General features: G+C 40.7%; 44 protein-coding genes and 2 pseudogenes (1 of these 46 running past the window's edge). 28 read left to right on the top strand and 18 right to left on the bottom strand.

The window, feature by feature from the left end; all coding sequences use genetic code 11:
- Together ACHFIY_RS06480 and ACHFIY_RS06475 are read right to left on the bottom strand one after the other, a co-directional pair.
- On the bottom strand, window positions 1-91 hold the 5' portion of the coding sequence (locus tag ACHFIY_RS06480; protein ID WP_410845255.1) for a type II toxin-antitoxin system ParD family antitoxin. The gene continues 158 nt to the left of window position 1, outside the view; only the first 91 of its 249 coding nucleotides appear in the window; it begins with the start codon at window positions 89-91; its stop codon lies off the left edge, out of view.
- 199 nt (window positions 92-290) lie between these two features.
- Window positions 291-1,031, bottom strand: a complete 741-nt coding sequence (locus ACHFIY_RS06475; protein WP_410845254.1) for a hypothetical protein — start codon at window positions 1,029-1,031, stop codon at window positions 291-293.
- A 193-nt stretch (window positions 1,032-1,224) separates the two neighbouring features.
- On the opposite strand from ACHFIY_RS06475, the gene ACHFIY_RS06470 reads away from it, so the two are divergent.
- The 4 genes from ACHFIY_RS06470 to ACHFIY_RS06455 all read left to right on the top strand — a co-directional run bounded on the left by ACHFIY_RS06470 (window position 1,225) and on the right by ACHFIY_RS06455 (window position 5,646).
- Window positions 1,225-2,178 carry a methylenetetrahydrofolate reductase gene (locus tag ACHFIY_RS06470; protein ID WP_410845253.1) on the top strand — a complete coding sequence of 318 codons (954 nt, stop codon included), beginning with the start codon at window positions 1,225-1,227 and terminating at the stop codon, window positions 2,176-2,178.
- Window positions 2,179-2,228: 50 nt separating this feature from the next.
- Window positions 2,229-3,638, top strand: coding sequence for a LutB/LldF family L-lactate oxidation iron-sulfur protein (locus ACHFIY_RS06465; RefSeq protein ID WP_410845252.1), 1,410 nt, complete (start codon window positions 2,229-2,231; stop codon window positions 3,636-3,638).
- A gap of 76 nt (window positions 3,639-3,714) precedes the next feature.
- Window positions 3,715-4,269 (top strand): Uma2 family endonuclease, encoded by a 555-nt coding sequence (locus ACHFIY_RS06460; RefSeq protein ID WP_410845251.1) that lies wholly within the window; start codon window positions 3,715-3,717, stop codon window positions 4,267-4,269.
- A 36-nt stretch (window positions 4,270-4,305) separates the two neighbouring features.
- Window positions 4,306-5,646, top strand: a complete 1,341-nt coding sequence (locus tag ACHFIY_RS06455) for a DUF7033 domain-containing protein (RefSeq protein ID WP_410845250.1) — start codon at window positions 4,306-4,308, stop codon at window positions 5,644-5,646.
- Between the two features lie 200 nt (window positions 5,647-5,846).
- Here ACHFIY_RS06455 and ffh read toward each other — a convergent pair whose 3' ends face one another.
- From ffh to ACHFIY_RS06445, 3 genes and pseudogenes are all read right to left on the bottom strand, one after another.
- Complete coding sequence (gene ffh / locus ACHFIY_RS06450) at window positions 5,847-7,178, bottom strand: signal recognition particle protein (RefSeq protein WP_410845249.1); 1,332 nt, start codon at window positions 7,176-7,178, stop codon at window positions 5,847-5,849.
- A 160-nt stretch (window positions 7,179-7,338) separates the two neighbouring features.
- Window positions 7,339-7,467 (bottom strand): annotated as a pseudogene (locus tag ACHFIY_RS19355) (hypothetical protein); the annotation flags it as partial.
- Window positions 7,468-7,496: 29 nt separating this feature from the next.
- Window positions 7,497-7,994: an ATPase gene (locus ACHFIY_RS06445; protein WP_410845248.1), complete on the bottom strand. Its 498-nt coding sequence runs from the start codon at window positions 7,992-7,994 to the stop codon at window positions 7,497-7,499.
- 1,042 nt (window positions 7,995-9,036) lie between these two features.
- On the opposite strand from ACHFIY_RS06445, the gene ACHFIY_RS06440 reads away from it, so the two are divergent.
- On the top strand, window positions 9,037-9,420 hold the full coding sequence (locus ACHFIY_RS06440) for an START-like domain-containing protein (RefSeq protein ID WP_410845247.1): 384 nt from the start codon (window positions 9,037-9,039) through the stop codon (window positions 9,418-9,420).
- 37 nt (window positions 9,421-9,457) lie between these two features.
- On the opposite strand, the gene ACHFIY_RS06435 is transcribed toward ACHFIY_RS06440, so the two are convergent.
- Window positions 9,458-10,048: a hypothetical protein gene (locus ACHFIY_RS06435; RefSeq protein WP_410845246.1), complete on the bottom strand. Its 591-nt coding sequence runs from the start codon at window positions 10,046-10,048 to the stop codon at window positions 9,458-9,460.
- Window positions 10,049-10,216: 168 nt separating this feature from the next.
- Here ACHFIY_RS06435 and ACHFIY_RS06430 point away from each other — a divergent pair, with 168 nt between their 5' ends.
- From ACHFIY_RS06430 to ACHFIY_RS06420, 3 genes are all read left to right on the top strand, one after another.
- Entirely contained in the window at window positions 10,217-11,644 is a 1,428-nt protein-coding gene (locus ACHFIY_RS06430; RefSeq protein WP_410845245.1) for an LptF/LptG family permease, read from the top strand.
- Between the two features lie 12 nt (window positions 11,645-11,656).
- On the top strand, window positions 11,657-12,397 hold the full coding sequence (locus ACHFIY_RS06425) for a superoxide dismutase (RefSeq protein ID WP_489685638.1): 741 nt from the start codon (window positions 11,657-11,659) through the stop codon (window positions 12,395-12,397).
- 127 nt (window positions 12,398-12,524) lie between these two features.
- A complete protein-coding gene (locus ACHFIY_RS06420; RefSeq protein ID WP_410845244.1) occupies window positions 12,525-13,511 on the top strand; it encodes a cation diffusion facilitator family transporter in 987 nt (328 codons plus the stop codon).
- A 3-nt stretch (window positions 13,512-13,514) separates the two neighbouring features.
- Here the strand turns inward: ACHFIY_RS06420 and ACHFIY_RS06415 are convergent, their stop codons facing one another.
- Window positions 13,515-14,210, bottom strand: coding sequence for a hypothetical protein (locus ACHFIY_RS06415; RefSeq protein WP_410845243.1), 696 nt, complete (start codon window positions 14,208-14,210; stop codon window positions 13,515-13,517).
- Window positions 14,211-14,326: 116 nt separating this feature from the next.
- Here ACHFIY_RS06415 and ACHFIY_RS06410 point away from each other — a divergent pair, with 116 nt between their 5' ends.
- On the top strand, window positions 14,327-15,700 hold the full coding sequence (locus ACHFIY_RS06410) for a dipeptidase (RefSeq protein ID WP_410845242.1): 1,374 nt from the start codon (window positions 14,327-14,329) through the stop codon (window positions 15,698-15,700).
- A 150-nt stretch (window positions 15,701-15,850) separates the two neighbouring features.
- Here ACHFIY_RS06410 and ACHFIY_RS06405 read toward each other — a convergent pair whose 3' ends face one another.
- The 3 genes from ACHFIY_RS06405 to ACHFIY_RS06395 form a co-directional block, all read right to left on the bottom strand.
- The gene (locus ACHFIY_RS06405) at window positions 15,851-17,848 is read right to left on the bottom strand and encodes a KUP/HAK/KT family potassium transporter (RefSeq protein ID WP_410845241.1); all 1,998 of its coding nucleotides are present in this window, start codon (window positions 17,846-17,848) and stop codon (window positions 15,851-15,853) included.
- Window positions 17,849-18,221: 373 nt separating this feature from the next.
- A complete protein-coding gene (locus ACHFIY_RS06400; RefSeq protein ID WP_410845240.1) occupies window positions 18,222-19,574 on the bottom strand; it encodes a sigma-54-dependent transcriptional regulator in 1,353 nt (450 codons plus the stop codon).
- 298 nt (window positions 19,575-19,872) lie between these two features.
- The gene (locus tag ACHFIY_RS06395) at window positions 19,873-20,553 is read right to left on the bottom strand and encodes a hypothetical protein (RefSeq protein ID WP_410845239.1); all 681 of its coding nucleotides are present in this window, start codon (window positions 20,551-20,553) and stop codon (window positions 19,873-19,875) included.
- Between the two features lie 814 nt (window positions 20,554-21,367).
- Here ACHFIY_RS06395 and ACHFIY_RS06390 point away from each other — a divergent pair.
- From ACHFIY_RS06390 to ACHFIY_RS06375, 4 genes are all read left to right on the top strand, one after another.
- On the top strand, window positions 21,368-21,871 hold the full coding sequence (locus ACHFIY_RS06390; protein ID WP_410845238.1) for a SixA phosphatase family protein: 504 nt from the start codon (window positions 21,368-21,370) through the stop codon (window positions 21,869-21,871).
- Window positions 21,872-22,280: 409 nt separating this feature from the next.
- Window positions 22,281-27,404, top strand: coding sequence for an Ig-like domain-containing protein (locus ACHFIY_RS06385; RefSeq protein ID WP_410845237.1), 5,124 nt, complete (start codon window positions 22,281-22,283; stop codon window positions 27,402-27,404).
- A gap of 124 nt (window positions 27,405-27,528) precedes the next feature.
- Complete coding sequence (locus ACHFIY_RS06380; protein ID WP_410845236.1) at window positions 27,529-28,530, top strand: PorP/SprF family type IX secretion system membrane protein; 1,002 nt, start codon at window positions 27,529-27,531, stop codon at window positions 28,528-28,530.
- A 105-nt stretch (window positions 28,531-28,635) separates the two neighbouring features.
- Window positions 28,636-30,702 carry an OmpA family protein gene (locus ACHFIY_RS06375; RefSeq protein WP_410845235.1) on the top strand — a complete coding sequence of 689 codons (2,067 nt, stop codon included), beginning with the start codon at window positions 28,636-28,638 and terminating at the stop codon, window positions 30,700-30,702.
- Window positions 30,703-30,914: 212 nt separating this feature from the next.
- On the opposite strand, the gene ACHFIY_RS06370 is transcribed toward ACHFIY_RS06375, so the two are convergent.
- The gene (locus ACHFIY_RS06370) at window positions 30,915-31,940 is read right to left on the bottom strand and encodes an HNH endonuclease (RefSeq protein WP_410845234.1); all 1,026 of its coding nucleotides are present in this window, start codon (window positions 31,938-31,940) and stop codon (window positions 30,915-30,917) included.
- Between the two features lie 269 nt (window positions 31,941-32,209).
- Between ACHFIY_RS06370 and ACHFIY_RS06365 the strand changes: the two genes are divergently transcribed.
- From ACHFIY_RS06365 to ACHFIY_RS06315, 11 genes are all read left to right on the top strand, one after another.
- The gene (locus ACHFIY_RS06365; RefSeq protein ID WP_410845233.1) at window positions 32,210-32,668 is read left to right on the top strand and encodes a MarR family winged helix-turn-helix transcriptional regulator; all 459 of its coding nucleotides are present in this window, start codon (window positions 32,210-32,212) and stop codon (window positions 32,666-32,668) included.
- A gap of 60 nt (window positions 32,669-32,728) precedes the next feature.
- On the top strand, window positions 32,729-33,439 hold the full coding sequence (locus ACHFIY_RS06360; RefSeq protein WP_410845232.1) for a pirin family protein: 711 nt from the start codon (window positions 32,729-32,731) through the stop codon (window positions 33,437-33,439).
- Between the two features lie 423 nt (window positions 33,440-33,862).
- Window positions 33,863-34,747: a pirin family protein gene (locus tag ACHFIY_RS06355; protein ID WP_410845231.1), complete on the top strand. Its 885-nt coding sequence runs from the start codon at window positions 33,863-33,865 to the stop codon at window positions 34,745-34,747.
- Window positions 34,748-34,833: 86 nt separating this feature from the next.
- A complete protein-coding gene (locus ACHFIY_RS06350) occupies window positions 34,834-35,361 on the top strand; it encodes a YceI family protein (RefSeq protein WP_410845230.1) in 528 nt (175 codons plus the stop codon).
- A gap of 117 nt (window positions 35,362-35,478) precedes the next feature.
- Window positions 35,479-35,847: a hypothetical protein gene (locus tag ACHFIY_RS06345; protein WP_410845229.1), complete on the top strand. Its 369-nt coding sequence runs from the start codon at window positions 35,479-35,481 to the stop codon at window positions 35,845-35,847.
- Window positions 35,848-35,859: 12 nt separating this feature from the next.
- Window positions 35,860-36,240 carry an OsmC family protein gene (locus ACHFIY_RS06340; RefSeq protein ID WP_410845228.1) on the top strand — a complete coding sequence of 127 codons (381 nt, stop codon included), beginning with the start codon at window positions 35,860-35,862 and terminating at the stop codon, window positions 36,238-36,240.
- Window positions 36,241-36,338: 98 nt separating this feature from the next.
- Window positions 36,339-37,049, top strand: a complete 711-nt coding sequence (locus ACHFIY_RS06335; RefSeq protein WP_410845227.1) for a pirin family protein — start codon at window positions 36,339-36,341, stop codon at window positions 37,047-37,049.
- A gap of 219 nt (window positions 37,050-37,268) precedes the next feature.
- Window positions 37,269-37,913 carry a hypothetical protein gene (locus tag ACHFIY_RS06330; RefSeq protein ID WP_410845226.1) on the top strand — a complete coding sequence of 215 codons (645 nt, stop codon included), beginning with the start codon at window positions 37,269-37,271 and terminating at the stop codon, window positions 37,911-37,913.
- Window positions 37,914-37,954: 41 nt separating this feature from the next.
- Window positions 37,955-38,515, top strand: a complete 561-nt coding sequence (locus ACHFIY_RS06325) for an NADPH-dependent FMN reductase (RefSeq protein WP_410845225.1) — start codon at window positions 37,955-37,957, stop codon at window positions 38,513-38,515.
- A gap of 415 nt (window positions 38,516-38,930) precedes the next feature.
- Entirely contained in the window at window positions 38,931-39,905 is a 975-nt protein-coding gene (locus tag ACHFIY_RS06320) for a YihY/virulence factor BrkB family protein (RefSeq protein ID WP_410845224.1), read from the top strand.
- 42 nt (window positions 39,906-39,947) lie between these two features.
- Window positions 39,948-41,822, top strand: coding sequence for a DUF4153 domain-containing protein (locus tag ACHFIY_RS06315; RefSeq protein WP_410845223.1), 1,875 nt, complete (start codon window positions 39,948-39,950; stop codon window positions 41,820-41,822).
- A gap of 408 nt (window positions 41,823-42,230) precedes the next feature.
- On the opposite strand, the gene ACHFIY_RS06310 is transcribed toward ACHFIY_RS06315, so the two are convergent.
- Window positions 42,231-42,377 (bottom strand): hypothetical protein, encoded by a 147-nt coding sequence (locus ACHFIY_RS06310; protein ID WP_410845222.1) that lies wholly within the window; start codon window positions 42,375-42,377, stop codon window positions 42,231-42,233.
- An 80-nt stretch (window positions 42,378-42,457) separates the two neighbouring features.
- On the opposite strand from ACHFIY_RS06310, the gene ACHFIY_RS06305 reads away from it, so the two are divergent.
- On the top strand, window positions 42,458-43,933 hold the full coding sequence (locus ACHFIY_RS06305; RefSeq protein ID WP_410845221.1) for a glycine--tRNA ligase: 1,476 nt from the start codon (window positions 42,458-42,460) through the stop codon (window positions 43,931-43,933).
- Between the two features lie 158 nt (window positions 43,934-44,091).
- Here the strand turns inward: ACHFIY_RS06305 and ACHFIY_RS06300 are convergent, their stop codons facing one another.
- From ACHFIY_RS06300 to ACHFIY_RS06275, 6 genes are all read right to left on the bottom strand, one after another.
- Window positions 44,092-45,543 carry an MFS transporter gene (locus ACHFIY_RS06300; protein WP_410845220.1) on the bottom strand — a complete coding sequence of 484 codons (1,452 nt, stop codon included), beginning with the start codon at window positions 45,541-45,543 and terminating at the stop codon, window positions 44,092-44,094.
- Window positions 45,544-45,773: 230 nt separating this feature from the next.
- Complete coding sequence (locus tag ACHFIY_RS06295; RefSeq protein WP_410845219.1) at window positions 45,774-46,136, bottom strand: hypothetical protein; 363 nt, start codon at window positions 46,134-46,136, stop codon at window positions 45,774-45,776.
- A gap of 252 nt (window positions 46,137-46,388) precedes the next feature.
- Complete coding sequence (gene rny / locus ACHFIY_RS06290; RefSeq protein WP_410845218.1) at window positions 46,389-48,008, bottom strand: ribonuclease Y; 1,620 nt, start codon at window positions 48,006-48,008, stop codon at window positions 46,389-46,391.
- Between the two features lie 606 nt (window positions 48,009-48,614).
- Window positions 48,615-49,775 (bottom strand): cystathionine gamma-synthase, encoded by a 1,161-nt coding sequence (locus ACHFIY_RS06285; protein WP_410845217.1) that lies wholly within the window; start codon window positions 49,773-49,775, stop codon window positions 48,615-48,617.
- Window positions 49,776-49,956: 181 nt separating this feature from the next.
- A complete protein-coding gene (locus tag ACHFIY_RS06280) occupies window positions 49,957-50,655 on the bottom strand; it encodes a hypothetical protein (protein ID WP_410845216.1) in 699 nt (232 codons plus the stop codon).
- A 95-nt stretch (window positions 50,656-50,750) separates the two neighbouring features.
- Entirely contained in the window at window positions 50,751-52,349 is a 1,599-nt protein-coding gene (locus ACHFIY_RS06275) for an NHL domain-containing protein (RefSeq protein ID WP_410845215.1), read from the bottom strand.
- A gap of 361 nt (window positions 52,350-52,710) precedes the next feature.
- Between ACHFIY_RS06275 and ACHFIY_RS06270 the strand changes: the two are divergent.
- The 3 genes and pseudogenes from ACHFIY_RS06270 to ACHFIY_RS06260 form a co-directional block, all read left to right on the top strand.
- A pseudogene (locus ACHFIY_RS06270) lies at window positions 52,711-52,992 on the top strand (type II toxin-antitoxin system RelE/ParE family toxin); the annotation flags it as partial.
- A gap of 1,998 nt (window positions 52,993-54,990) precedes the next feature.
- Entirely contained in the window at window positions 54,991-55,689 is a 699-nt protein-coding gene (locus ACHFIY_RS06265) for an RsmE family RNA methyltransferase (RefSeq protein WP_410845214.1), read from the top strand.
- 13 nt (window positions 55,690-55,702) lie between these two features.
- Window positions 55,703-57,292, top strand: coding sequence for a L,D-transpeptidase family protein (locus ACHFIY_RS06260; protein ID WP_410845213.1), 1,590 nt, complete (start codon window positions 55,703-55,705; stop codon window positions 57,290-57,292).
- Window positions 57,293-57,671: the final 379 nt, after the last annotated feature.

Raw genomic sequence — 57,671 nt, 5'->3', positions numbered from 1 at the left:
CACTTGCGGAAGAAAACCGGCCACTTTTAATTTGATAGTTTATAAAATTATCGAAGTGTTCACCAAATAGAATCGAAGTGTTTTTGGCCATAAAAAAATTAAACGAAGATACCAATTGTTGGTATTGTTTTCAAAAATTATGGGATTTTAGAATACCCATATTTGCTACAAAGAAAAAGAAGCCTACAAAGCTACAAGCCGCGTAAAGCGGGGGCGGTACGTTGGTTAGAAGACACAACTACGGCGACGAACGGAGCGAAGACCAATTGGGGATAAAGGTATGTGTTTTTCTATCGAATAAGTCCAGTCAATACGCTTTTCTCCAACACTGCATTTGGATTAAATTTGTCGAGCAATGCAGTAATGATTTCATAGTCACCTGAAATTATTTTGGGACTCAGTCTGATTTTCATATTATTAAAACTGTTTTCCTGTATACTTATTAAGTATCCTTCTATCGAAGGGTTCTGAATCCCGATTAAATGATCGTATTTGTCTAAAAAGTTTAATGATTGCACTTTTGGATCAGTCGGAAAAATATCTAATCTATATCTGAATTCCTGCTCAATTTCCCATATCCCTCTTTTATGTAAAGCCAAATCTCTTATTCTTAAACCCTTTTCTGTTATTATTTTGGGTTTTAATTTATCAATATTGTCAGTGTATTCGATTCTGTCTGGTTCATTTTTTCCGGGAAATATAAAAAAGTTGTTAATATTATCGTCATATTCTTCTTCTGAAACAAGAAGATTATAATTCTGTCCAATTTTATACGAGTTAAAGATTGGGAGAGGCAATTCTATTCTAACTCCTCTCATTTGGGGAGTATACATATTCCAAAAGGGCAAATTTTCTTCAGCATTTTCAGTCCAGCATGATATAAAAATATAGGGAGCTAGCGTTTTAAAATCTTCGGATTGTCCTTCTGTAGGGTCATTAACTTTGTCGAGCCTCCCAAACCGAATTGATTTCGAATTCAGTATTAGGGCAAGGTTATTAATACTAGTATAATGAAATAAAACAGCTGGCATATAAATCTTTATAACATTTACATCACTAATAAATAGGTGCGACTCCTTTCCGCCAATCCCTCCAAAAATAGATATATTCCCCCATCTTTTCTTTCTATGCTATCTCCCCTCCCCACAAAATAATTCTTCTTTTTTAGCTAATTCGTTTTACTTCGTGCAACATAGATATTTTTGCAGATAGTATTTAATTACCATGAAGATAACAGACCATATAGAACAAGCAAAAGGCACGTTGATTTCTTTTGAAGTATTGCCGCCATTGAAAGGGAAAACCATTTCCAGCGTTTATGACCATTTGGACCCACTGATGGAATTTAAACCGAGCTGGATAAATGTTACCTACCACCGTAGCGAAACCATGTTTAAGAAGAAAGTGGATGGTACGTTTGAAAAGGTGGAAGTGCGCAAACGGCCTGGCACAGTAGGCATTTGTGCCGCTATTATGAACCATTACCAGATAGATGCGGTGCCGCATATTATTTGCGGGGGCTTTACCAAAAGGGAGACGGAAGATGCATTGATAGACCTTGACTTTCTTGGGATTGACAATGTACTGGTACTGCGTGGGGATGCTGCCAAAAACGAATCGAGCTTTGAGCCGGAAGTGGGTGGGCATAATTATGCCATAGATCTGCTGCAACAGGTAACCAATATGAACCATGGGCTGTACATAGACGAGGACATAAAAAATGGCGGCAAAACAAAGTTTTGCCCAGGCGTTGCGGGCTACCCGGAAAAGCATTTTGAAGCGCCTAATTTAGAGATTGACCTGCAACGCTTAAAAGAAAAAGTGGATGCGGGTGCGGGCTATGTGATGACACAGATGTTTTTTGACAATCAAAAGTTTTTTGACTTTGTAAAACAATGCCGTGAGATTGGTATTACCGTGCCGATTATTCCAGGATTGAAGCCGATTACCAATAAGAAACAATTGTCTGTTCTGCCTCGTATTTTTCATGTGGATATACCTACAGATTTAAGCAATGCCCTGATGAAATGCAAAACAGACCTTGACTGTGAGCAAGTAGGTACAGAATGGCTGATACAGCAAAGCAAAGAATTAAAAGCTTTTGGTGTGCCTGTATTGCATTATTATACACTTGGCAAACCAAAAGTTATTTGGAATGCGGTGAAGCAGTTGGTGTAAGAACTAGTCGTAAGTAATAAGTGGTAAGTAGTAAGTTTTAGGAGGAAAATATGTCAAATACAGCCGCCACATTTTTGGCGAAAAGCATCATTAAAGCACCCAATAAGGAGCATCGAAGGAAAATCAATTTCAACATTGGCAAGTACAATGCGGCTGTTCCTTTGGGCAAAGCACAGTTTTCCGATGTGATGAAGGCAAGGGAGCAAGCCAAAAACCTGAAATGGCGTGCCATAGAAAACTTAGATACAAACCTTGAGCAGTTTGAAAAACAAATTACGGCAAGAGGTGCAAAAGTGTTGTGGGCAACGGATTCTGCCGAGGCACTTGAATTTATAGGCGCTATTTGCAAAGAGAAAAATTGCAAGTCTGTAGTGAAGAGCAAGAGCATGGTTACAGAAGAAATTCACCTGAACCATTACTTGGAAACACAAGGCATTGAAAGCGTGGAAACCGATTTGGGTGAATATATACAACAGTTAGATGGCGAGCCGCCTTACCATATTGTTACCCCTGCCATGCACAAAAACAAAGAGGATGTGGCAAAATTATTTGCCGAAAAGCTAGGCACGCCCAAGGGGCTTAACCCAACAGAACTGACGCTTGTAGCCCGGCAAAACCTTAGGGGGAAATATGTACAGGCAGAAGTGGGGGTAACAGGGGCAAACTTTATCGTGTCGGACATTGGGGGCGTGGCCATTACCGAAAATGAAGGCAATGCAAGGCTAAGTTGTGCTTTCCCCAAAACGCATATTGTGGTGGTTGGAATAGAAAAGGTAATACCATCCATGACAGACTTGGCTTTGTTCTGGCCACTATTGTCAACCTTTGGCACAGGGCAGCAGGTAACGGTTTACAATACCATTGTAACGGGGCCTAAGCAGCCCAATGAAAATGACGGGCCAGAAGAAATGATAGTGATACTGCTAGACAATGGACGTACTAACCTACTATCAAACCCCAAGACAAGGGAAGCATTGTACTGCATACGTTGTGGGGCTTGTTTAAATGCCTGCCCTGTATATAAAAACATTGGCGGGCATAGCTACGGCACTACTTATAGCGGGCCTATTGGCTCAGTGATTACTCCACACCTAAGCGGCATGGCAGAGTACAAACATTTGAGCAACGCCTCTTCCCTTTGTGGCAACTGCACCGAAGTATGCCCGGTACGCATAAACCTGCACGAATTGCTGCTGGAAAATAGGCACGAGGCCGTAGAAGCCGGCACTTCAACCCTTGCTGAAAAAATAGCCTGGAAGGTTTGGAAAACAGCCAGCCTAAACAGGGACATGATGAACCTAGGCAATGGCAGCATGAAAAACTGGGTGGTGAATAAAATATTCAAAGGCTGGACTGCCAACAGGGCAAACCTAGACTTTAGCCCAAAAACCTTTAGCGAAATGTGGGAGGATAAAATTCGCCACGAAGACACGAAGGCAGAAAGAAGCACCAAGAAATAAAGCATAATATTTTTGTTGATTTAACCAAGAAAACAAATTCTGTTTTGTATTTTTATACAATAAAACAATCAAAGGCATGAAACAGGCAATCATCCATAAAACAATCACAAGCGAGGAGGAATACCTTTTGTTTGAGGAGCAAAACGAGGAGCGGCATGAATTGATTAATGGAAATTTATTTGTTATGAGTGGCGTATCCAAAGAGCACTACTATCTTACGTTGGCTATCAGCGTACTATTTACACGTTTGTTACATGGGACTAATTATCAGGTTTTTGGCGAAATGATAAAAGCAAAAACGCCAGATGGCAATTTTTTTTACCCCGATGTAATGATATGCCACCCAGATGTACATGAATATTTTAGCAGCGAAGCGGTTTTAATATTAGAAGTGCTGTCAAAAAGTACCCGTCGTTTCGACCTCACGGATAAATTTATCCAGTACCAAAAAATAAACACCCTGCAATATTATTTGTGCATGGAGCAAAAACAGCAAAAAGTATTTTTTTATTCAAACGATGCAAAGGGCAAATGGCAGTCAGAAACATTTAGTGACGCTAAAGACATCATTTCACTTAAAGCCTTAAATATCAGTTTTGCCGTTGGTCAGCTTTATGATAAAGCAATTTAATTTTACCCTGCAAGACATTTACAAACCCCAATAATTTTGCTGCTCTACTCTCATTCTTCAACGCCCCGCTTACAATACGCCCTGCAATTTATTGGAAGCATTGTTGGGCAGCCATTCCTGTTAACAACAGACATTGAGGCATTCACACATTCGCGCGATATTAAAATAAATTACAGCGAAGAAAAGCTGCATGGCGTTGGCTACCATATACAGCCGCATACACTTTTGTTTCAAACCACAATAGACCCAATTGAAATAAATATTGTCCAATGCAGGGGCAATGCCTGTTTTTTTACTAGTAAAAATGATAACCACGGTTTTGATGTATTTGCAGCTATATTTTACCTACTTAGCCGATACGAGGAGTACCTGCCGCACGAAAAAGATGTATATGGGAGGTATGCACATATCAATTCCGTGGCTTATAAAAACAATTTCCTTGCCCTTCCCGTAGTTAATTTTTGGGTGCAAGATTTGATGAGGCAATTACAAATAGCAGACCGTGAATTGAGCATTGTAAACCGCCAGCCAGTAGCAGTGTGGGGTCTCACCACTGACCACTCACCATTCACTTTTTGTCCTACCTACGACATAGACATTGCCTACGCATACAGGTATCAGCCACTTTGGAAGAATGTCGGCGGCTTTTTCAAGGATTTGGCAAACGGCAATTTTGAAAAGCTAATGGAACGTGCGAATGTTTATAGCGGCACAAAGCCTGACCCCTTCGATGTATATGATTGGCTACATACAATGCACAAGCATTACCAGCTAAGCCCTGTTTACTTTTTCCTGCTTGCTAAAAAAAGAGGTATTTACGATAGAAACATTTCCCCTCGGGTTAAGGGTATGCAGCAATTGGTAAAGAAACATGCTGCTAAGTATAAGGTAGGCATACATCCTTCTTGGCAAAGTGGCGATGAAGACGGTTTATTGGTAGAGGAAATAAAAAGCCTGCAACATATCACGCAGCAGCCTTGCATATTTAGCAGGCAACATTATATACGCCTTACTTTGCCAAAAACCTATCGTGCTTTAATTAGCACAGGCATTACAGAAGATTATTCAATGGGCTATGGCAGTATCAATGGTTTCAGGGCATCGGTGGCATCGCCATTTTTTTGGTACGATTTAGAAAGGGATGAAGCTACAAAAATGTTGCTCCGCCCCTTTTGCTATATGGAGGCCAACTCTTTTTTCGAGCAGCACTTTTCTGCTGAGGAAGCCGCCGAGGAATTGCAGCAGTACCACGATGTGGTAAAGCAAGCGGGCGGCCAGTTGGTTACCATTTGCCACAATCATTTTTTAACCACCCAACCCCAATGGGAGCCGTGGAGGAAGATGTATGCCGCTTTCTTAAAAAAGAATTTTTCTTAATTTTTGCCACAAAGGCTCAAAGACACAAAGCAGCACAAAGTTTTAAATAAAAAAAAACGAAATAAGTTTTTGGAAAGTAACACATCTTTCTTTTCATGTCAACCACATGAAAACTTACTAACTATAGTTTAATTCCTTCGTGCTTCTTTGTGCTTTAGGGTCTTTGTGGCTATTTTCTATTGCCTCTTTGCCTGCGAGCATTATTTTCTTCTCATTCCCGGCATCATGCCTAGGTTTGGCATACCGCCTTTGTTCATCATGCTCATCATTTGTTTCATTTGCTCAAACTGCTTGATAAACTGGTTTACATCGTGCACGTTTTTCCCAGCCCCTTTCGCAATCCTAGTCTTCCGGCTGGGGTTCAGCAAGTCTGGGTTGGCTCTTTCGGCAGGGGTCATGCTTTGTATCATGCTTTCAAAAACTTTGAAGCTATTGTTGTCAATCTCCACGTCTTTTATGGCTTTCCCAATGCCCGGTATCATGCCCATCAGGTCTTTCAGGTTACCCATTTTTTTAATCTGTTGCAATTGGTCCAAAAAGTCTTGGAAATCAAATTGGTTCTTCCTTATTTTCGATTCCAGCCTTTTTGCCTGTACCTCGTCATATTGCTCCTGTGCCTTTTCTACCAAGCTGGTAATATCGCCCATGCCTAGGATACGCTGTGCCATACGCTCTGGATAAAAAATATCCAGCGTATCCATTTTTTCGCCACTGCTCATAAACTTTATGGGTTTATTCACGGTGTATTTAATGGTAAGGGCAGCACCACCACGGGTATCGCCATCAAGTTTTGTCAATACCACGCCACTAAAATCGAGGCGGTCGTTAAACGCTTTTGCAGTGTTCACAGCATCTTGCCCAGTCATGGCATCTACAACAAACAAAATCTCCGTAGGGCTCACGGCGGCTTTTATATTGGCTACTTCTGTCATCATGGCCTCGTCTATGGCCAACCGGCCAGCCGTGTCTATTATAACAACATTCTTGTTTTTTGCTTTTGCTTCTTTTATGGCATTCAGTGCTATAGAAACGGGGTCTGTATTGTCCCTTTCAGCATATATTTCCACGCCAACTTGCCCAGCCAAAACAGTCAACTGGTCTATCGCCGCAGGCCTATATACGTCAGCTGCTACCAACAGTGGGCTTTTGCCTTTTTTGGTTTTCAGGTAGTGGGCAAGCTTCCCTGTAAATGTAGTTTTACCACTACCCTGCAAGCCAGCAATCAATATCACAGCCGGGTTGCCAGTAATATTAAACTGTGCTTCCTTCCCACCCATCAGCTCGGTCAGCTCGTCTTTTACTATTTTCACCATCAACTGACCTGGGCTAATGGCATTGATTACCTTTTCACCCGTTGCTTTTTCCTTAACCCTGTCGGTAAATTCCTTGGCTATTTTAAAGTTCACGTCGGCATCTATCAATGCACGGCGTATTTCCTTGATGGTATTGGCTACGTTCAGGTCGTTTATACGGCCTTGGCCTTTCATATTCTTGAAGGCCGATTCTAATTTTTCACTTAACGAATTAAACATTGCTGGCAGAGTGGAATAAGTAATTGATAAAAGTGCCTGCAACACTTGCAGGCACTATTGGATGCAAATATACAGCATGGCATATCACCGACGAAATGATTTGCATATTTATGGATATGAGCAAGCGATTGCCCTTGTGTAGTTTTGGTTTTAGAAGGAGTTATAAATCTTTCGCATTCACTTTTTTAATTTCCCCATTTTCTCCAGATACAACCAAATAGCTGTTTTTTGCTTTTGTTTCTGCTATTAGGTTTTCTGATACTTTTTTTAAAGCTATTTCAATTTTTGTTTGTAAATCTTGATGCGCTTAAGACAATTCTATATTTTTTTTAACGACTCCCATAATTCAAGGTTATGTATTTTATAATTATTTTCAAATTCACCTTCAGCTATTATAACAGGAGGAGAAATATCGTTTTTATAAACTGACCAGTGGTCAACTATTTTGATAAATTTAAACAAATTTTGGATACCAAGTGTATACCTTCTTTCAACAACCTCGCTTGGTATATTGTGCCCACCTTTCTTTACCCTACTTGCTACCCTTAGTTTTGCCAATTCAACAGAAGGCAAATAAAAGAAAAGCAAGATTACTTCATAGCCCAGCAACTGCACTTTCCTTATCAAATTTAAATAACTTTTAGTAGCCAATGTTGTTTCTATACAAAAGGTTCTTTTTAATGCAATATTTTCATCAATCTGGTTCAACATTATTCTCCCAGCTTGCAAAGCAGCGGCTTCGACATCTAAGGGATTTAACTCCGCTGCAATTTCATCCGCATTTAAAAATACGGAACAATTAAAAACCTCTGGCAATAAAATGGGTGCATTTCAAAATTTCGCTTTTTTGTTGTTTTCAATTTGGCAGAAGTACGAAATATTTATTCCTGTAATAAGTCAATCCCTGCTGTTTGCTGCCAGCAAGCATCCTATATGGGGGAATTTTGGGATGCTCATGGGGGCATATTTCCCCCATATAGGATTTTTATTTTGGACTATATACTTATGTATCCGACTTTTACATTAAAGGAGCAACTAGGGGCATCTTGGCCTTGCCTCCTGCATCGGATATTAGTTGTCTTGGGAAAATGATAATCCACCATCAAAATCTTATAGGTTTCTTATCAATAAATTATCATTCTACTATAATAAAACTATCATTCCATTATCAACAAATTATCATAAAATTCACTTAAATTATAATAAAAAATGAGGCCAAAAAAACATAAACAACTGAATATCAATGAGTTAAAGGCAAAAAAAGGGAAATAGCAAAAAAAATAAACCACCGAAAAACAAAAAATAACCCCAGTTGAAGTATTCGCTTAAGCCTTCGCATTCCCCTCCTTTGTTCTTGCTCGCTTTCCCTTGTTCTTGCCCTACATTCCCTTTGGAGAGGGTTCGGGTGAGGTCGGGATTTAGGGTGGGGCTTTCACAATCAAATAGTAAAGCCTCTTCAAAAAAAGGCCCATAAAAAGCGAAGATTTGAAATGCCCCCAATAAAATTTTAGAGGCTGTTGTTTTGCCAGCCCATTGGGGCCTGCTAGTATATATAGTGTAGGCATCTTTTAAGTTTAGTTAATCGAATGTTTTGAATGTGGACATCAAAAGTAAATTTATATACAGAATGGAAAACGTTTGCTATTTCTATTCTTTTAGCACACACTTTTCTTTGGGGAATTTTACTAGGTAGCATACCTATATTTTCTCCTTTTTCCCCCTAAAACTATGTGGCTATGTGCCTATGTTGTAAAAATATAATAACCGTTTTCTGTTAAATAAAAAAAAACATTTGGCAGCTATGTATTATTTTCTATTATTGCAGCCCTGCTACACAATGTAGGTAAAGTATTTATTAATGAGCAAGAGGCAATTATACACACTAGAATTTCCAGTTCGGTGTTCCCCAACTATATTATGGGACTTTTTAAGTACCCCTGCAGGCCTGCAGGAATGGTTTGCCGACAAGGTAGATGAATGGGAAGGCGTTTACAGTTTTTCGTGGAATGGCGAAAAACCAGACAAGGCAGAAATTGTAGATTCGGAGGAAGATGTTTTTATAAGGTACCGTTGGCTGCACTATGACAAAAGCGAATATTTTGAATTTAGGGTTGACCAAACCGAAATATCAAACCAAACCATTTTTGTAATCAGCGACTTTGCCGAGAAAAACGACATCAAGGACCAAAGCCAACTTTGGAAATACCAAGTGAAGGAGCTGATGCACAGGTTGGGGGCTTAAATAGTCGTAAGTCATAAGTGTTAAGTCGTAAGTAGGCTTACAGGGCATTTAGTATTTCAGAAAAAGTTTCAATAACAAAAGCATAAATATTGTCCCACTCTTGTAGTGGGATTTTTTTTGCCAGTTTTACAAAGGGCATCTGTTGTATTGTTTCTTGATTTGTAACTGATAGCAATTGGTAATTATCACTTCTAAAATGATGCTGCCACGCATCGTTGGCCACGCAAACAAACCATGGGTAAGTTCTAGGTTTAGCATCAAGTTTTTTAACCACGTTTTGAAATTGCTCCCGGTAACTTCCTTGCAGATGTAGGGTAACACTAACAAAATTGCCCCATAAAAAAAACAGCCTTATAGCAAACACGCCAGTATTGGAAAAGCATCTTGGGTAGTCTAGCATTACCCACGGCAAGCCTTCATAATTTTCGCCTTTTGAAATCTTTGGACTGCTGTTCTTTATTTCAAGCGGCAAATGAGGGTGAGTTGCAACAATAGTTTTGCAACTTTCGCTGATAGCACCAAATAACCCATACACTTTTTGTATGATGCCATTCTTTGTTAAAATGAAACCTGCATCTGTTGCCAGCATCAATTCCGTTGGTGAAAGCTTTACATTTGTTGCATTCATTGAAATAAAGATTTAACCGCAAAGTACGCAAAGCAATTTTCGCAAAGGAACGCAAAAAAAGAAAAGAGGGGCATTTCACTTTGAAGATAGCAAAGCCAATGAGAGATTAAGTCAAAGGGAGTGCTTAATTCAAAATTTAAAACATAAAATTCAAAATTTCCTACGTAGGTGATAAAAAAATTAGACATATTAATTATCAGGGCTTTTGTAGGGCCATTTATTGCCACGTTTTTAATTGCGATGTTTGTGCTGGTAATGCAGTTTTTTTGGCTGTATATAGACGACTTGGTGGGCAAAGGTCTGGAACTAAGCATTATTCTCCAGCTTATTGTTTTTGTTGCCGCCAATGTAATACCCCTTGCCCTGCCCATAGCCCTGCTGCTTTCTTCTATTATGACGTTTGGAAACCTTGGCGAAACCTTTGAAATAGTTGCCATCAAATCTGCCGGCATACCCTTGCTGCGTTTTATGCAACCATTGTTGATTGTAACACTTTTTATTAGCGGCATCGCATTTCTATTTTCCAATAACATAATACCTGTTGCACAGCTAAAACTGGCAACCATTAAATACAATATCATTGTTTCCAAACCCTCGTTTGACATAAAAGAAGGTGTCTTTTATGATAAAATAGAGGGCTATGTAATAAAACTGGGCAAAAAAGACAAAGACGACAGCACCATACACGATATTGTGATTTATGAAAAGAACTACAACCTGCAAGACAATATATTGATTGCCGAAAAAGGCATCATGCGAGTAACCCCAGACAAGCAGTTCCTAGAATTTATCTTGAACAATGGCGTACGCTATACCGAAAGAGGGACGAGGATGACGACCAATACCGAATACATCCGCCTAGGTTTTAAAACATATAAAAAAGTATTTGACCTGAAAAGCTTTAGCATGAACAGCACTACTGACAGTGCTTTCCGCTACGACCCCAAAATGCTAAGCATCAGGCAATTAAACACTACCATAGATTCTTTGCAACAAGGAGATACCCTGTATCAAAAAAGGTCTGTGATAGAGGTAAACCCTTATTTGCCTTTTTCAAGGTTTGCCGATACAGGCTGGGTTAAAACCAAGCCAGCTGTTGTTGCTACCAAATCTTTTCTGGCAGATATACCCGATTCTATAAAACAACTTGTTTTAGAAAGCAGCATCAGCAACATTAGCAATGTAAAAAACAGTATATCCATTATTGCGGACGACTATGAACGAAAACGAAAAAACGAGAATGCACACCTGATAGAATGGCATAGGAAGTTTACATTGCCAGTGGCTTGCGTGGTTTTGTTTTTAATTGGCGCCCCATTAGGTGCTATCATCCGCAAGGGCGGGCTGGGCGCACCGTTGGTATTTGCCATAGGCTTTTTTGTTATTTTTCATTTGCTGAACACTTTTGGCGAGAAACTTGCACATGAAAACGTAACAAGCGTTTTTACGGGCATGTGGATTTCTACAATGGTATTGGTGCCTATTGGTGTTTTCCTTACATACAAAGCTATGCGGGACTCGCAATTGTTTAACCAAGAAGCGTATTACCGATTTTTTAGTAACGTGAAAAAATTTGTTGATAACTTACACTTTTAAAAATAAAAATACATGACACCTGAAAACGCAAGCCGAAGGGCTTTTATAATAGACGCAGCAAAAACATCTGCCGCGGTGGCTTTGTCCGCAAGTGTTTTGCCATCGCTGGGCAATGTGTTTACACAAACGCCATTATCTGGAATCCCTTATACGCAGCAGCCATTGCCATACGGCTACAAAGACCTTGAAATGGCTATTGATGCCATGACCATGGAAATCCATTATACGAAACATGCAGCAGCTTATGCAAAGAACTTGGCGGATGCGTGTACAGCAGAAAAAATTGACACAAAAAATATATCGCTTGAAAATTTGCTAAGCAAAACCTCTAAATATTCACCCAAGCTCCGCAACAATGGGGGGGGGCATTATAACCACGAATTATTTTGGCAGAGTTTAACGGCAAAATCGAGCATGAAGCCTGAAGGCAAGCTATTAAAACATATTGAAAAAGATTTTGGTTCTTTCGAGACTTTTAAAACACAGTTTACAGATGCGGGCAAAACCCGTTTTGGAAGTGGGTGGGCATGGCTGGTAGTAAACAATGATAAAAAGTTGGTTATTGGCTCTACCCCCAACCAAGACAACCCATTGATGGATGTAAGCGAGCTAAAAGGCACGCCTTTATTAGGGCTAGATGTTTGGGAACACGCATATTACCTGCGTTACCAAAACAAACGTCCCGATTATATCAACGCTTGGTGGAATATTGTAAACTGGGATGTAATAACTAAAAGATACGAGCAAGCATAGAAATTTTGGATTTTAAATTTTGAATTAAGAAACGCAGGTAAAAGATAGCAATTTAAAAGGGAGTCAGACTGAATAAGGTTTGGCTTCCTTTTTTTGACTAATTTTTAAATACAAATACTTTTCACTCTTGCAACCTGCACAACAAAATTTCAGGGTACAGCTTTGGATAACAATACTCAGCGTGGTATTGTTTGCCACTAAAATTGCCGCCTATTACCTTACCAACTCTCTTGCTATCTTAACCGATGCACTAGAAAGCATCGTAAACGTGCTGGCAGGTTTCATCGGCTTGTACAGCCTGTATATTGTAACCAAGCCCAAAGACAAAGACCACCCCTATGGTCATGGCAAGGCAGAGTTTGTATCTGCAGCGGCGGAGGGCACGTTAATTATTGCTGCTGGCTGTTTGATTATTTACCAAGCCATCACCAGCCTCCTTCAAAAAAAGCCTATTGAGTCGCTGGATACTGGTTTAATACTCGTGGCTATTACCGCAATTATTAACTACGCTGCGGGCTATGCCTGTATATCTATTGGGAAGAAGAACAAATCGCTAGCATTACTATCGAGCGGCAAGCATTTGCAACTAGATACCTATACCACCTTTGCTATTGTGGCGGCTCTAGTAATTATTGTGTTCACGCATTTGGTGTGGCTTGATGCTGTGGTGGCATTTGCAGTAAGCCTGCTTGTTTTGCACAATGGCTATTCCATTATCAGGGCTTCGCTGGCTGGCATAATGGACGAGGCAGATATAGAATTGTTGGAACAATTGCTGGCTATATTGAACAACAACAGGCGGGAAAACTGGATAGACCTACACAACCTGCGGGTAATAAAATATGGCAGCACGCTTCACGTAGATTGCCACCTTACGGTGCCTTGGTATTTGAATGTGCGTGAAGCGCACGACGAAGTGGAGGCACTTGGAAAGTTGATTAGGAACGAATTTGGCGATTCCTTGGAATTATTCGTGCATACCGATGCCTGCCTGCCTTTTAGTTGCAGTATATGCACAAAAAAAAGCTGCACCGTGCGGGTACAGCCTATAAAAGAAAAAATTGTGTGGACGTTAGATAATATTATCCTAGACCAAAAACACAGAGCCTACTAGCGATTATTTAACATAGTAACTTAACAAGGCTGCATTTTCGTAAACCTGTGCAGTTAAGAAGTTTACGCTTAGCGTATATTTAATAGGTCCTATGCCCCTTGCATAGTAAAAATCTCCAGTTCCTGCAAGTGCAGTAAGTGGGCTGATAATATTCATATCCAAATGAACCTTAGCTACATGGCTGTATAGTTTGCCTGCTACTGTAAGGGTATCATCCAAGCTTTTAATGGTATAATTATTTACTGCACTTACTGTAGCTGGATAAGGCGTAACAACTTTAAATGAAAAAGCCTGCGACCAAATGCCACCTACTACAACGGAATTTACCAGATATTTCTCTTCTAAATCAGGTATAACTCCACCTCCGATATTTGTGAACAAACCCCTCCTGAAATTACTATCGGCAACAGTCCTGTAATAAAATACATATTTCTTGGCACTATCGCTAAGCATTTTGTATGAATATGTATTAATAAGTGTATCGGCATTTTGCACGGTAAGCTTAAATGTATCTTTACTAGCACTAGCTGAATCAGTTCCTGATAAATGTGCAAATTTCCAGTAACTACCTGCATTTAGCTGAATAAATGGTTTAGTAGCCAAAGTGTCTATGGGTGTGGGTGTTGTAGCATCAGAAGTGCTTTTTTTGCAAGATGACATTGCTGAAACAAGCAAAGCAATCATTAATACATTTTTCATTTTTGTTTGTTTTTATGGTATATTTTATTGTTATTAAGAACAAGATACAAGTAAATTCGCTGCCTGTAAGTTAATACAAATATCATTACCTTTTCTCAAAATAAATAAAACAAAATATGGAAGCTTGGAAAAATTATCAGGAAACCAATAAAAAACGTTTTTTAGACGAGTTATTGCAACTACTGCGTATACCCAGCATTAGTGCCAAGACAGAACACCAGCCCGATATGCAAACCTGTGCCGAGGTAGTAACGCAGCGTTTGCTGGAAGCAGGGGCAGACACTGTAACCATTTACCCAACGGCAGGCCACCCGGTAGTGTATGGCGAAAAAATAATTGACCCTGCCAAGCCAACAGTATTGGTTTATGGGCACTACGATGTGCAGCCCGCCGATTCAGATCCAAGCAACCCATGGATAACACAGCCTTTTGACCCCACAATAAGAAATGAAAAGATATTTGCCAGGGGTGCCTGCGACGACAAAGGGCAGTTTTATATGCACATAAAAGCATTTGAGACCATGGTAAAAACCAACACCTTGCAAAACAATGTGAAGTTTATCATTGAAGGCGAAGAAGAAATTGGCAGCCCCAACCTAGCCACTTTTGTAAAAGAGCAAAAAGAGTTGCTTAAAGCAGATGTAATATTAATCAGCGACACGTCCATGCTAAGCATGGAAACCCCCTCGATAGATACAGGGGTGCGTGGGCTTAGCTATATTGAAGTAACCGTTACTGGCCCCAACCGGGACTTGCATAGCGGCGTATATGGCGGGGCAGTAGCCAACCCTGCCACAATCCTTGCGAAGATGATAGCAAGTTGCCACGATGAGAATAACCATATAACTATCCCCGGTTTTTATGATGATGTGATTGAGTCTTCAACAGAAGAAAGGGCAAAAATGGCAGAGGCTCCTTTTAGCGAAAGCGAATACAAACAGGATTTGGGCATTGATGCTTTGTGGGGCGAGAAAGGCTACACCACCAACGAGCGCACTGGCATTCGCCCAACATTGGAAGTAAATGGTATATGGGGCGGCTACACAGGCGAAGGGGCAAAAACAGTATTGCCATCTAAGGCACATGCAAAAATTTCTGCACGCTTGGTGCCAAACCAATCATCTGCCGTGATTACCGAAAAACTGATTGGATATTTTAAAAGCATTGCACCTGCCGGGGTAACCGTAGAGGCTTTTGAACACCATGGCGGCGAGCCGTATTTAACCCCTATTAACAGCATTGCCTACAAAGCTGCCGAGAAAGCCATTGCTACTACTTTTGGCAAAACGCCTATACCCGTTCGTGGTGGTGGCAGCATACCAATCTGTGCCTTGTTTGAGCAAGAACTAGGCATTAAAATAGTATTCATGGGCTTTGGGCTAGATAGCGACAACTTGCATAGCCCTAACGAAAAGTTCGATTTGTTCAATTTTTACAAAGGCATTGAAACCATTCCATATTTCCATCAGTTTTATACAGAAATGGCGTAGGGATACGCCACAAACCCACGCAAAAACAAAGCAGCACAAAGTTTTAAGGGGAATAAGATATTGTTTTCTGTAAATAAACATTTTTCAACGAAGGAAGGCCACAACAAAATTGTGGCCTTCCTTCGTTGAAAAATTAACTACTATTTTATCCTAAGCATGTTCCTCATGCAACGAAGGCGCCGCATGGTACATGGTACGCTTCAGCGGTATATTTTGTATAGGTGCTACCACTAATGGTATTTTTTCCACATCGGTATCGCTCCAGTCTAGGCCAAAAGCTTTTTTGTCTGTCTGGGCCATTTTGCTAATGGCGAAATAGGAATTGAGGATGAAGCCTTCCTGTACAGAAAATTCATTTTCTACAGATAGGAACCGTTGCAATATCACATAGCGTATGTCGCCCGAAATATTGTGCTTGTTCAATGCTATCTCGTCGCTATTAGCACAAACATTTAGCTCATGGTGTTCTACCATTTCCTCCATCACTTTCCTGAAGTAAAGGTGCATCCGTGGTTGTATGCGGAAACCAAGTCTAAACTCTACCCGTATTATTTTGTCGTGTTCTATTTCTTCTACATGGTATTCCATGGTGTAAGGCTCATCTGTGCGTTCTATATGCAGAAACCAATACACGTCTGCCCGCTTTGGTCTTTTGGTCAATATAGACTCCAATATCCTTTTTTCAATGGCTTTCTTGCTGTTTGCCTTGGTAAGGTAAACCAGGTGCGTGGCATATTTAGCCTCGTCGTGATTATTGCTTAGGGCTGTAAGGGCAGGTATAAAATTATTGATGCTCTCAAATTGTAGGAACCGGTTGGTTATTTTACGGGCTTTGTACCAGATATACATTACAAACACCAAGGTAATCTCGAATATCAGGAACATCCACCGCTGCTTTATTTTGGCCACATTCGTGATAAAGAAAGAAATCTCTACTACCAAGAAAACCAATAATATGGCGAACATGAGCCAAGAAGCCCATTTTTTTACAAATTTCATGTAGTAAAACATCAACGTGGTGGTCATCAACATAGCCACAACAATCGAAAAGCCATAAGCTGCTTCCATTTTGCCCGAATCCCTGAAATAAAGCATCATGCCCACACAACCACCCCACAACAACCAGTTGATGCTAGGGATATAAATCTGCCCACGGATATTGGTAGGGTATTTAATGGTGATGCGTGGCCAAAAGTTCATGCTTACCGCTTCGCTGATTAATGTAAACGAGCCACTAATCAATGCCTGGCTGGCAATAATGGTAGCCAAGGTAGCAATGATGATGCCTGGCAGCAAGAACCAGTCGGGCATTATTTCATAAAAAGGATTCAAGCCCTCCAAATGTGTTTTTCCGCTGTGCAGCAGCCAAGCCGCTTGGCCAAAATAATTGGCTATCAAAGCTATTTTTACAAAAATCCAGCTTACTTGTATGTTCTTTTTGCCGCAATGCCCCAAATCAGAGTACAATGCTTCTGCACCTGTGGTGCAAAGGAACACGGCACCTAGGAGCCAAAAACCATTGGGATAGTGTACTAATAAATGGATAGCATAATAGGGGCTAAAGGCAGCCAATATAGCAGGGTAATGCGCAATGCTAAGGATGCCCCAAAACATGATCATGCTAAACCAGATAAACATGATGGGCCCAAAAGAGCTGCCCACTACCTTAGTGCCAAACTGCTGGAAGAAAAACAACATGGAGATAATACCGATAACAATGCCTACCGTAAGGTTATTGCCCGGCACAATTAATTCCTCCATCCCTTTCACGCCATTCAGGCCTTCAATAGCAGAGGCAACGGAAATGGGTGGGGTAATAATGCCATCGGCTAGCAAAGTGCCTGCGCCTACAATGGCCGGGAAGTACAACCAATGGCGGTAACGCCACACAAGCGCATAAAGGGAGAATATGCCGCCCTCGCCTTTATTGTCTGCCTGCAAGGTAAGCAGGATGTATTTGAATGTTGTTTGAAGCGTAAGCGTCCAGAAAACGCAGGAAATACCGCCATAAACTAGCTCGTCACTAATAGGTCTTTCGCCCATGATAGCTTTAAAAACATAGAGTGGCGAAGTACCAATATCGCCGAAAATAATACCGAGGGAAACCAAGAGGCCAGCAGCTGTAACTTTTTTTAGATGAGGGTTCATGTATGTTTATAAATGGTTAAAAGAGATTGAAAAATTGATTTTAAAGCAATTTTTTAATCATACAGCAGGCAATGGAATCACATGCTGCGAAGAATATGCCATTTGTGGGTTGGGAGTAAATAAATAGGTTTGATTGATTATGTTACAATTGAAAAATATTGAAAAAATATTTTCAAGTCTTCAACAGGCTTTCATGCTACCACCCCAAAACGGGGTGGTAGTTTTCATTTTGGGGCGGTAAGTTTCCATTTCGGAGTGGTGTTTTCCATTTCGGTTATACAACTGTTTTACAAAAACGAATTTAAAATTAGAATTTGTAATTTTCGATGAGATTGCATTTACTGGTATTCGTAGGGGCGTATGTAATACACCCCTACAGTTTATATTCCTCAATCTTCCTGTACAATGTTGTTAGCCCAATATTGAGCAGTTTGGCAGTTTCTGTTTTGTTGCCTTTGCAATGGTTCAGCACCCTTTGGATATGTAGTTTTTCCACGCTTGCCAATTCAAATGCAGATAGTAAGTTATTGTTGCCATACAAATGTGCTGACTGCATTTCCAGTGGCAGGTTAGCAAGGGTCAGTTCCCTGTTATCTGCCAGTATCACGGCACGCTCCATCACGTTTTTTAGCTCGCGGATATTGCCACGCCAGTCGTGCTGTTGCAAGTGGCTTAGAAATTCATCGCTCATGCTTTCCACATGCAGGTTTATTTTTTGGGCAAATATTTTCAAAAAGTGGTTTGCCAACAGCGGTATATCCTTCTTCCTGTCGCGCAAGCCAGGTAGGTAAATGGTAAACACATTCAGGCGGTAAAACAAATCTTCCCTGAACTTCCCTTCGTGTACTTCATTTTTCAGGTCCCGGTTGGTAGCGGCAATAATGCGCACGCTTACCTTGGTGGGCTTGGTATCGCCTACCTTTATAAATTCGCTAGTTTCTAATACCCGCAATAGCTTGCTTTGCAGGTCTATGTTCATCTCGCCAATTTCATCTAAAAACAAGGTGCCAGTGGAGGCTTCTTCTATCAAGCCTTTTTTGTCTTTCAATGCCCCTGTGAATGCACCTGCTTTGTGACCAAATATTTCGCTTTCCAGCAGTTCCTTGCCAAAGGCGCTGCAATTCAATGCCATAAAGGGCTTGCCTGCCCTTTTGCTGCCATTGTGTATGGCCTGGGCAAACACTTCTTTCCCAGTGCCTGTTTCGCCCAATAGCAAAACAGTTGCCTCAGTAGGAGCTACTCTTTTTGCTAGGGTAATAGCTTCCTGGATTAAAGTAGAGCCGCCTAAAATGCTTTCAAAGCCATAGCGTTTGCCCACTTGTTCCTCTAGTTGCTCAATGCGCTTTTGCAACTGGGCTTTTTCCAATGCTTTGTTTAGCAAAGGGATAATTTTATCGTTATCATCCCCCTTCATGATATAGTCGAATGCACCATTTTTCATGGCTTGCACGCCATCGGCCACATTGCCATAAGCCGTAAGCAGGATGACTTCCATGGCGGGATAGGCTGGCTTAATGGTGGTTAAAAAGTCCACCCCGTTACCGTCGGGCAGCTTTACGTCGCACAGCACTACATCCACCTGCCTGTAACTCAATTGCTTTGCTCCTTCCTTTAGTGTGCCTGCTTCTATTACCTCAAACCCCTCGGCACGGATAATCCGGGAAAGCAAGCTCCGCAGTTTTTCCTCATCGTCAATTACCAATATCGTTTTCAAGCTAGTTGCCATTTGTTTCAAAAATAAGCAACCAATAATTGAACCTAAAATTTTTTGTTGCTACTTGTATTGCCACGAATACTCAAAGGCTCGAAGCAGCAATAAGAATAAAACACAAAAAATTGTTGTAACTATATTTATTGCCACGAATGCACGAATAAGCACAAAAAAAACATTAGTGGGCATTCGTGGCAAACTAAAAATAAATGCCCGCCTTTTTAGAAAGCGGGCATTTATGCTATTGCCAAACTATTAAACCTATATTCTTCCTTTCGGTTTTAATTTAAAATTCAAAATTCAGAATTTAAAATTACCTTTTCCCTTCCCTTTGCTTTTTAAAGCTTTCTATTTTGTCCAGTTGATCCTGGGTCAATACAGACTTGAAGGCATCTTTTTGCTGCATCATCAGGGCTTTTATTTTTTCTTTTTTTTGCTCAGGCAATAAAGTCTCGTCTTCGTGTATAGCTTTCATTTTTTCATGGAAGGCATCTTGCGAGCTTTTGATAGTAGCTACTTGATCGTCTTTCAAGCCTAGTTTGGTTTTCATCTTTTCTAAACGTGCTGCAGACCTAGCTTGCATTTCTTCCACCCTTTTTTTCTTAAAGTCGTCCAGCTTGCTTTTTTGGTCGGCCGTCAAAACGCCATCTAATTTTTCCTTTCGTTCTTTACGCAAGGATGCGCTTTTCTTTTTAAAGTCGCCCAGCTTCATCTTGTCATTGTCGTACAAGGCAGCTATTTTTTTGTCATAATCTTCCTTAATGGTTTTGCTTTGTTGCTTTTGGTCATCGGTAAGGTTTAGCTTAGGGGCGTGCATACCATGGTGTTTCCAGTCTTTGGTTATCATATCTTTATGCACTTCGCCATGACCACCTTTTCCTTTCATGTCTCCACGGTTCATGTGGTGGTGCTGTCTTGCTTGTGTGCTGTCTGTTTGGGCATTCGTTACAGCTACCAAGAACAATGCCGATGCGACTACAATTATCTTTTTCATTTTCTGCTTTTTTAAATTTTAGAAAAATTATTTTATTGCTGTAGTGACTTGCTAACGAGTGCCTGCGTTTAATTGGGTAATGTTAAATCGGTAGAAGGGATGTTTGGGCGGATGGATATACTTAGGTTTAAAAAACAGCAAAAGCTTTAGTGAAAAAATACCCTACTATAACCCTGCCGCCACTTATCCCAAAAAGCCGGAACAAACACCCCACGGGTAAAAAGATGGGATGCAAAACGAGGACACTTATACAATTTCTACACTATTACTTTTTCTGGGTTTTTATTAAAATAGTTTCAGTTTTGACAATTTTCGGTCTTTTTTCCTATTCGCGATTTTTTGAAAAAACATCCCCTCGCCTTTAAGTCATTGATTATCAACAATAGCGGCAAAATATTATGCGTATTTTATGCGTATTTTGTGCCTATTTTTTGAGTAATTCGTGCATACTTTTTGCGTATTTTATGCTCATTTTGTGCATACTTTTTGCCTATTTTACAGCCATCAATACAAGGCTAATTTTTTAAGCTAAAACTATCTTAATATTAATAAAAAAAAACTTTGATGCAAGTACTGGTTGATAGCTTATAAAATGTGTTTAACCTAGGTTTTTAGCAAGGGCATTTCTGGCACAAAGATAAGGTTTTTAAAGATTAAGGAATATCGCCACAAAGCGAAAAACTTTTATGCACCCAAAAAAAATATAGCTGATAAAGAAAAAAATAACTTTATAACTTCATTGATTGAAAGTACAGATTTAGATTGGCTAAATACATAAACCTGCTTTGGAAAAATTTATAGATTAAAACCGCCTATGAAACAATTACTCATTATCCGCCATGCCAAAAGCAGTTGGGACTCGCCTACGCAAAACGATTTTGACAGGCCATTGAACGGCCGTGGGCACAAAGATGCACCCAACATGGTCAAGCATATACTTGGCAATCAAATAACGATAGACGCATTTATATCAAGCACTGCTGCAAGGGCATTTACCACGGCAACTTATTTTGCAGAAGCATACAAGCAGGCCGGTTTTAAAAACAACCTAGGTGTTGTTGGCAAGCCAGAACTGTACCATGCCTCTCCCACTGTTTTTTATGAGGTCATTGGCCATGCAAACGACGAATGGCAAACCATTGCCGTGTTTGCACACAACCCTGGTATTACAGAGTTTGTGAATGGGCTTACCAATACCCGGATAGATGATATGCCTACCTGCGGAATATTTGCCATAACCATTGACACGGATAAATGGAGCGATTTTGAAAAAGCCCCAAAATCATTTTGGTTTTTCGAGTATCCCAAAAATTTATAATTATAAAGGTTGAATATTCAACCTTTATAGGGTTTTGACCCCTATAAAGGTTACTATTGACTATTTATTTTTTTGAGGTAATCATTTTACTAAAAACCCTGAAAGGGTTTAACAACAGTAGCCACGAGCGCAACCCGTGGTAGGGGTTTTGCCACAAATATCCTTGGTCACTATGCTTTTATCTCATTATCGGCGAATAAATAATATGTAAATTTTACACTTTGATTTTATTTTAACAATTTATGCTAATTTGCCGCCTGTTACTAAAAATTTTATAATGAACAGGCTCCTTATAGTATTATTCTTTATTTGTTTCTTGGCCCGTGCAAAAGCCCAGGAGGCTACATTTATTTTTCTGACAAATAAACATGAGTTATATTCTACTACCATTGCAAAAAATGTATGTAGCGTGCCAGTACAGTTAAATGTATGCAGCAATATAAGTGGCAATGCCTTGTCAATTGCATTAGACGGCAAAACCTTATATGTTAATGATAACAAAGGTAATTTGTATAGCACATTACTAGGCAGCAGTGGTAATAGCTGCAAACTGATAGGGGTATTTCCATTAAAAGATTCAATTTATGGGTTGACAGTAGATAGCAAAGGCGTGGTTTATGCAGCTACGGGAAACAAGATAGAAAGGTATTACCCAGCTACAAAAAGCTTTGATGCGGCAGGCGCCGTTCTAACTATCCCACGTAGATGGACAATAGGTGGAGACCTTTTGTTTTATGCAGGGAAACTATACATGGCAGCAAAAGACAGCATAACTAAATCGCCTGTTTTAGTACAGGTTGATACTGCTAACCCTTCTAAAAGCACTTTATATTTAAACTTAACAGCCTCCATATTTGGTTTTGCTACCGTTACGGAAACTTGCAAGAACAACCAGGGTTATGCACTTAGCGATTCTGGCAATATCTATTTAGTAAATATGGCTGCCAAAAAACAAGATTCAACTAAACTTTGTTCCTTGACATCCATGTTGCCTGCACTAAAATCGCAACAGATTTATGATGCTGCCAGTATTGCAGAATCTGGCCAGGATTCCAAGCCCCCGGCACCTAGTAATGCTGTTTCCCCTATTGATGTTTGCCAAAATGGTGGCTATGTATTATCAGTAAGCCCTACGGTAACTTCCGGCGACCCTGCAGATACCTTGCGGTGGTATGTGCAACCGGGCGTTAATGCTCCCACAGCAACACCTATTGTAAATACATCGGCACCTAGTTCAACTAGCTATTACGTAACCCAGTTTAACCCCACTACAAAGTGCGAAAGCGACTCTATACCCATTACCATTAATATCCGCCAGCTTCCAGCAACGCCTGCAGCTGTTGCGAGTCCGCCTTCTTGTGCAGCAGCAAGCATGGTTGCAGTAAAGCCTCCAGTTACAGGCCTTTCGTTTACCTTGACAGGCACTACAACAACATTAACCAGCACAAATGGCATTTTTAATAGCGTACCAGGCGGCACTTATAGCTTAACAGCCAAGGATGTAACTTATGGTTGTTCTTCTGCAACTGCTGCTACTGTGTTGGTTGCGCCACAGCCCCTTTCCCCTTCAACGCCTAAGCTTACTGCCACCAGCATTTGCGAAGGGTCCTCCCCTACTTTTGCTGCCATCAACGATTCATTGTACCAGTTTTTCAGGAACGATACAGCCCAAACTACTGTATCCATAGCCAACACTTATTCACCTGGTATTTTAAAAGCAGGCGACAAGTATAGCGTGCGTGCTTATAGCACACCACCCATTACTTTTGATGGCAACATCACCACGGCAGAATGGGGTGCGCCATTGGCTACATCTGCAGGAGGCCCATCATCGGGTTTTGCTTCCAAGCCAGAATTGAATGCATTGTATGCAAAAAGTAATATAAGCAATTTATATATAGCCCTTGCGGGTAAAATATACAATGACGAAAGGGCGATTATTTTTATTGACTCCAAAACAGGAGGCTATAAAGATGGTAATTTTGGGAGAGGAGATGCACCACAAGGTTTACTTACATACAATTCTTCTAATATTTTCGATGCTAACTTTTTGCCTGATTACGCATTAACCATTGGCACCAACGCCAAGCTAGATAGTTTTTATGTGAATTTATATACCCTTAGCGGCACAGCAGGCAATGGCGGTGGGCCAAACTATTATTTAGGTAACAATAGCTCCAAATATATAGGTGTCATTCAAGCCAAAAATGGAGATACTACCAAAGGCTTTGAAATAGCTGTGCCTTTAGACTCCCTTGGCTACAAGCCTGCTTTTGGTAATATCCAATTGATGGCCATGTACATAGCTAATGATGGCTACCTTAGCAATCAGTTCCTTTCCAGGGCGAATGCAGGGGAACAAGACTATGGCATAAAACAGGTTTTCTTTAACAATGCTGCTCCAGGTCCAGTTAGCTATTCCTTCGATCCAGGATGTTATTCCGAAGACTCTTTAAGGGTTACAGCAAAAACAAAACCTACTTTCACTGCTATTGCACCTATATGCAGCGGCACCACTGCCCCTGTTCTGCCTACAACTTCCATTGAGGGCATTGCAGGAACTTGGATACCTTCTAAAATAGACAGTTCTAAAGATGGGGTTTTCAATTTTGTATTTACGCCAAATGCGAGCCAATGTGCCAATTCAGCAACATTGCAGGTTACCATATTCAAGGCGGTTACCCTTACTACTGTGCCAATTAATCCTGCTTGTGGCCAAACAACCGTTAGCCTTGTTGCTGGCCAAGGAGCAAGTTCTAATAATAGCCCTACTATTGATAGGTATTTCTATACCGACTTTGCAATGAAAGATACCATAAAAACTGGTATTGTAAATATTGCAAGCACTGCTAAAAAATACTATATCGAACTGATAAATGGCAATGGCTGTAAAGTATTTGACAGCATTTTGGTTAATCCTTTCAAACCTAAACCTGCCGTAACTACAAAGCCGTCTATCCTTATTTGCAATGGCAATGCTGTTAACTTAGATACAAGCTATCCTACCAAGGATGCGGGTTTAACATTTCAATATTATACTGACGCTGCATTAACTGTACCTGCACCAAACCCAGTAAGTACTGCAGGCACTTATTATGCAAAAATTTCTAATGGCACTTGCGATACTACTGTAACCCTTACAGTAGTTTTAGGTCAAATACCCGTGGTGCCAGCCATCACAGGCACTACCACAGTTTGCGTTGGCAGTACCATCCAGTTGGACAACACATTGCCAGCTGGCACATGGTCTGTTGACAATACAGCGATAGCAACAATAGACGGCACTGGGTTAGTATCGGGCGTTTCTGGCGGCAAGGCTATTGCTACTTACACGGCCTCTAATAGCTGCGGCAGCAATGCTTCCACAGCCACCATAACCGTAAATGACAAGCCATCGGTGCCAGGCATCACAGGCACCACCACAGTTTGCGTTGGCAGCACCACGCAGTTGAGCAACACATTGCCAGCTGGCACATGGTCGGTTGACAAATCAGCGATAGCAACAATAGACGGCACGGGGTTAGTATCGGGTGTTTCTAGTGGCAAGGCTATTGTTACTTACACGGCTTCTAATAGCTGCGGCAGCAATACTTCCACAGCCACCATAACCGTAAATGACAAGCCAGCAGTACCCGCTATCACAGGCACCACCACAGTTTGCGTTGGCAGCACCACGCAGTTGAGCAACACATTTCCAGGCGGCACATGGTCGGTTGACAAAGCCGCCTTAGCAACAATAGACGGCACTGGGTTAGTATCGGGCGTTTCTGGCGGCAAGGCTATTGCTACTTACACGGCCTCTAATAGCTGCGGCAGCAATGCTTCCACAGCCACCATAACCGTAAATGACAAGCCATCGGTGCCAGGCATCACAGGCACCACCACAGTTTGCGTTGGCAGCACCACGCAGTTGAGCAACACATTGCCAGCTGGCACATGGTCGGTTGACAAATCAGCGATAGCAACAATAGACGGCACGGGGTTAGTATCGGGTGTTTCTAGTGGCAAGGCTATTGTTACTTACACGGCTTCTAATAGCTGCGGCAGCAATACTTCCACAGCCACCATAACCGTAAATGACAAGCCAGCAGTACCCGCTATCACAGGCACCACCACAGTTTGCGTTGGCAGCACCACGCAGTTGAGCAACACATTTCCAGGCGGCACATGGTCGGTTGACAAAGCCGCCTTAGCAACAATAGACGGTACTGGGCTAGTATCTGGCGTTTCTGTTGGCACGGCTATTGTTACTTACACGGCCTCTAATAGCTGCGGCAGCAATGCTTCCACAGCCACCATAACCGTAAATGACAAGCCATCGGTGGCAGCCATCACAGGCACCGCCACAGTTTGCGTTGGCAGCACCACACAGTTGAGCAACACATTGCCAGGCGGCACATGGTCTGTTGACAATACAGCCATCGCAATAATAGACGGCACTGGGCTAGTATCTGGCGTTTCCGGTGGTACAGCCGTTGTTACTTATAAAGTATCCAATAGCTGTGGCAATGACTCTAAAACAGCTACCATTACAGTAAATAGTACCCCTAATGTTCCAGCAATTACTGTAATTGCTGGTTCAACAACACTTTGCAAGGGTAGTACGATACAACTAGGAAATGCTTTAGCAGGAGGGGTTTGGTCGGTTGACAATGCTACTATAGCAACTGTTAACAATAATGGCTTGGTAGTAACTTTTTCGTCAGGCATCTCTGTCGTTACTTACAAAGTATCCAACAGTTGTGGAAGCGATTTTAAAACTATTCCCATATCAGTCAATGCCACGCCAATTGTACCTGCAATAACTGGCACAGCTACAGTTTGCCCTGCTGCTACCACGCAGCTAAACAACAGCCTGTCAGGCGGTGCTTGGACAAGTAGCGACAACACCAAGGCAACGGTTGACAATAATGGCTTGGTTACAGGTATTGCATCGGGTACTGCTACTATTACTTATGCTGTAAGTAATAACTGTGGCACAGGCACCAATACTATAGTTGTAACAGTAAACCCTGCAAAGCCCGTAGTGGCTGCCATATCTGGCCCCACAACTGTTATTCTGGGTGAAACAATTAGCTTGACCGACCCAACCACCGGCGGTATCTGGAGCAGTATACCTACAACAATTGCTACTATTAGCAGCATTGGACAGGTTACTGGCATAGCACCTGGTGTTGCAAACATTATATATTCAGTTACAAATACCTGTGGCACTGCATCAGCACCTTATCAGGTTACTGTTTTATCCCCTTCGGTATATATCCCTAACCTTTTTAGCCCCAATGGAACTGGTAGCAATGATGTGTTTTATGTAAGGGGCAACCCTGCTGCACATGCAGAAATGCGGATATTTGATTCATGGGGAAATCAAATATTCCAATCAACTGGGTTTGTTGAAGATAAGACAATTGGCTGGAATGGCACATACAAAGGCAAGCCACAAGTGGCAGGCGTATATATATATGTGATAAAAGTAGTGCAGCCTAATGGCGAAAGCACCATTAAAAAAGGAGCAATTAATTTAATACGCTAATTGTAGTTTGTTTTAAGTTTTAGGTTTTTCAACTTACAACTCAAAATATAAAACTTAAAACAGATGTGCTTTTTGTTTTAATAATTTAAAACTCAAAACACAAAACTCAAAACAAATTATAACCATGAGCAAGATAAAACAACTATTGGCAGTGGCATTGGTTGCTGTTTTCACCAGCCATCCGGCAAAAGCACAGGTAGAGCCACATTTTTCGCAGTACTATATGTATCCGCTGTGGCTAAACCCTGCCCTTACAGGTGCCATAGACGGCAATTACAGGGTGGCTGCTATACACAGGAATCAATGGAGCGGCATAGACAATGGCTTTTCTACCACTGGCCTTTCGGCAGATTTTGTTACCAAGAAAAATATTAACCTCGGCGTAAACCTGCTGCAGCAAAATGCGGGCAGCGTGGGTTATAAATACAATAATGCCCAGGTATCTGTTTGCTACACAGGGGTTCGCTTTGGGCATGAGGGGGATAAAGTAATAACTTTTGCCTTGCAAGGCGGTTTGCTCAATAGGCGTTTCGACCTTTCAAAAGCTCAGTCCGACAACCAGTTTAATCCAAATACAGGCAGTTACGATCCAAGCCGTTCTTTAGATGAAGCTGGCAAATCGTCTGCCACTTCGTTTGACATGAACGCAGGCATGTTTTACTACGATGCAGACCCCGATAAGAAAGTGAATATTTTTGCAGGCTTTGCCGCTGGGCATATTACACAGCCAGAAGACCCCTCATTATCCGCAGGCTACCACGAAAAACTACCTGTGCGCTACACGGTGCATGGAGGGGCAAATATTTATTTGTCAGAAAAGGCACACCTTATTCCCAATGCCTTGTACATGCGGCAGGGCAGCGTGTCAGAAACCATGCTGGGAGGCTATGTTCAGTTTGCTGCTACTAGCACCACAGACGTGATGTTAGGTGCCAATTACCGAATAAACGATGCTTATTATCCTTACGCAGGTCTTAGTTTCGATAGTTTCACGCTTGGCTTAAGTTATGATGTTACTACCTCCCAATTGGGCAAAACAATAAACGGCACTGGCAGTTTTGAGCTTTCGCTGATGTACACAGGAAAAAAGAAGGAAAAAGGTTTTTTTAAAAGCCCGAGGTTTTGATTATTTCAGGTTGTAAGTTTTGTGTTTTAAGTTATTTTTAATAGAAACATAAAGCATAACTTAAAACCTAAAACACAAAACTTAAAAAAAAAGAACAACTCGCACATGAAGAAAATTACGATACTCACTACCGTTATCTTATTACAGGTTAGTGCCATGGCACAGCAGGCATCAGATGCAAAACATGCAGCTGGATTTTATAAAAAAAGCGAATATTACAATGCCATTATCAACTATGAAGTGTATCTAGGCATAAGGAAACCCAATGTTTCTTTTAGCCCTTACGACACGAAAAAGGAATACCCAGAACAAGGTAATGGTAGTGCATCGGCAGCAACCATTATTGGCACTAGCAAATTAGTAACCAACAAAATAGCCTGGGAACTTGGCGAAAGCTATCGCCAACAATTCAACTACCCCCTTGCAGAAAAAAGCTATGCCCGCATACTGGAAAAAGGGACAGATACAGCGTATCCACTTGCCCGCTATTGGCATGGGGTAAGCCTACGCAGCAATAATAAGTTTCAAGAAGCTGCAAAAGAATTTCAACAATTCTCAGCAGAAAACACTGGCAATACAGAAAGGGTAAGCATGGCTAATAAAGAGTTGGCTACATTGGCTTTCATCAAAAAGCAAATGCTAAGCAACCCTGAAAAAAGATTTACAATCAATAAAATAGGGGGCGATATTGCAAAGCCAGAAGGGGCTTATGCGCCTGTGGTGCTTGGGGATAAGATTGTATTTACTTCTGCACGCATAGTTGATACCGTAAGTAGGCATAGTTCTATAAATACGCATGTAAACCACCTTTTTTACAATGGCCTTGATACCCGTGATTCTATAATTACTGGCAAATCAATCATGCTTACATTTCCTTCTAAATTATCAAGCAACGAAGGCACAGTCACTTTTTTACCAAATAAAAACAAGCTTTTTTTTAGCAGGGCTAGTAAAGAATATGGCAAAGACATTAATTATATCTATACAAGCAATAGGGTAAATGACAGCACCTGGAGCGAGCCTGTGAAATTGGATACCAAAGTAAACAAGCCAAGTTATATGGCCATCCAGCCATCTGTAACACAGGATGGCAAATACCTGTTGTTTGCCTCTGACAGGGATGGGGGTGCAGGGAAACTAGATATATGGGCTTGCGAACTAGATGCTGCCGGCAACCCATCCGAGCCATTTAACCTAGCCACCATCAATACAAAAGAAGACGACCAAGCCCCTTTTTACCATACAAACAGCAATACCTTGGTATTTTCTAGCAAAGGGTATGAAGGAATGGGGGGCTTTGATATTTACAGTGCCATGGGAACATTAAAAACATTACAACCACCTGTAAACCTTGGCTACCCGGTAAATTCTCCAAGGGATGATATTTATTTTTTCAGTGCGTCAACGGATAGTTTGTTGAAAAAAGCATATATCAGTTCAGACCGCTCATCAGATTGCTGCTTGGAAATATTTGCTATCGGCAAGCAAATCATTAAAAAGAAATTTAAACAGCGTATAGAAGGCAAAGTAACAGACTGCGCCACCAACCAGCCTATTGCTTCTGCAACTGTAAAACTGAATACTAAGAAAAAAGAGCAAGACATTACTACTGACAAAGAGGGCAACTTTATGATAGAAAAAGCCGAAAACGTAGCTGGTTTCGATGTATCTAAAGATGGCTTCGATGCTGCACAGGCTGCATTTTCAAAAGCGGCATCCATTTCAAGCGATACTGTTTATACAGTTGCTATATGTTTAAATGCAGTAAAACCTAAAACAGTAGAGCAAGTAAAAGATTCACTTGATACCAACGAAAAGCCTTTGGTTATTTACTTCGATTTTGATAAGTCTATAATAAGGGACGATGCAGCACCAACACTAGACCAAGTACTTTCCTTACTGAACAAATACCCTTCATTGTCCGTTGCATTAGAGATAGATGGCTTCACCGATGCTAAAGGCACGGAAGCCTACAACCTGAAACTGGGCAAAGCTAGGGCAGAAGCGTGCAAGCAATACCTCGTAACCAAAGGAATTGATGAAGCAAGGCTATTGCTCAAGTCTTACGGTAAAAAAGACCCTGTAGCACCAAATACAATTGACAATAAAGACAACCCCGAAGGCCGGGCACTAAACAGGCGCGTGGAAATGAAGATAAAAGCAAAAAAATAGAGTTATAGCCACGAAGGCACTAAAACACGAAGAAGCACAAAGAAAAAGAAGTTTAAAGGTTAGCTGGTAATGCTAGAACCTTTAAACTTCTTTTCTTTGTGCTTCTCTTTATTTAATTCATGCCTCTTTTACAAACTAGAGTTGCCAACCTTCAAAAGGTTGGCAACCCTATTATAAACTTTGCGTCTTAGTGGCAAAAAACCCACAATATTTTATTTGTCATCTTTTTTAGGTGTTGTTTCCGGTTCGCTATCCATTTTTACCCAGCCCCAGTTTTCGCCTGTTTGTATTCTGTACAACTGCATGGAGGAAATGCCAAATTGCTTGGCTATCATTTTCAGCCTTGTGGTACGCTTGGGATCAAACAAAATTTTCTTTATCAGGCGAACTTTACCCACGGTTAGTTTAGCGCCACGACCCGTAATTTCAGACCTCCTTCTATGGTTGTCTTTCCGTTCTATTACCGCAAGGCTGGTGTCTGCATGTTTTAGTTGTTCTTCAAAGGTTGTCCATGCCAGGTTTTCTACTACGTTATTGGTTTTGTTATGGTCTTTGTGAATAACATATTTATGTTCTTCCGTGTCAGGTTTTAAAAAATAAGTTGCCACAAGGCGGTGTATTAAATAGGCTTTTGCTTTGCCTTCGCTTTTGTAATGCCATATTTTGTATCCTTGGGCATGGGTGCCTACTTGCAGTATAGTGCCGTTTTCAATGCTGTCGTAATAGCTAATAAGCCTCCCAAAATTCGTAATTGCATATTTTTTAACTGTAACGCCAGCATCTACCTCTTTGTATTCTTCGCCTACAAAAAATTTAATCTTCTTGCTTTTATATGCATCATCTGCCGAAATACCATTTCTCACTAAAAAATGAGCCTCTGCAAGGCTTTGCCTGTAAGTATCGTGCGTTGCCCATTGCAAGTTTTGGTATTTATTGTCCTTTATATTTTTGTTTATATGAATTACATAGCTTAAAGAAGGGTCGGCAGGTTTGGGTATAAAGTTTTCAGCTACTATTTTATGGATATAAAAACTTTTGCTGCCAGTGGTAAATTCAATTTTTAGCCTTGTATGCCTATTGGGTTCCACATTCAGCGGCATTAGTCTGCCATTTTCTATTTCTATCATGTAGCTAATAGCCCTGCCAAAATTAGAAACAGCATACTTCATCAATCCTTTACGGTCCTCAAGCTGCAAGGTAACCCACTCTTCGTTGGGCAAAAATTCTACTTTATTCAATTTATGTGGGGATTTAGAAGCAATAAAGGTAAATGACAAAAATTAAAAAAACTTAAATTTTGCTTAAAAAAGTGTTTACTTTCTTATATTTAGCCAAAATTTTAAGTTTTTATTATTAAAAAGCCGTTATTGGCTCTTACATAAAACAAAAGGTTCTTTGTTGATTTGGAAAGTTTATAAAATTTAAAAATCTAATAGAAATTGTACAGTGGGGAGTGTAGAAAAATAATTTGGAAAATTAGATGTATGTACATATATTTGCATAGTAAATGAAATTAGAAGAAGCAATAAAGAGTACAAAATTTAAAAGCGAAGTGCATAAATCTATTTTGCACATCCTTTACACTGCATGGTGGTTAAAGACGATGAACCTAAAGGAATTGAAAAAATTCGGTTTAACTGGGGAGCAATATAATGTGTTGCGTATTTTGAAAGGCAAGCACCCTGAGCAAATGTGCGTGCGGGACATTGCGAGCAGGATGATTGAAAAAAGTTCGAACGTGCCTAGGATTATTGACAGGCTGGAACTTAAAAAATGGGTATTGCGCAATACATCTATTGTTGACAAAAGGGAAACAGTAATAACCATCACAAAAGAGGGTATGGCTATTTTAGAGGCCTGCACTCAATTGATGGAAAAAAAATATGAAGACCGCTTTACTATAAAAGAAGAGGAAGCGTTGGTTTTAAATGCTTTGCTGGAAAGGATTAGGGAAATAAACTTGTAAATTTTTTTGTATTGATACATGTACATACACACAGTTTTGTAAAACGTAAATATGGATAAGATGAAAACAATATTGCATAAAGCAAACACAAGGGGCCACGCCAACCATGGGTGGCTAAACAGTTACCACACATTCAGCTTTGCTGGCTATCATGAACCAAGCAGGGTACATTTTGGTGCTTTGCGGGTATTGAACGACGATACAGTTGCCGCAGGCATGGGTTTTGGCAAACACCCACACGACAATATGGAAATAGTATCCATACCACTAAGTGGCGATTTGGAACACAACGACACCACAGGCCGCCATGAAATCATCAAGGAAGGGGACGTCCAAATAATGACAGCCGGCAAGGGTTTGTCGCATAGCGAGAAAAACGCAAACCATAATAAAGAGGTAAAGTTTTTGCAAATATGGGTGCTGCCAAAAGAAAAAAATATAGCACCACGCTATGAGCAAAAATCTTTCCCACTGGCAGAAAGGAAAAACCAGTTGCAAACAGTGGTTGCCCCAGACGATGCCAATGCGGTTTGGATCAATCAAAACGCATGGTTCACGCTAGGTAGTTTTGATAAGGATAATACAACTTCTTACCAATTGCACAATACCAATAGCGGTGTTTACGCTTTTGTAATAAAAGGTAGTATTTCATTAAATGGTGTTGCATTAGAAGAAAGGGATGGTTTGGGCATTACAGATACAGCAACTATTGACATAAAAGCGGATACTGATACAGAGGTATTGCTGATAGAAGTGCCGATGCAAATTTAAATTGTCTGAACTTGGATTATTGGGATTTTATAGATTAAAGGGATAATTGGGAAGTTAAATCCCTTTAACCCGGATTTTGCAGTTGACTTCGTTATGAAAGGCTCAAATGCAATAAAGACAAGTATTTGAGCCGAATTTTTGGTCGAAAACATAGTGTACTATGACTAGGCCAAAAAATCAAGCAAATGCTTATGTTTGAAGTAGTTGGGGCTTGCAATAGATTTCAACTGCAAAATCCGGGTTTAAGTAATAAGCCATAATTATCTAAATACAATTATACTAGGGCTTGTTTCTTGCCCCTCTCCTTCGGAGAGGGGTTGGGGTGAGGTCTCTAAAATAAACAGTATTAACTTAATTAAGTCTGCATACTTAATCCTATAAATCTCTATAATCCAGGTTCAGACAGATAAAAAACAAAAAATCATGAACAAGAACAGAACAATCAAAAGTATTATATATGCAGATAAGATAGACATGGGTGGCTTTCCAGTAAGGCAAGCATTCCCATCAAGTAAAGCAGAACAAATAGATCCATTTTTACTATTGCACCATGCAAACGTAAAAGTGCCAACGCATATCCCTGTTTCCAAGGCAGGCGTGGGCCCGCACCCGCACAGGGGCTTTTCGCCAGTTACTTTTATTTTTAAAGGGGGCGTGCACCACCGTGATAGCCGGGGGAACGACAATGTAATATATGAAGGCGGTACCCAGTGGATGAACGCAGGCATGGGTATAATCCACAGCGAAAGGCCGCCGCACAACATACACGAGATAGGCGGCGTACAGGAAATTATCCAGCTTTGGGTAAACACCCCCGCCAAGCACAAAATGGATCAGCCGGTGTATATCCCGGCAAGCAAAGAAGAAATCCCTTTTATTGAAACAGCAGATGGGCTTGCCCGTGTAAACATTGTTTCCGGTGAATTGGATGGGGTAAAAGGCATAATACCCACATTATCTCCTGTAAATACATTTACGGCGGATATAAAAAAAGGGGGCAAGTTCCAGTTTAGAATACCAGCATCGCAGCATGCGTTTATATATGTATTAAGCGGCACGGTAAATGTGGGTGATACTGAGGAAATTGATGCCAACTATGTAGCCATTTTTAATGAAGATGGGGAAGGGTTTGCCATAGAAGCAAAAGCAGATACCTGTTTGTTTATAGGCACTGGTGAGCCGCTTAACGAACCCATTGCATCGCACGGACCATTTGTGATGAACAACCAAACACAAATCATGGAAGCATTCAAGGATTACCAAATGGGCAAGATGGGGGTACTGATAGAGGATGCCCCTAACCCCTAAAGGGGAATAAAAAAAGAAGAAACAATTATTAATAACACGCCTCCAACAACACCCCTTTAGGGGATGGGGGCTTAAAATCACACACAATGGCAACTTACAAATTAGACGCTATGCACAGCGAAATCACTTTTAAAGTGAAACATTTAATGATCAGCACCGTTACAGGCAGCTTTACCAAGTTTGATGCTTCTATGGAAGCAGAAGCTTTGAATTTCACTGATGCCAAAATCAGCTTCAGTGCAGATGTAAACAGTATCTCAACAGGTAACGAACAACGTGACGGACACCTGAAAAGCGACGACTTTTTCAGTGCCGATAAATATCCTACCCTTTCTTTCGTTTCTACAGAATTTAAGAAAGTAGGTGACACTAATTATAAATTAACTGGTGATTTGACCATTAAAGACGTTACTTCATCCGTAATCTTAGATGTGGAATATGGTGGTGCCATGACAGACTTTTATGGCCAAAGCAAAGTGGGTTTTGAACTATCTGGCAAAATAAGCCGTGCCGAGTTTGGCCTTACTTGGAGCGCTGTTACAGAAGCTGGTGGCGTAGTAGTAAGCGATGATGTAAAACTATTGTTATCCGTGCAATTGGTAAAACAAGCGTAGGCAAGGATATTGGTTGCTAGTTTCAGGAAACAAGTTACTTTGGTATATGCTGAACACTTGTAACCTGAAACGAGTAACTTGCATTTAGTATTCTTAACTTTTAAAAACTCTACAATCATGAACATTGCAAAACAAATACCTGCTTTTCTTTTAGGCTTTATCTTCTTAGTTTTTGGTGCTGATTTTTTTATCCATTTTATGCCAAAGCACGAAATGCCAGGCGGCGATGCTGGGGCTTTTGCAGGCTTGCTCTACAAAACAGGTTATTTAACCGTGGTTAAAGTATTGGAAGTTACCATTGGTGCTTTGCTGTTTATCAAGCCAGTAAGGGCATTGGCTATGTTATTAATTGCACCAATTATAATTAATATTATGCTGTTCGAATTGTGCCTTGCACATGCACCGGGCATTGGTGTAGGTTTATTTATTATTAATATCATTGGCATTGCTTTAAACAAAGAAAAATACTTAGGTATCCTTGCATAATAATTGCTATCAATGACTACAGCACATATTACCACTGCACATTATCAAGTTACCCTAACCAGCAACAGCCATCAATTTATTGCTGATGAGCCTCTTACGGTAGGTGGAAAAGATACAGGCCCTGCACCCGACAATATTTTAGAAGCAGCATTGGCTAGCTGCACTGCCATCACGCTAAGGATGTATGCCGATAGGAAGCAATGGCCTGTTGAAAGTATTGACGTTGCCGTGCAAGTGCAAAGGATAGATAATAAAACAGTATTTACAAGGAACATCACCCTACACGGACAAATAGACGAGGAACAAAAGGAACGGCTGCTGCAAATTGCAAAAGCCTGCCCTGTATCCAAAAGTTTAATGGGGGAGATAGAAATAAACAGTTTAATAGTATAAGGAGGCAGAGAGGCAAAGAGTAAATCATTGTGCAAGAAATTCCTAATTCCTAATTGTTAATTCCTAATTATTTCCCTCTTTGCCTCAAAAAGAACAACATGAAACATACAATATTCAATGCATCGGAAAGGGGGTTAAAAGATATAGGTTGGCTAAAAAGCAATTTTACTTTCAGCTTTTCCTCTTATGCTAACCCTTTGCGAAATGGTTTTGGTTTGCTAAAAGTATTTAACGACGACTTTGTGGAGGCTGGCAAAGGCTTCGGCCTGCACCCACACCAAAACATGGAAATCATCAGCGTGCTGCTAGCGGGCAACATGAATCACAAAGACAGCATTGGCTATACCGATGTAGTAAGCAAAGACTGGGTGCAAATAATGAGCGCGGGCAGTGGGCTTCGACATGAGGAATACAATGTGGGGGAAAATGAGGTGAATTTTTTGCAGATATGGATAGAGCCTAAATTGCAAAACATTAATCCACGCTACCAACGCCGCTTTTTCCCGAAGGAAAGCAGGGTGAATACGCTTAAAACCGTTATAAGCAACGAAGAAGGCGCACAGCATTGCTGGATAAACCAGAACGCAAAACTCAGTCTAGGTTATTATACCGAAAAAACAGAATTTACATACACCTTAAACCCTGTAAACAAATGCGTTTTCATTTTTGTAATAGAAGGCCGCTTAAATATTGATGGCACAGATATTAACAAAAGGGATGCCATTGGCATTTGGGAAACCTCAGAAATACCGTTGCACATTGAACCGAATAGCGAATTTATTGTTATAGAAGTGCCGATTAATCATTAGGCTTAATCGAAAGTAGGGCGGGAGTTATTAACGCAAGTTTATCGGAAGTTGGTCGCAAGTTAATTGCAATTACGGCGAGGGGGGTGCTCAACTACCTACTAACCTACTTTCAACTACCAAACACTCACATTGAAATCTGGATAGCTATAGAAATTGTGCCAGGTAGCCCAAGGCACAACATAACCATTTCCTTATTTTTGCAAATAAATATACTGTACCATGACATACGAGGAAGTGATGGAAATGATAACTGCAACAGGCAGGAATATTGATAAACTAGTTGCGAAACAAGCAGAAACAGATGCTAGAATTGAAAAAATATTCGCAGAAAGAGAAGCCCAATTTGTAAAGAGCGAAGCCCAATTTGCAAAAACAGAGGCTCAGATTGCAAAGACAGAAGCCCAAATTGCCAAGTCTGAAAGGAAATTAGCAAGCATGGGCATACAATTGGGCAACATTGGAATCAACAATGGCATGGCAACGGAAGATTATTTTTTCAACTCGCTACTAGACAATTTGGAGCTGGGTGGTATAACTTTTGATTCTATCAGCAAAAACATACACACAAAAACTAAAAAACTAGAAGATGAGTACGATATCGTAATGTACAACGGCAACAGCGTTGCCTTGATAGAATGCAAATACAAAGCGCATGAAAATGACGTGCGTAGGCTTATAAATAAAAAGGTAGCTAATTTCAGGGTGCTGTTCCCCGATTTTAAAGACTATACCATTTACCTAGGCATAGGTAGTTTTTCATTTTACCCCGAGTTAGAAACTTTTGCACGGGAAAATGGCGTGGCTATCTTAAAACAAAAAGGCGAAGTAATGGAAGTGGAAGCAAATGGGCTAAAGGCATACTAGCATATAATGCCACTAAAAATGATTATATAACTTAAAAAAACATGATGAATATAGAAATTGTGTCGGGTAGCCCAAGGTCAGCTAGCATTACAGTAAGGATAGCACATTATTTACAGCAATACCTCCAGCAGCATTATGGTAGCCACAATATAGGGCTGATTGATGTAAGGGAATGGAAACTCGGCCAGTTGGATCATGTGTTTAATACAGTTGAAAACACGCCAGAAGCATTTAAGCCCCTCGCAAAACGGATGCTCCAAGCCAATGCGTTTATAATAGTAACGCCAGAATACAATGGCAGCTATAGCTCAGAAATTAAAAACCTGTTCGATCATTTCCCTAAACAAAGCCGCAAAGCCTTTGGCCTATGCACCGCATCGGTAGGGGCTTTGGGTGGTGCAAGGTGCACACAAACCTTGCTCTTGTTTGTGCCAGCCTTGTTTGGCATTGCCAGCCCCAGCTTATTGATTGTGCCTGGCGTGGACAAAAAATTCAACGAGCAAAGTGAACTGATAGACCCAGCATTTGAAAAGCAAATACATGTATTTGCAACAGAATTTATGTGGCTTGCAGCAACATTGACAAATAACCCAAATATATAAAATACCAAACATTAATAATTCTTTTAAAGCCTATAAAGCACCTAACGCTTTGTAGGCTTTCTATATATAATTGCCATCGGTGCATAAAAATTTTTCGCTCTTGCCCCTCTCCTTCGGAGAGGGGTTGGGGTGAGGTCTTCTATGAATGCGAAAAAACTTTTTTAAACCCATTTGCCATTGGTACAATTGCTGTAATTCGTTTATATTCGTAAATTACCTTTAACCCGGATTTTGTAGTTGACTTCGTTAAGAAAGGCTCAAATGCAATAAAGACAAGTATTTGAGCCGAATTTTTGGTCGAAAACATAGTGTACTATGGCAAGGCCAAAAAATCAAGCAAATGCTTGTGTTTGAAGTATTTGTGGCTTGCAATAGATTTCAACTGCAAAATCCGGGTTTAATTCAAGAGTAACCCATGAAAAAATTCCTGCTGAAATGCTGGCTTATTTTAAGAGAGTCATACAATAGTTTTGCCGACAACAAGGCTTTGCGTATGAGTGCGGCCTTGGCATATTATACCATTTTTTCCATTGCACCGATGATTATTGTCATTATCAGCCTGTGCGATTTTTTCTACGGCAAAGCAGCTATTGAAGGCAGCATTTATGGACACCTGCAAACTTATGTGGGCAAAGCTGCCGCCTTGCAGATAGAGCAGGTAATACGCAATGCCACTACTTCGAGAGACCTTACAATAGCTTCCATTATTGGGGTTGCCTCTTTAATTTTTGCTGCAACGGGAGTGTTTGCCGAGATACAGGACTCTATCAATCAAATATGGCGGCTGAAAGCCAAGCCCAAAAAAGGATGGCTAAAACTGATTGTGAACCGGGTACTTAGTTTTTCCATGGTGGTAAGCATTGGTTTTATTATGCTGGTGTCTTTAATTGTCAGTTCTGTACTGGACATGGTAGGCGGGCAGTTGCTCAAGTTCCTGCCGCAGTTGGCTGTGTATGTGGCTTATGGCATCAACTTGTTCATTACATTTTCCACCATCACCCTTTTATTTGCCATTATTTTTAAAGTATTGCCCGATGCCCGTATCAAATGGAAAGATGTTATGGTAGGGGCCGTGGCTACAGCCTTGCTGTTTATACTTGGCAAGTTTGTGATTGGCTATTATTTGCGCCGCAGCCATGTGGGCACTACCTATGGGGCAGCGGGCTCTGTAATAGTCCTGTTGTCTTGGGTGTATTATTCTGCCGCTATCCTGTACTTTGGGGCAGCGTTTACCCGGGCTTACGCACTGCACAAAGGCAGCAATATTTTCCCCAACCAATACGCCGTATGGATAAAAGAAGTAGAAATGGAAAACAAAGAATCCATTCAGGCAGATAAAAATGCAGTAACAACGCCTATCGTGGTACCACCGCCAGGAGAAAATACTTAATTTGTTTGTAAATTCAATTACTACAATACTAAAATACTTATAATGAAACTACCCTCACTTTCATCTCTTGTCAGCAATGCGTTTGATACTTTCAAAAGGTTTCCTTTTGCTATTATCGCAGCCATTATAGGATGTGTTTTTAGCATATTGAATTTGCATCTTCCATACAGCACTGAGCAATCGTACCATTGGTACTGGAATGTAATGATGAGTTGTTACTTGGGCATGTTATTACTAATAGCACTAACTATTTTAAGCGAGCGGAAAACCCATAGCAAGGCTATCCAATTTTTACTGCAAGCCTTTGGGGCAGCAGTTGCCATAGCCTATTATTTTTCATTGCCTAACACATTCATGGCTGTTAGCAGCATACGGTTTATCCTCTTTTCACTCGGACTTCACTGGCTTATCGCTTTTATGCCATTTACAAAGCCTGGGCATATGAATGCTTTTTGGCAATACAACAAAGCTATTTTTTTACGGATATTGACTTCATTTTTATATACAACGGTACTCTATATAGGATTAGCCCTTGCACTGCTGGCCGTTGAAAAACTATTTTCAGTTCATGTAAACAGTAAGCTTTATGGCGATTTGTGGATAGTGCTTGCCTGCGTTTTTAACACATGGTTTTTTCTTGCTGGCTTTCCAGCCAATTATTCGGCATTGGAGCAAAGCACCGATTATCCTAAAGGGCTAAAAATATTTACCCAATATGTTTTGCTGCCTATTATCACCATCTACCTCTTGATTTTGTATGCTTATATGTTCAAGATTATTATACATAGGGAATGGCCAATAGGTTGGGTTTCTTATTTGGTTTTAGCATTTTCTGTAGTAGGTATTTTGTCATTGCTGCTTATCCATCCCATCAGGCACGAGGAAAATAATAAATGGATTTTAACTTTCTCCCGTTTTTTTTATTTGGCAATTTATCCCATCCTAATCCTATTATTCTTTGCAATCGAAAGGCGTATCAGCGATTATGGCATTACCGAACTACGTTATTTTGTTTTGGTACTGGCCTTATGGCTTTTGTTTATTGCAACTTATTTTTTAATGAGCAGCCAAAAAAACATAAAGGTTATACCGCAATCGCTCGCCCTGCTTGCATTGCTTACCTCCTTTGGCTACTGGGGTGCTTTTAGCGTTTCTATCCATAGCCAGCAATGTCATTTTGAAGCCATCATGAATAAAAACAAATTGCTAGTTAATGAAAAGCTGAAAAAAGCAGGGCAAGAATTGCCTTTCAAGGATGAAAAGGAAATAAGTTCTATCACTGAATATTTGGTTAACACGCATGGCTACCAAACACTACAACCCTACTATACCCAAAACTTAGACTCTGTAATGAAACACGATTCTTTAGACAGGGAAAGGTATGGCAATGGAAGGGTACGCAAATTGCTTTCATTATACAATCTAAAATATATAAACCAGTACGAGCGTGAAGATGAAGTTGCTTCAAATGAATTTAATTATATTACTGAACATAACTATACAGAAAATGACAATGAAGACAAAATGCTAAAAGTAGAAGGATTTGATTACCTCATAGATGGTTACAATACAGGGCGCATGGATGAAACCCGAGTTGCTGCTACCAGCACATTTCATTTTAATAAAGATAGTGTTGTGGTTAAGTTTTCGCAAAAAACCAACCTGTTAACCGTTTCTGTAAACAACGATAGTGCTACCACCTTTAGTTTAGATAGTATTATAAATAAAATTGCAACTTCTCCCAAAGCCATCAATCAACATAGTACCGCAATACCGCAATCTGACATGACTTTTCTTGCAGAGAATAAGGCCTATAAAGTACAAATTAGCATTATGGACATAAACGGTAATCGAAAAAACAACCACTTGCAAATAAACAATCTTCGAGTGGCAAGTATTTTAATAGCCAAAAATTAGTAGGCTAGGGTGCATAAAAGTTTTTCGCTTCGTGGCGATATTCCCTAATCTTTAAAACCTTATCTTTGTGCCAGAAATGCACTTGCTAAAAAACCTAAATTAAATGCATTTTAAAAGCTATCAACTAGTACTTGCATCAAAGTTATTTTTTTATTAATATTAAGATGGTTTTAGCTTAAAAAATTAGCCTTGTATTGATGGCTATAGAATACTCAAAAATTACGCGCAAAATGAGCATAAAATACGCAAAAAATAGGCACAAATCACTCAAAAAATAGGCACAAAATAGGCACAAAATACGCATAAAACTTTATCGTTATTGTTGATAATCAATGATTTAAAGGCGAGGAAACAATTTTTCAAAAAATTGCGAATAGGAAAAAAGACCGAAAATTGGCAAAACTGAAACTATTTTAATAAAAACTCTAAAAAAAGTAATAGTGTAGAAATTGTATAAGTGTTCTCGTTTTGCATCCCATCTTCTTGCCCGTGGGGTGTTTGTTCCAGCTTTTTGGGATAAGTGGCGGGCAGGTTGGTACTAGGGTATTTTTTCACTAAAAAGCGAAAAACTTTTATGCACCCGTAGGCTAGGCTTTATAAAACCATAATCAACTCTCTCTTATATTTGCACCCTTATGAGCGTACAATCTGATAATATTTTCCAGGCAATTATATCCCACGCCAAAGAGTATGGCTTTGTTTTCCCTTCCAGCGAAATATACGATGGCCTTAGTGCCGTTTATGACTATGGCCCCTACGGCAGCGAGCTGAAAAAGAATATCCGTGACTACTGGTGGAAAAGCATGACCCAAATGCACGAGAACATCGTGGGCATTGATGCGGCTATTTTTATGCACCCTACCACTTGGAAAGCAAGCGGCCATGTTGACAATTTCAGCGACCCGATGATTGACAACAAGGACAGCAAAAAGCGCTACCGGGTAGACCACCTAATAGAAGCATACGCCGAAAAACTAGCACACGAAGGCAAAAAAGAAGAAGAATTTGCCTTGCTAAAATCAATGGATACCTTGCTGGCTGCAGATGATTATACAGGCCTGAAACAATTAATTGACGACAATAAAATAGTGTGTGCCATTAGTGGCACGGCCAACTGGACAGAGATACGGCAGTTTAATTTGATGTTTTCTACAGAGTTTGGTGCCATAGCTTCCGACAACCCTGAGGATAACAAAGTATATCTCCGCCCCGAAACGGCACAAGGCATTTTTGTAAACTTCTTGAACGTGCAAAAAACTGCCCGGATGAAAATACCTTTTGGTATTGCCCAGACTGGCAAGGCTTTCCGCAACGAGATTGTCGCTCGACAGTTCATTTTCCGCATGAGGGAGTTTGAACAAATGGAAATGCAGTTTTTTGTGCGCCCAGGCACCGAAGGTTTTTGGTACCAGCAATGGAAAGAAGCCCGCCTTCAATGGCACCTTAGCCTAGGCATTAGTGCAGACAAATACCGCTACCACGACCATGTAAAATTGGCACACTACGCCAAGGAAGCCTGCGACATAGAATTTGAATTCCCGTTTGGTTTCAAGGAAGTAGAGGGCATACACAGCCGCAGCGATTTCGATTTAACCCAGCACCAAATTTACAGCAAGAAAAAATTGCAGTATTTTGATAACGATATAGACGAAGCCACTGGCAAGCCCTATGGCAACTATGTGCCTTATGTGGTAGAAACCTCTATTGGGCTAGACAGGATGTTCTTGTTAATTCTTGCTAATAGCTATGAGGAAGAAACCATCCCTAAAGAAGATGGCACCACTGATAGCCGTGTGGTATTGCACATACCCACAAAAATTGCCCCTAACAAATTGGCCATCCTTCCATTGACCAAAAAAGATGGCTTGCCAGAAATAGCAAGGGAATTGATGGACGAGTGCAAGCCTTATTTCAAATGTTTTTTTGAAGAAAAAGATGCCATTGGCAAACGTTACCGTAGGCAGGATGCCATTGGCACGCCTTTCTGCGTAACCATAGATCATCAAACAAAAGAAGACCAAACCGTTACCATCCGCTACCGCGATAGCATGAAGCAGGAACGTATATCAATAAGCAAGGTTAGGGAATTGGTATTGGGAGAAATAATGTAGTTTCCTTGCCACTAAGGCACGAAATCACGAAGAAGCACAAAGGGAGTGATAATACTAAAAACAGTTGCCAGCCTTTTGAAGGTTGGAAACCGTTTTTTAGTATTATCATAATCATCTGCAGGGGCAGAAGATTTTCTGCCCCTACTGTATGGCAAGGTTTAATGCCCCCCACCGCTTGTTTTTACATCGTAGTCTATACCTTGTGCCTTTAATGCGCTTTTGGCTTTGATAGCATAAAATGCCAAGTAGCCAAAACAAGCAACGCCAACGATATAGCTATAACGGATACCCAACAAGTTTTCGGCTGCCAAAGCACCTTGCAATGCTGCAACCAAGCCACCACCCATAATCATCATGATTAGCAAACTGCTGCCTTGGTTGGTATGCTTGCCCAGCCCAGCCACTGCCAATGTGAATATGCAAGGCCACAGGGTGCTGCAAAACAAGCCCACGCTGATAAACGCAAAAGCACTAACCATACCATTTGTAAGCATACCAATAATTAAAGCAACAATACCCATTGATGAAAAGATAAGTAACATCCTTGCAGGGCTACCCTTGCTCATAATATCACCAGCAATCATGGCAAGGATTACAAAACCATATACAAAAAATTGGGTTACATCGTGCTGTGCAATGGCATTTACCACCAAGAAAATACCAAAAGCAAGATAGGGTATTACTAAGCTTGCTATTTTTTCAGCAGTTTTGTTCAGCCCAAAAGCACCAACGGAGGCAGTCCACCTGCCAATCATCAAGCTGGCCCAATACAATGAAATATAAGGTGCCACTTTATCAGTTGATATATGAAGGTATTGCTTCATATATTCTGGCAGGTTACTAGCAGTTGATACTTCTACGCCCACATATACAAATATGGCAATCATTCCTAGCCATAATTGAGGATATTGCAGTGGAGAGGCTTTGTGCAGCACTTTGCTAGCGGCATCGGCTTCTTCCACAGCTACCTCTTCCAAATCTATTTTATTGGGGATAGATGAAAACTTGAAAAATACAGCTACTAGCAAAAATGCAATGCCTAGTATCAAGTAGGGTATTTTTACGCTTTCTATACTGGCATTGGTATTGCCACTGGTTACAGAACCAAAAATGGCATAGCTTACCAGCAAAGGGCCAATGGTAGTGCCAAAATTATTTACCCCGCCAGCCATGCTCAACCGTTGAGAACCCGTTTTGGGGTCGCCAATTACCACCGCCAACGGGTTGGCAGCTATTTGCTGCAAGCTAAAGCCGATGGCAACTGTAAACAGCCCAGCAATCATTAATGTAAATGAGCCATTGTTAGCCGCAGGATAAAACAGCAATGTACCCAATGCCGAGATGGACAAGCCAAGGGCAATGCCATTTTTATACCCAATTTTATTCAGCAAGTCGCCGCCAATAACTTTTGAGATAATCATGTAGATGATAGAACCAACGGTATAAGCAACATAAAAAGCCACGGCCACTAATTGGCTTTGCAATTGGGTAAGGTCAAATGCCTTTTTAAAAACAGGGATTAGGATGTCGTTGCTGGCTGCTACAAAGCCCCAGAAAAAAAATACGGAAATCAATGTGCCAAAGCGGCCCCAATTGGTTTTTTGAGTCATGTGGTTATTTTATATGCTTTTTTAAATGAAAACAAATCGTTAATTGAACGGCACTAAGATAATAGGAAAACTGATATTGACGAGGTAAATGATACTATTTTACCAAAAACTGGAAACATCTTAGCAACACAACGCTTTATGCAAATTGTATTGACTATAATTGAAAAAGACAGCCGTACTTAGCTGTCTCTCTTTTTCATTGAGCTTTAGTGCCTTCGTGGCAATCTTTTTTAGCGAGAAAGAAAATTGCCAGACAAACGCATACCTTTTTCATCATCCAATACTCTTTTCATTACTTTTTTTAATCCTTCGGGCAATAAATCTTTTTCCTCAGCAGTAAGTGGATGCTCTATCTCAAAAAACTCGTCCTCATCATCATAATAGCCAATGTAGAGGTCGTAATAATCGTTCAGGTGCAGCCGAAGCGATATTTCCGTGTCCTCTTCATACTGATGCATGGAAATAATGGCCCACTGGTCCTCATCCAAAAAATTGAACAATACTTCCACAGGGTCTTTGCTTACCACATAAGCAACCAGCTTCTCAATCAGGTCTGCGGAATTGGTTTTTACTAAGTCGTCGTATTTTGACATTGTACTATGAGTTTTTTATGATACAAATAAAAAGTAAAATAACTAAGCTTTTAGACGTTGTAACCCACCCCTACCCCTCCATGAAGGGAACAGCGAAGACCAAAGCGAAGATTAAAGCAAAAGGGGCGTTGTGCAATATATTCCCCGACCTTGGAGGGGTAGTGTTGGGTTTATAGAAATAGCCGTAGGTTTTCGGTATTTTACTACTTCTTGCCTACGGCTATTTGTTATTTAAAGGAAATTAGGCAAATATTACCTTGCCATGTTTACGGCTCTTTTTTCCCTGATTACAGTTACTTTAATCTGGCCAGGGTAGGTCATTTCTGTTTGAATTTTTTGGGCTATTTCAAAGCTTAGCTTGTCGCTTTCGCCGTCTGTTACTTTATCGGCTTCTACTATCACCCGTAGCTCACGGCCAGCTTGTATCGCGTAGGCTTTTTCTACCCCCTTGTATGCTTGGGCAAGCGTTTCTAAGTCTTTTATGCGTTGCAGGTATTGCTGCATTATTTCACGCCTAGCACCTGGCCTTGCGCCGCTAATGGCATCGCAAGCCTGGATGATTGGGGAAATTACAAACAACATTTCCATTTCATCGTGGTGGGCACCTATGGCATTTACAATAGCAGGGTTCTCGCCATATTTTTCCGCCAGTTTTGCACCAAGCAGTGCATGGCTTAGTTCTGTTTCCTCATCAGGTACTTTGCCTATATCGTGCAATAAACCTGCACGTTTGGCCAGCTTAGGGTTCAAGCCTAGTTCTGCCGCCATGATGCCGCAAAGGTTAGCTGTTTCACGGCTGTGCATCAATAGGTTTTGCCCATAAGACGAGCGGAAACGCATCCTGCCCACCATGCGCACCAGTTCTTTGTGCAAACCGTGTATGCCTAGTTCTATAATGGTACGCTCGCCAATTTCCAATACTTGGTCTTCCAGTTGCTTGCGGGTTTTTTCTACTACTTCCTCTATTCGGGCTGGGTGTATACGACCATCGGCAATCAGGCGTTGCAAGCTCAAGCGGGCAACCTCTCTACGCAATGGGTCGAAAGAAGACAATACTATTGCTTCCGGCGTATCGTCCACAATCAAATCTACCCCTGTTGCAGCTTCTAATGCACGGATGTTCCTACCCTCACGGCCAATAATCTGGCCTTTTATTTCGTCAGATTCTAGGTTAAACACAGAGACGGTGTTTTCAATCGTTTGCTCGGCCGCAGTGCGCTGTATTGTTTGAATCACAATCTTGCGTGCTTCTTTATTAGCCTTAACCTTGGCTTCTTCTATGATTTCTTGCTGCAATGCCAGCCCTTGCGTATGGGCAGTCGCTTTCATGGTGTCAATCAATTGTGCTTTTGCTTGTTCGGCAGTCAGGCCAGCCACTGCTTCCAGCCTGTGCAAGTGTTCCTGTTCATGCTTTTCAAACTCAGCTTTCTTCAGATTTATTGCTTCAATCTGCTTGTTCAGGTTTTCTTTTATTGCATCGTTTTCTTTAACCTGCTTGCCCAGCGTTTCTTTAAGCGTTTCTTTAATAGCCTCCTGTTCTTTTATTTGTTTGTCAAGGCTAATTTCTTTTTGGTTGATAGACAATTCTTTTTGCTTGGTCCTTGTTTCCGACTCTGCAATTTTTTTGTTCCTTTCCAGTACCTCGCTGTCATAATCAGCTTTTAATTGTACAAATTTTTCTTTTGCTTCTAGTTGTTTTTCTTTTTTAATTGTTTCAGCCCTTAACTCGGCCTCTTTAATAATTGCTTGTGCCTTTACGTCGGCATCGTCTAATTGTTCTTTGGTATTTTTAGCAAATAAGAACCTACCCGCTATAATCCCTGCTACCAGTGCCACTGCACTTGATACTAATAGTATCACTGTGTTATCCATGCTGTTGTTACGTTTTTAAATAGTTCAAAATCATATTTCCCTTGTTTACGGTTCATTTTACATATAGTAAAATGAACACTAATGGGCGAAGATAATTAAATGTCTTTCCTAATGTGTAGTGTTTTTTTAAAGAAGCATGAAAATTAAAGTATTATAACTTAAAATTTTACTTGAAGCTTGGCGTGTAGCTAGTCTTTTAATGAAAAATTGTTGCAAAAATGGAATTACTTGTAGGGGCAGGGCTTGCCCCTGCCCTTTCAGCACCTAGGGTATATACACATCTTTTTTAGGTCTTTTAGTGTAAGCAAAATAGATAGATGCAAGGGAAATCTATCATAAAATCACTTGCTTTTTGTCGGAGGCTGACTCCCCCTCGCCTTTGTTCTTGCTCCCTCTCCCTTTGGAGAGGGCTGGGGTGAGGTCGGGGTTGGGGGTGAGGTATACATAGTAGAGGGCAATATTTGCTTCAATGAGATTTGTGTATATACGCTAGCTTTCAGCAAAGGATATTTCCGAACAATAGTAGGAAGCAATTTTATCCCATTTGACATTTATGTAAGTGGGCAGGGGTAAGCCCTGCCCCTACGCAAACACCAAAATGCCATTTTACCCAATTGCCGTTTCCAAGTCTTCTATTAAATCTTCCACGTCTTCAATACCCACGCTTAGGCGTATCAACGAATCGGAAAGCCCGTTTTTAATCCGCTCTTCCCTTGGTATAGAGGCATGTGTCATGGTGGCGGGGTGGTTAATTAACGATTCCACGCCACCAAGGCTTTCTGCCAGTGCAAATACCTTGGTAGACGATAATACCCGGTTGGTATTTTCCGGGCTGCCGTCTTTCAGTTCAAAACTCATCATGCCGCCAAAGCCACGCATTTGTTTCTTGGCTACTTCATAGCCGGGATTATCTGTGAAACCGCACCACCAAACTTTGGCTACTTTAGGGTGGCTTTGCAGGTAATGGGCTATTTTTTCGCCGTTCTCGCAATGCCTTTGCATACGCACATGCAAGGTTTTGATGCCCCGCAGCACAAGGAAGCAATCCTGTGGGCCAGGCACTGCACCGCAGGACTTTTGTATAAAATAAAGTTTATCACGCAGTTCAGTATCGTTCATTATCAAGCAGCCTTGTATCACATCGCTATGCCCGCCAAGGTATTTGGTGGCAGAGTGCATCACAATATCTGCACCTAAGTCCAACGGGTTTTGCAGGTAGGGCGAGGCAAATGTATTGTCCACGCATAGTATTGCATTTGCGGGCTTGGCAATAGCAGCCACGGCAGCAATATCCGTGATATTCATGAGTGGGTTGGTAGGTGTTTCTATCCAAATCAATTTTGTTTGGGGGGTAATGGCTTTTGCAATATTGGCAACATTGGTTGTGTCCACATAAATGAATTTGATACCAAACCGCTCGAACACCTTGGTAAACAAACGGTAAGTGCCACCATACATATCGTTGGCTGCAATTACTTCATCGCCGGGCGAAAGCAATTTAATAACCGCATCCGTAGCCGCTACCCCACTGCTGAAAGCCAAGCCATATTTGCCATTTTCAATGGCGGCAAAAGCTGCTTCCAAGGCAAAGCGGGTAGGGTTTTGGCTACGCGCATATTCATACCCTTTGTTTACCCCCGGGGCTTGCTGCACATAAGTAGATGTTTGGTAAATGGGTGTCATAATTGCACCCGTGCTGGCATCTGGTTCCACGCCCGCATGGATGAATTTCGTACCTATACCTTTCTTTGAAAAATCTGTGCCCATTGCCTATTGCTTTTTATGGTGCAATATTAATGCTTTCACTGCTAGTTCGTTTATTTTGCCACGAAGGCACGAAGACACAAAGCGGCACAAAGTTTTAAAGGAAGAAGAAAAGAAAGATATACAATCTTTCCTTCTTTTTTCTTAGTGCTTCTTCGAGCCTTTGTGTCTTTGTGGCAAACTTTTAATGAAAGCTAAACGAAAGCCCCCCATGCAAAATATACTTACCATAGCCAGCCTCGGCAAACAAAGCCATGTTCTCGGCAATGTTGAACCTAGCCCCTATGCCCACCTGATAAGCCAATAGTGATGGCGTAAAAGGTGGTGGCACTTTAGCACCAGACCCATCTGTAAAATTATTGTTCCAAGAATTTACGCCTATCGCCCCACGTAGGTACATGGTAGCAGTATTGCTAATAGGCGTGTATTGCATTAGGTTTAGCATCACGCTCCAGTTTTCCAAGCTGCCCTTTTCCACAAGGCTTGATGGGGAGTTGTAACTATAATAAGGCACATTTACCTTTCCGTAAGTGGCCATTACCCCAATGCTGGTATAGCGGGAGAAGCGGTAGTCTAAAGCACCTGTAACCAGGCCAGTTTGGGATATGCTGCCCTTGTATAAATTGTAATATTCAGGAAACTGGTTGGCATCCAAATTGGGGAAGCCATAACCAAAAGAGGCATACACCACTGGTTGAAACTTAGGCTGCGTTTGCCGGGGTGCCCTTGATTGTGGCCTTCGCCTGTAACCGCCCCCTACATGCCCATAGCCGTAGCCATAGCCTCCGCCTATCCTTCCACCAATCATTACCTGTGCTTCTGCTGTGGCAGTTGCAAGCAGCAAACCACTTACTAAAAATAGCATTACATATTGCTTTTTCATGGTCTTTTATTTTATGGATACTAAGATAAAAGCCATTCTAAAGGGTTTAAGTAGTGCGCTGTTAAAGTTGGTTAAATGTCGGTGGAAGGGTATTTTTATCTTACCAATACTTGTTTTGCTGTTTGGTCACCATTAATACCTATTGTTTTTAAGTAATAAATACCTGCCGCCAATTTGTTTTTCATCTGCAATGCTATTATGCTATTTCCTTCTGGCACATTGTTTTTTTGGCTTGCCACCAACTTTCCTTCTGTATTGATTAGTTGGAAAAACAATGCCTTGGCAGATTGTAATGCCAAGTGAATATTTATCTCGCCATCAGATGGGTTGGGCGATACTTCAAACTGTTCTTTTGTTATTTCACCAAGGGCTATTTTAATAATATTGGAATAGGTAAAACTGCCATTCTTGTCTATCATTTTCAACCTGTAGTAGTTAGTTGAAAGCGAGGCATTATCTGTAAAACTATAACTATTTGTGCCCGCACCTTTAGCGTTTATTTCACCTATAGGCTTAAAAGCTGCGCCATCAGTGCCCGCTTCTACCAAAAATTTAGCAGTGTTTATCTCATTGGCGGTTTGCCATTGCAAGCCCACATTGCCATTGGGTAGTTTTTTGGCAGAGAAAGCAAGCAAGTTTAAAGGCAAACCAATCCCATTTACTTTTAAGATGCGGTTGTTGCCACCATTTGCAACATATAAATTTCCAGAAGCGTCTATATCTAGACCGTACGGCGCATTTATGTATGCTGAAATATCAAGACTCTTTGGCATCGTAGAAATAATACCAGTAGGGCTTACTACTCTAATAACATTATACTTTATGTCACTTAAATATATTGCACCTGAAACATCTGTTGCGACATCAGTTAAAATTCCTAAACTTGCTTTAGTAGCTTCACCGCCATCTCCACTATACCCAGAAATTCCGTTACCTGCTACTGTATGGATAATACCAGCAGTATCTATTTTTCTAATACAATAATTACCACCATCTACAATATATAAATTACCTGACATATCTAAAGTAACATTCATAGGAAATTTCAATTTTGCAGAAATTGCAAGACCCTCATCCCCACTATAGCCGAGCGTACCAACACCAGCTACTGTTGTAATGATACCGTTACTTACTTTTCTAATACGGTTATTACCCTCGTCTGCGATATATAAATTGCCTAAATGATCTATAGCCAGACCTGTTGGAGTAGATATCTCAGCTGAAATTGCTAGCCTATTGTCCCCATTGTAACCGGAAGTTCCAGTTCCTACAATTGTAGTAATAATGCCAGCAGTATCTATTTTTCTAATAAACCCAAATGCTGCATCTGCTATATAAATATTACCGGTAACGTCAACTGCAATAGCAGCAAGTTCGTTGATATTTACCTTAGTTGCCAAACTATCTTCGCCAAATCCTCTACCTCCACCTACAATTGTATATATCAACCCTTGCTTAGTGATTTTTCGGACTCGATTATTACTTTTATCGGCTATATAGATATTCCCTAAAGCATCCACAGCAACATCAACTGGCGTATTTAATTGTGCAGCCGTTGCCAGCCCACCATCCCCGCTAAAGCCAGCAGAACCAATACCTGCAATAGAGGTAACGGTTTGCGAACGGGCATTCAGCAAAACAAATAATGATATAGTGGTAAACACAAGTTTGGTAAGAAGTGAGCTTTGCTTCATTGTATTTAATTATGGATAGTTTACAGCCTTAAAAAGTATATCTACAAATATATAAGCAATTGCTAAAAGATTGTGAAATTTATATGCTCAATTTTAGGCTAATTATTTTTGGATTTGCTGATGAGCGTGAACTATCGTTGCTGGAAACCCCGAAGGGGTTGAACAAAAGTAGCCACGGGTGAAACCCGTGGTAAAGAATAACAATTGGGAATAACCCTGAAAGATTTGGACTGTTTACGGCCTCATTTTAGGCTGCCATGCAATAGTAGGCAAGGGTAAAGTAAAAACTAAAAAAGCTATCGATTTTATCAATGAGCTATAAAATAGAGACCATACCACCTTTTGAAAAAGAGTTCAAAAACTATATAAAAAATACCCTTTGCTTAATGGCGATTTGGTGCAACTAATTACTTCGCTGGAAACCAACCCTACCCAAGGCACAGCAATAGGTAATACTTTTTATAAGATACGATTATCTATTACAAGCAAAGGGAAAGGGAAAAGTAGCGGTGTGCGTGTGATAACTTTTGTTAAAATAATAAACCAAATTGTTTATTTAGCCGCCATCTACGACAAAAGCGAGCAATTTACCATAACAGATGCTACCTTAAAAAAACTTTCAGATTTTATTACAAACAAATAAGAAATTAAGTAGTAAGTCATAATTACCTTAATATAATTCTAAGAGGGTTTCGTTCTTGCCCCTCTCCTTCGGAACTACTGTGCGGACACAATTCCCCTCTCGAGGGGTGGCCGTAGGCCGGGGTGGTTTCTATGAAGTATAAGCGGCCATTTTAATTGAAGCGAAGGGCTTAACCGCAAAGATTCGCAGCGTTATTTACGCAAAGAAGGCGCAAAGGGGAAAAAAAGGTAAAACGCTTCGCTCAAAGGACGCAAAATAGGCAAAGCCGCTACATTAGACACAAAAGATATTTATTAAAGGTACTTTATTACACTAAAAAAAAATGTGTGTACACGGTAGCTTCGGAGAGGGGTTGGGGTGAGGTCTTTAAAATAAATAGTATTAACTTAATTGTGCCTGCATACTTATTTCTTAATAAATAGGCTAAATTTTTTTTAGGTGCTTGTCATTATATATCTGTCATTGCAATCCAGATTTTCCCCCATCATGGGGGCATTTTGGGATGCTCATGGGGGCATATTTCCCCCATATAGGATTTTTATTTTGGGTTATATACATATCCATACCAATTTTGTAGTAAAGGAGCAACTAGGGGCATATTACAAGGTAAAAGCATCAAAATTCATTTTGCTCGAATGTTCGAGTTTCACACCAGTCTTGGCATAAGTCACCTTATTTTATCCGGTCAGCCGCAGGCTGATTGAAAAAAATGCGTAGCATATTTTTTTCAAAGGATAAAATAGAGTGGCGTTGCCAAAGCTACCCTCGCCTTTGGAGAGGGGCTGGGGGTGAGGTTGAAGCCCGCCGGCTATGAGGCAAAAGGACTAAAAAGTAGTGTTTTTGAATAAAAGAGGCAATTAGACATAGAATAATTTGATCGAAACTTCGAGTTTGACACCAGTCCTGGCATAAGCCACCTTATTTTATCCGGTCAGCCGCAGGCTGATTGAAAAAAATGCGCAGCATATTTTTTCAAAGGATAAAATAGAGTGGCGTTGCCAGGACGAAGCCCGCCGGCTTTGAGGCAAAAGGACTAAAAAGTAGTGTTTTTGAATAAAAGAGGCAATTAGACATAGAATAATTTTGATCGAAACTTCGAGTTTGACACCAGTCCTGGCATAAGCCACCTTATTTTATCCGGTCAGCCGCAGGCTGATTGAAAAAAATGCGCAGCATATTTTTTTCAAAGGATAAAATAGAGTGGCGTTGCCAGGACGAAGCCCGCCGGCTATGAGGCAAAAGAACTGAAAAGAAGCATTTTTGAATAAAATAGGCAATTAGGCGCAGATTAAATTTTGATGCGTTTCTCCTGGGGCATATTGGTTCTGCCTCCCGGATAGGATGTTAGTTGGCTTAGGAAAATGATAATCCACCATCAAAATCTTATCAGTTTATTATCAATAAACTATCATTTTACTATCAGTTTACTATTATTTTACTATCAATAAACTATCATAAAATTCACTTAAATTATCATAAAAAATGAGGCTAAAAAAACATAAACAACTGAATATCAATGAATTACAGGCAAAAAAGGAAAATAGCAAAAAAAATAAACCACCAAAAAACAAAAAATAACCCATTTCAAACCCATATTTTGCAGTTGTTTGAAGTAATTGGGGCTTGCGATAGGGTTCAAATGCAAAATCTAGGTTTACATACAGAAAAAATTATTATGAACTACATCCGTACTCAAAAACACCCCGAAAAATCACTCACTTTTCACTCATAAATCACTCACCAATCACTCATGAATCACTCACTTTTCACTCATAAAATACTCACTTTTCACTCACAAAACACTCATTTTAAAAAAAACAAAAGCCCTGTATTTCAATGAGTTAAGGTGCAGAAATAACCAAAAATTAAATTCAGGGTGCCTAAAGCCACCTAAACCAAGCAGTTAATGCCCCTGAAAATGGGTCATAAAACTTTTCATTATGCCCTTACCTAGGGTTACATTAAACCCGGATCTTGCTTATTTTCGCTTCCACAATTATGCCTATACCTTATTTCTACCAGCAAAATGTACCCACAACGGGGGCTTTTATCTTAAATGAAGAAACCAGCAAGCACTGCATACAAGTGCTGCGGATGAAAGTGGGCGAACCTTTACAACTAACAGATGGCAAGGGCAGCCTGCACACGGCCACCATTGCCCGGGAAGACAAACGCCATTGCGAAGTACACATACAAACATCAAGCTTTGAGGAAAAGCAAGGGAGGATTGTGTCCATAGGCATATCGCTGCTAAAAAATGCCAACAGGCTTGAATGGTTTTTGGAAAAAGCAACAGAACTAGGCATCAGCGAAATAATACCATTACTTTGCCAACGCACAGAAAAACAACAGTTCAGGCAAGACAGGATGAACAATATACTAATAGCCGCCATGCTGCAAAGCCGCCAGGTATGGCTGCCTGTTTTGCACCCGCCAACACCCGTTGCACAGGTTATAGCCAACTCAAGCTATCCACAAAAATTAATTGCCCATTGCGAGGAGGCAGACAAACAAACAATACCGTCAATGGAATTAGAAAAAAATGTACAAATATTGATAGGCCCAGAGGGCGATTTTTCACCGCTGGAAATTGGGCTTGCCTTGCAGCAGGGCTATTTGCCCACATCGCTGGGCAATACACGCCTGCGTACAGAAACTGCAGGGGTAGTTGCGGCTACCTTGCTGATAAACAACTAATTTTAACCCCTACATGAAAAAATCAGGTTTATTTATATTGCTTTTCAGTTTGTTGTTAGTAGGCTGCAAGCATTGCGGCAGGAAAAAAGCAGCTAAAGACAGCAGCATTACCACTAAAAACGCTTATAACAACCTGTTCCTGGATAGTAGCTCGCTGGAAAATTTTATTGGCAAACACGAAGAACTAGAGAAATACCGGGATGAGTTTTTTGATTTTTATACCCATAGGAATTTTGAATACGCATGGTTTGACACCAGCGGCATGATAGAACAGGCACATTCCTTTTACAACCTGCAAAACAGCTATATAGCCACCCAAAACGACAGCAGTATCTACAACCCACAATTGCAACATTTGTACGAGCAGCAGTACGGGCTGCTTTTTCATAAGAAAAAGGGCGACACTACTTCCTTTTACACGGAAGTATGGCTTACAGCACAGTTTTTTAAATATGCAGCTAAAGTATATGAAGGCAATGATATTGATGCAAAGGAACTAGGCTGGTTCATCCCAAGAAAAAAAATAGACATCCCTGCAACATTAAATGCGCTGATAAATGAAAAAAGCGCATCTATTACCCAATACGAACCATTGAATACCCAATACCGCCTGCTGGAAAAATACCTTGCTACTTACTATGGGTTAAAAAAACAAGCTCGATGGGATTCTATTCCTGCTGCCAAGTCGTACAAAATGGGAGATTCGTCCAGCAACATTACACTTATCAAGAAACGATTGTTCCAATATGGCGACCTAAAAGCAAAAGACACCAGCCAATACTTTGATTCATCGTTGGTAATTGCCGTAAAACAATTCCAGGACAGGCTTGGCTTAAACAATAGCGGCAAGATAGGTGCAGCTACCCTAAAAGAACTAAACAGGCCGATAGACACATTAATCCGAAAGCTATTGATTAATATGGAAAGGTCACGGTGGATGCTGCCTGACACAGCCCAGACAGACAGGATTGTAGTAAACATACCTGAGTACAAATTGTATGTATATGACTCTGGCAAGTACAGCTTTAACATGGACGTGGTGGTGGGTACTGCAGCAAACAGTACCGTTATTTTCAATGGCAACCTCCGCTATATTGTGTTCAGCCCTTATTGGAACGTAACAGAAGATATTACCAAAAGAGAAGTAATGCCTGCCATGAAAAGAAACCCTAATTACCTCCAAAAGAACAACATGGAAATTACTGGGTACAATAATGGAATACCCCAAGTGAGGCAAAAGCCAGGGCCCAACAACTCGCTCGGCGGGGTAAAGTTCTTATTCCCAAACAGTTATAATATTTACCTGCACGACACGCCTTTTAAAGAGGCATTCGCGTCTTCCAAGCGTTCATTCAGCCATGGCTGCATCCGTTTGGGCCAACCAGCAAAGCTGGCCCAGTTCCTGCTGCGCAGGGAACCACAACTCACGGCAGACTCTATCAAAACGCTAATGACCCTAGCAAAAGAGAAATGGTTTAATGCAAAACCAACCGTGCCTGTAACCATCAAATATTTTACGGCTTGGGTAGATGCAAAAGGGTTGTTAAATTTCAGGGAAGATATCTATGGCCACGACAAAAAAATGGCTGAAAAGCTTTTTTAAAAAAGGTTATACTTACTTTTTTGGCAATTGATTAATCTTCTGCTCCTTCGTGTTTTCATACTTAGTGGCTAAATGAAAAATCTAATTCACCGAGACCCGCTATTCTTTTTGCCACCTATCCCATAAACAATGCTTTTTACATAATAAGCACCCCAAAACATATACCCTGCTTGTATTTTTAGTTATCTGGCAATATTAGTTTACCGATACAAAGGGGTATATTGCCTAAAACCCTTTCCTTGTAGTGCATCGTTTTTGAAGGTTTATGTATCTATTAAGTTATAAGTAATCAGACACAATTATCTTGCTATTATTTCGTTTATAATAGTATGGGCATACAAGTAAAAGAAATAATTCTGGATATTGGGATAAAGGGATT

It is taken from the genome of Parasediminibacterium schistidii (assembly GCF_046546515.1).
Lineage (GTDB): Bacteria > Bacteroidota > Bacteroidia > Chitinophagales > Chitinophagaceae > Parasediminibacterium.
The sequence above is the reverse complement of the archived record's forward strand: the minus strand, read 5'-3'. Positions and strand labels throughout refer to the sequence as shown.

What these genes read in the sequence shown, in the direction of transcription:
- ACHFIY_RS06280 (WP_410845216.1), bottom strand. Translation starts at nt 50,655, where the DNA reads ATGAAAAAGCAATATGTAATGCTATTTTTAGTAAGTGGTTTGCTGCTT.
- ACHFIY_RS06435 (WP_410845246.1), bottom strand. Translation starts at nt 10,048, where the DNA reads ATGAATGCAACAAATGTAAAGCTTTCACCAACGGAATTGATGCTGGCA.
- ACHFIY_RS06400 (WP_410845240.1), bottom strand. Translation starts at nt 19,574, where the DNA reads ATGGCAACTAGCTTGAAAACGATATTGGTAATTGACGATGAGGAAAAA.
- ACHFIY_RS06365 (WP_410845233.1), top strand. Translation starts at nt 32,210, where the DNA reads ATGAAATTAGAAGAAGCAATAAAGAGTACAAAATTTAAAAGCGAAGTG.
- ACHFIY_RS06395 (WP_410845239.1), bottom strand. Translation starts at nt 20,553, where the DNA reads ATGAAAAAGATAATTGTAGTCGCATCGGCATTGTTCTTGGTAGCTGTA.
- ACHFIY_RS06440 (WP_410845247.1), top strand. Translation starts at nt 9,037, where the DNA reads ATGAGCAAGAGGCAATTATACACACTAGAATTTCCAGTTCGGTGTTCC.
- ACHFIY_RS06260 (WP_410845213.1), top strand. Translation starts at nt 55,703, where the DNA reads ATGAAAAAATCAGGTTTATTTATATTGCTTTTCAGTTTGTTGTTAGTA.
- ACHFIY_RS06285 (WP_410845217.1), bottom strand. Translation starts at nt 49,775, where the DNA reads ATGGGCACAGATTTTTCAAAGAAAGGTATAGGTACGAAATTCATCCAT.
- ACHFIY_RS06325 (WP_410845225.1), top strand. Translation starts at nt 37,955, where the DNA reads ATGATGAATATAGAAATTGTGTCGGGTAGCCCAAGGTCAGCTAGCATT.
- ACHFIY_RS06375 (WP_410845235.1), top strand. Translation starts at nt 28,636, where the DNA reads ATGAAGAAAATTACGATACTCACTACCGTTATCTTATTACAGGTTAGT.
- ACHFIY_RS06340 (WP_410845228.1), top strand. Translation starts at nt 35,860, where the DNA reads ATGACTACAGCACATATTACCACTGCACATTATCAAGTTACCCTAACC.
- ACHFIY_RS06360 (WP_410845232.1), top strand. Translation starts at nt 32,729, where the DNA reads ATGAAAACAATATTGCATAAAGCAAACACAAGGGGCCACGCCAACCAT.
- ffh (WP_410845249.1), bottom strand. Translation starts at nt 7,178, where the DNA reads ATGTTTAATTCGTTAAGTGAAAAATTAGAATCGGCCTTCAAGAATATG.
- ACHFIY_RS06410 (WP_410845242.1), top strand. Translation starts at nt 14,327, where the DNA reads ATGGAAGCTTGGAAAAATTATCAGGAAACCAATAAAAAACGTTTTTTA.
- ACHFIY_RS06330 (WP_410845226.1), top strand. Translation starts at nt 37,269, where the DNA reads ATGACATACGAGGAAGTGATGGAAATGATAACTGCAACAGGCAGGAAT.
- ACHFIY_RS06415 (WP_410845243.1), bottom strand. Translation starts at nt 14,210, where the DNA reads ATGAAAAATGTATTAATGATTGCTTTGCTTGTTTCAGCAATGTCATCT.
- ACHFIY_RS06465 (WP_410845252.1), top strand. Translation starts at nt 2,229, where the DNA reads ATGTCAAATACAGCCGCCACATTTTTGGCGAAAAGCATCATTAAAGCA.
- ACHFIY_RS06300 (WP_410845220.1), bottom strand. Translation starts at nt 45,543, where the DNA reads ATGACTCAAAAAACCAATTGGGGCCGCTTTGGCACATTGATTTCCGTA.
- ACHFIY_RS06425 (WP_489685638.1), top strand. Translation starts at nt 11,657, where the DNA reads ATGACACCTGAAAACGCAAGCCGAAGGGCTTTTATAATAGACGCAGCA.
- ACHFIY_RS06350 (WP_410845230.1), top strand. Translation starts at nt 34,834, where the DNA reads ATGGCAACTTACAAATTAGACGCTATGCACAGCGAAATCACTTTTAAA.
- ACHFIY_RS06295 (WP_410845219.1), bottom strand. Translation starts at nt 46,136, where the DNA reads ATGTCAAAATACGACGACTTAGTAAAAACCAATTCCGCAGACCTGATT.
- ACHFIY_RS06320 (WP_410845224.1), top strand. Translation starts at nt 38,931, where the DNA reads ATGAAAAAATTCCTGCTGAAATGCTGGCTTATTTTAAGAGAGTCATAC.
- ACHFIY_RS06475 (WP_410845254.1), bottom strand. Translation starts at nt 1,031, where the DNA reads ATGCCAGCTGTTTTATTTCATTATACTAGTATTAATAACCTTGCCCTA.
- ACHFIY_RS06315 (WP_410845223.1), top strand. Translation starts at nt 39,948, where the DNA reads ATGAAACTACCCTCACTTTCATCTCTTGTCAGCAATGCGTTTGATACT.
- rny (WP_410845218.1), bottom strand. Translation starts at nt 48,008, where the DNA reads ATGGATAACACAGTGATACTATTAGTATCAAGTGCAGTGGCACTGGTA.
- ACHFIY_RS06355 (WP_410845231.1), top strand. Translation starts at nt 33,863, where the DNA reads ATGAACAAGAACAGAACAATCAAAAGTATTATATATGCAGATAAGATA.
- ACHFIY_RS06275 (WP_410845215.1), bottom strand. Translation starts at nt 52,349, where the DNA reads ATGAAGCAAAGCTCACTTCTTACCAAACTTGTGTTTACCACTATATCA.
- ACHFIY_RS06335 (WP_410845227.1), top strand. Translation starts at nt 36,339, where the DNA reads ATGAAACATACAATATTCAATGCATCGGAAAGGGGGTTAAAAGATATA.
- ACHFIY_RS06305 (WP_410845221.1), top strand. Translation starts at nt 42,458, where the DNA reads ATGAGCGTACAATCTGATAATATTTTCCAGGCAATTATATCCCACGCC.
- ACHFIY_RS06470 (WP_410845253.1), top strand. Translation starts at nt 1,225, where the DNA reads ATGAAGATAACAGACCATATAGAACAAGCAAAAGGCACGTTGATTTCT.
- ACHFIY_RS06460 (WP_410845251.1), top strand. Translation starts at nt 3,715, where the DNA reads ATGAAACAGGCAATCATCCATAAAACAATCACAAGCGAGGAGGAATAC.
- ACHFIY_RS06390 (WP_410845238.1), top strand. Translation starts at nt 21,368, where the DNA reads ATGAAACAATTACTCATTATCCGCCATGCCAAAAGCAGTTGGGACTCG.
- ACHFIY_RS06405 (WP_410845241.1), bottom strand. Translation starts at nt 17,848, where the DNA reads ATGAACCCTCATCTAAAAAAAGTTACAGCTGCTGGCCTCTTGGTTTCC.
- ACHFIY_RS06265 (WP_410845214.1), top strand. Translation starts at nt 54,991, where the DNA reads ATGCCTATACCTTATTTCTACCAGCAAAATGTACCCACAACGGGGGCT.
- ACHFIY_RS06380 (WP_410845236.1), top strand. Translation starts at nt 27,529, where the DNA reads ATGAGCAAGATAAAACAACTATTGGCAGTGGCATTGGTTGCTGTTTTC.
- ACHFIY_RS06345 (WP_410845229.1), top strand. Translation starts at nt 35,479, where the DNA reads ATGAACATTGCAAAACAAATACCTGCTTTTCTTTTAGGCTTTATCTTC.